This is a genomic window from Formosimonas limnophila (genome assembly GCF_014652675.1).
Lineage (GTDB): Bacteria > Pseudomonadota > Gammaproteobacteria > Burkholderiales > Burkholderiaceae > Hydromonas > Hydromonas limnophila.
Genome location: NZ_BMZG01000006.1, coordinates 115,344 through 173,014, shown reverse-complemented (window position 1 = coordinate 173,014; position 57,671 = coordinate 115,344). Strand labels below are relative to the sequence as shown.

The following is a 57,671-nucleotide window of genomic DNA, read 5'->3' as shown; positions in this document are numbered from 1 at the left end:
TCTGAACGAGCAAGCCAAACGCTTTGGTTTTGGCCACGCTCATGCATTCCACCCCACACGTTGGCTGGTTGAGGGCGACATCATCACGGTCGGCCATCACTCATTAGACGTCCTGCATTGCCCCGGCCACACCCCAGGCCACGTTGTGTTTATCTCCAAAACCCAGCAACTCGCTTGGGTCGGTGATGTATTGTTTGAAAATTCAATTGGCCGCACAGACTTCCCTCGCGGCAATCATGACGAGCTGATCAGCAGCATTCAGAACAAGTTATTTCCACTCGGTGATGACATTCAATTCGTCCCAGGTCACGGCAACCCATCGACTTTTGGCCGCGAACGCTTAAATAACCCATACCTCAAGCAAACCAAAAAATACTCTTAATCAACTCACCATCAACCACACACCTGTCCTTCGCACCAACCCGGTGCGAGTTTTTGTTTGATTATCGCCAAAAACGGCGTATGATTCGAGTCATTGCATTTTTGCAACAAAAAAATAAAGTTTCAAATCACTATTTTTGATTCACACTTTGGAGAACACCCTATGACACACACATTAAAAAACTTAGGTTTGACAGCAGCTTTGGCAGTGATGATGGCCGCTTGTACACCTGCGCCAAAAAAAGAGGCGGCACCTACAGCCGACGCACCAAAAACTGATGCACCAGCCACTGCTGCCGCACCAACAAAAATCGTCTTTGGTACAGACGCTGCTTATGCACCGTTTGAGATGAAAGACGCGAGCGGGAAAATCATCGGCTTTGAAATTGATTTGGCAACGGCAATGTGCGCAGAAATCAAAGCGGAATGCACATTCCAGGACCAAGCCTTTGACGGCATCATCCCCGCATTGGAAGCAAAAAAATTCGACGCAATTCTCTCATCAATGAGCATGACGGCTGAGCGCAAAGGAAAAGTTGATTTCACGCAAAAAATCTGGAGCTCACCAAGCTCATTCTTGGGTGCAGAAGCTATCGGCACTGACATCACGCCAACGTCTATGAAAGACAAAATCATCGCAGTCCAAAAAGGCACTGTTCAAGAAAACTATATCAAAGCGAACTTCAAAGATTCTAAAATCAAGAGCTATGACACCATCGAGCTGGCTTACGCCGACTTGGCGGCCAAACGTGCGGACTTGGTATTGGCTGACACAGGTGTGATTGATGATTTTTTGAAATCAGCCAAAGGCAAAAACTTCAAAGAATTGGTTAAAGTACCTGAGAGTGTTGATCCAAAAGCCTTTGGTGATGGCATCGGTATCGCTGTGCGTAAAGGTGACAAGGCATTGTTGGATCAGTTGAACAAAGGCTTTGATGCGATTCGCGCGAATGGCAAATACAAAGAAATCGCTGACAAATACTTCAAATACGACATTTACACCGGTAAATAATTTGATGATTTATTAAAAAAACAATGCCCACCCTATGATGTACGGTGGGCATTGCATTTTCCCATACTAAAAACAGTAGGAGACAAACATGGGGTTTAATCAAGTCATACTTTATTTACCCAGTATGCTACAGGGGGTATTGTTGACAGTCTCGCTGGCGCTGGGCTCTTTGGCCGTCGCGGTGGTGTTCGGATTGATTGGTGCAGCCTTAAAGACCTCTGACAAACCTGTCTTTGTCTCTTTGGCTTCCATTTATTCCACCGTGGTTCGTGGCATCCCTGAGTTGATTTGGATTTTCTTCACGTACTATGGTATTCAAATGCTGATCAATGCCATGGCTGACCGCTTAGAAGTCGTTCCTGTCTCTTTATCTCCTTTTATCGCAGGTGTATTAACCTTGGGGTTTGTGTACGGGGCATTTTTTACCGAGACATTTCGTGGTGCGATTTTGTCCATTCCACATGGTCAATTTGAAAGCGCGCGCGCTTACGGCATGAATGGCTGGCAAGTGTTCTCTCGCATCACTTTCCCACAGCTGATGCGCCACGCGTTGCCTGGTATTCGCAATAACTGGCTGGCTTTAACCAAAGCGACGGCATTGGTCTCGGTGATCGGTTTAACCGATGTGGTGAGGATTGCACAGCAAGCAGGCGCGAGCCAATCGGCTTCATTTGCTTTTAACTGCGTGTCTGCGTTGATGTTTTTGGTTTTAACATCGGCGTCTTTTATCATCTTTAATAAACTTGAAAAACGGTTTAGTCGCGGCATGAAGGGGTTAAAACGTGGATAAATTTCTTGAACACTTCATAGAAGGTTTCAAACGTTGTCTTCTGGGTTTACCTGACACGATGTTATTGACCTTTATTGCTGTCGTCATTGGCTTTTTTATTGCGGTGTTGTTGGCGATTCCGCGGATGAATAAACGCACCATTGGTGGCAAAGCGGTTGGCTTTTTTACCTACGTTTTTACGGGCACACCGCTACTGGTACAAATGTACATCATCTATTACGGCTTGCCCGAGTTTGGATGGGTTCAAAAGCTGCAAGAGGTCAACGGTTTGGGATTCATGCGCGACGGCTTCTTTTGGGCCTGTTTGGCATTGACACTCAATACTGCGGCTTACAGCACAGAGATCATCGCAGGCTCATTGCGCAACACACCACATGGTGAAATGGAGGCCGCAACAGCTTATGGCATGTCGCCAGTACAAGTCATGAAGCATGTGATTTTACCTTCTGGTTTGCGTCGTGCACTGCCCGCGTATAGCAACGAAGTGATTATGCTGATGCAAAGCACGTCTTTGGCCTCGACCATCACACTCATGGAAATCACGGGCGAATTCCGAGCGTTCTACTCAAAAACCTTGGATATTTTCCCTGTCGCGATTGCGGCAGGTATTATTTACCTGTGTTTGACGATGTTGTTCGTCGGTGGATTCAAACTGCTCGAAAAACGCTATATGGGTTACCTGAGACGCTCAGCACATTAATCACCCCATGCGCATTGAAACCATTCCCCTTCCGCACTCCAGTATTGGACAAAGTGTGAGCTTAACGGCTCTGCACTTTGGCCAAGAGTCCTCTGTGCGCAAGGTTTATATTCAAGCGAGCTTGCACGCCGATGAGCTGCCCGGTGCGCTGACGGCTTTTCATCTGCGGCAGCAACTGACTGACTTGGCTCATCACATTTCGTCTCACATTGTTTTGGTGCCACTCGCTAATCCGATTGGGCTGGCGCAGCAACTTCTCTACGCCACGCAAGGACGATTTGAACTGGGCACGGGTCAAAACTTCAATCGTTTGGGCGAATTGGATTTGTACGAATTAACGCTCAAAGAAATCCAAAATTCGCAAATGATACTTGGCCAAGATGCACAGGCCAACGTGAGCAAGATCCGTGCTGCAATGGCAAGAGCCTTGACAAAGTACCCAACGGGTACGGTTTTAGAAGCCATGCACCACCAGCTCCTAACTTGGGCGTTTGATGCGGATGTCGTGTTGGATTTGCATTGCGACTGGCGCGCGGTGATGCACATGTACACGACACCAGATGGTTGGCCTGAGGTCGAGCCTTTGGCGCGTTATTTGGGTAGCCAATGCCAACTCATCGCCGATGACTCGGGATGCAACCCATTCGATGAGGCCTTATCAACCACTTGGACAAAGCTCGCCCGCTACTTTCCCGATGCAAATATTCCCGCTGCGTGTACCGCCACAACGGTTGAGCTGCGCGGTCAAGCGGATGTGGCTCATGAGTTAGCACAGCAAGATGCACGGGCTATCGTGCAGTTTCTCATGCACCGAGGTGACATTGTCCAAGATGCCGCGTCGCTACCACCGATCATTGCTGAGCCCAGCCCATTAGCAGGTGTTGAGCGACTGTCAGCGAATGCAGCTGGTTTGGTTGTCTACCATGTCGAGCCTGGCGATCATGTTCGCTCAGGTCAAATGGTGGCTGAAATCATCAATCCTTTAACTCAAAACATCACACCACTGACCTGCCATATCGATGGCTTTGTCTTCGCGTGCAATTATTATCGTTATGCCAATGCAGGGGATGCATTGATATCTATATCAGGCGCCAAAGAATTGGCTCATGCCACACTCTCACCTTAACTCTTCATTCAATCAACCCATCGAGGCACATCATGGATGCATTAACCGTACAAAACATTCACAAAAAATTCGGCGACAAAGAAGTTCTGCGGGGTTTATCACTGTCTGCTCAATCAGGTGATGTGATCAGCATCATCGGCTCCTCGGGCTCGGGCAAAAGTACCTTTCTGCGCTGCATGAACTTACTTGAAAACCCAAATCAAGGCAGCATCGCACTCAAAGGCGAAGAACTACAGCTCAAAGCCGATAAATACGGCGAGCTGCAAGCCGTCGATGCCAAACAATTACAAAAATTTCGCACGCGCCTGTCCATGGTGTTTCAGCACTTCAATCTCTGGTCTCACATGACTGTGTTGGAAAATCTCAAAGAAGCCCCCATGCGCGTACTCGGCATCCCTGCCGCAGAAGCACAGGCGCGCGCTGAAAAATATTTGGCCAAAGTCGGACTGAACAACGTTGAAAATGCTTACCCCATCGCATTATCTGGTGGGCAGCAACAACGTGTCGCCATCGCGCGTGCACTAGCGATGGAGCCTGAAGTGTTGTTATTTGACGAGCCGACTTCAGCGCTTGACCCTGAATTGGTCAATGAAGTATTGAAAGTCATGCGCGCTTTGGCTGACGAAGGTCGCACCATGATTGTCGTGACCCACGAAATGGGTTTTGCCCGCGAAGTATCGAATAAACTATTGTTCTTACATCAAGGTCAAATCGAGGAACAAGGCAACCCACGCGAGATTTTGGTCAATCCGCAATCCGAACGACTCAAGCAATTTTTGTCAGGCAACCTCAAATAACACGGTAAAATGCGCACAAACACGGTGCGCATTTTTCATGCCGCGCCCAAACCAAACAGCAGTCGCTACAGCCATTTCGCACACAGGACACTTCATGAAATTTAACTTCCCCGTCATCATCGTTGATCAAGATTTTCGCTCTGACAATCTATCAGGTTCAGGCATGCGCGATTTGGCAGAAGCCATCGAAAAAGAAGGCACCAACATCATTGTCGCCACGCATACCAACGACTTTTTGGGACTGGCTCAGCAAGCGGCGAAGGCCTGTGCATTCATTGTCTCAGTAGATGAGCCTGAAGAGGGGGAACCACAGGAAATGAGCGAACAGGCGATTAGCAATCTGCGCCGCTTGGTCACGGCAATTCGTCAACGCAATGCCGATGTTCCGCTGTTCCTCTATGGCCGCACCCACACATCGCGTCATCTGCCAGCTGATATCCTGCGTGAAATGCACGGTTTCATTCATATGTTTGAGGACACCAATGAGTTCATCGCGCGTCACGTGCTGCGCGAGGCGCGCTTGTATCTGGACAGTTTGTACCCACCGTTTTTCCGAAAACTCGTCGATTATGCGCAAAACTCGTCGTACTCATGGCATGTCCCTGGTCACTCAGGCGGCGTGGCATTTCTAAAAAGTCCTGTGGGTCAATTGTTTCACCAATTTTTTGGTGAAAACCTGCTGCGCGCTGACGTGTGTAATGCGGTCGAAGATTTGGGACAGCCACTTTTACACAGCGGCCCTGTGTTTGAGTCAGAACAAAATGCAGCGCGCATCTTCCGTGCTGATCATTGTTTCTTCGTCACCAATGGTACATCAACGTCGAACAAAATGGTTTGGCACGCCAACATCGCTCCAGGCGACGTGGTCGTCGTAGACCGAAACTGCCATAAATCAAACCTGCACGCCATCATCATGACGGGCGCAAGTCCTGTGTTTCTGCGCCCAACTCGCAACAAATACGGCATCATTGGCCCAATTCCGCAATCTGAATTCACAATAGAAGCGATTCAAGCCAAAATCGACGCTAACCCACTGATTGAAAACAAGTCAATAAAACCGAAATTGCTCGTCCTCACCCAATGTACTTACGACGGAGTGATGTACAACGCACAAAAAATTAAAAAAATGCTCGACGGCCACATTGACGTACTGCTGTTTGACGAAGCATGGCAGCCACACGCCTCATTCCACCCATTCTATGAAAACTACTACGCCATCAATGGTGAAGCAGGTCGGACTACTTACTCCACCACGTTTGTCACGCAATCGACCCATAAACTTTTGGCCGCTTTGTCACAAGCATCGCAAGTTTTGGTACAAGACGCCAAAGAAAAACCACTCGATCGCCACAACTTCAATGAAGCCTACCTCATGCACGCTTCAACCAGCCCGCAATACTCCATCGTCGCGTCATGCGATGTCGCAGCGGCAATGATGGAAGGCGTCGGAGGCGTAGCATTGACGAATGACAGCTTGAACGAAGCCTTGGATTTCCGCCACGCCATGCGAAAAATTGGCCAAGAGTACGGTGAAACGCCAAACCCATGGTGGTTCAGCGTATGGGAACCGCCCGTTTTGCCCGAGCACGGCATCGGTACGCAAGCCGACTGGATGCTCAAGTCAGACGAAGAGTGGCACGGATTCGGCGCGATCGAGCCTGACATGAACATCCTTGACCCCATCAAAACCACGATTCTCATGCCCGGTTTAAATGTGGATGGCTCGTTTGATGAAGCAGGCATCCCTGCCGCGCTCGTGGCGAATTACCTCGCAGACTATGGCCTCATCATCGAAAAGGTTGGTTTGTACTCACTCTTTGTCATCTTCACCATTGGCATCACCAAGGGTCGCTGGAACAGCCTCGTCACTGAGCTGCAACAATTCAAAGATCTGTATGACTCGAACCAACCCCTCGTGAAAGTATTCCCCGATTTCGTTAAAGACTACCCATGCTACGCCAAAATGGGCATGAAAGACCTCGCGCAAGCCATTCATGAAACCTACAAAAAGCACAACATCGCCCACATCCAGCACGACATGTACATCGCGCCCGTGACACCCGTGCTCAAACCGTCGAAAGCATGGTCGCACTCAGTCAGCCGCAACACCGAGCGTGTCAACGTGCGCGATTTGACCACCGACCACGTCACCGCGTCACTCGTCACGCCGTATCCTCCCGGAATTCCTTTGCTGATTCCCGGTGAGCAATTCAATCAAGAAGTGATTGATTACTTACGTTTTGCGTTAGAATTTAACAGCCAATTCCCTGGTTTTGAACAAGATGTCCACGGATTGGTAAAAGAAAAAGTGGATGGCGTATTGCAGTACTACGTCGATTGTGTGAAATTGGCGTAAATGCCTTACACACGAAAACGAAAAAACCCCCGAATCTTCGGGGGGCTTTTTATCAGTCATTTTGTGCAGTCAGCTATCACCATAACCATGCGGATTCTGGCTTTGCCAACGCCAAGCATCACGGCACATATCAGCCACATCAAACGCCGTTTCAAAGCCCAGAACCTCACGTGCATGCGATGCATCAGCATACACAGATGCCACATCACCCGGACGGCGCGGGCAAATGTCATAAGGTACTTTTTGACCCGAGGCCTGCTCAAACGCCGCAATCATTTCTAAAACCGATACTGCGCAACCCGCGTCTAAATTGAGCGTGATGGAATCATTGCCTGCCAATAAATACACCACCGCCAACACATGACCACGCGCCAAATCCATCACATGGATGTAATCACGCTCGCCCGTACCGTCGCGAGTGTCATAATCATCGCCAAATACAGAGAGTTTTTCACGCACGCCCACAGCGACTTGCTGACATAAGACATGAGGTTATTCGGCACGCCGGGCGGATGCTCGCCAATCAACCCTGAAGGGTGTGCCCCCACAGGATTAAAATACCGCAACATCGCATAACGCAACGATGCATCAGAGCTGGCCACATCAGCAGCGATGCGCTCCATCATGACTTTCGTCTGACCATAAGGGTTGGTGGCGGACAGCGGCGCATCCTCTGACGTCGGCGACTGGCCATGCTCACCGTACACTGTGGCAGAGGAGCTGAGAACGATGTGACGCACCTCTGCCTTTTTCATCGCCTGTAGCACACTAATGAGACCTGAAACATTGTTGTCATAATAAGCCAAAGGCTGCTGAACCGATTCACCGACTGCTTTCAAGGCCGAAAAGTGAATGGCAGCATCAATCTCATGCTCAATGAATATGTGTGCCAATCGCTCAGTCTCTCGTACATCTGCTTGAATCAAAACAGGACGAATACTCGTGATTTGCTCAATGCGATCAACCACCACCGCAGAACTATTGACCAAACTATCCAAGAGCACAGGCACCATACCAGCTTGAATCAACGACACTGCCGTATGTGAGCCAATATAACCTGTACCACCTGTGAGCAAAATATTCGTCATGACAATTCAGCGCAAAAAGCGCAGCCCAAAATGCAAGTTCGCTTCAAGAAAGCCGACCTTATTACCGCAATCAAATCGTTTGCCCGAAAAAGGCACACCGAGCACACTCTGCTGCTTGAGCAACTCGGCAATCCCATCCGTCAATTGCCATTCGTCATTCGCCCCGCGCGGCGTATTTTCAAGAATGCCCATAATCGAACCGTGCAAAACATAACGCCCCACCACCGTCCAGTTACTCGGTGCATCCTCACGTTTAGGTTTCTCGACAATCCCCGTAACCTCCATCGGCACATGCATATCAAACTTCGGTGCAATCACACCGTACTTCTCGACTTCATCCCAACGCACACGCTCTAATGCCAAAACGCTCGCTCCCTCACGCTCGTGTACCTGCAGCATCTGCTTTAACGCACCATACGGGTATCCATCAATCAAATCATCCGGCAACATCACCGCAAAATACTCATCCGCATCAATCAGAGGCGCAGCGCAATGCACCGCGTGTCCCAAACCCATCGGCTCAGACTGGCGAACATAAACACACTTCACATGAGATGGGATGATATTTCGCACAATCTCTAAAGCTTCGAGTTTTTGCTTCGCCTCTAAATCTTTTTCCAGCTCCGGATTTTTATCAAAGTAATCCGCAATTGCGTTTTTATTTCGTCCCGTCACAAAAATCAACGTTTCACAGCCCGCCTCAATCGCCTCACGAACAGCGTAGTCAATAATCGGCCGGTCAACCACCGTCAGCATTTCTTTGGGAATGGCTTTGGTTGCAGGCAAAAACCGAGTACCTATACCAGCGACGGGAAAAACAGCTTTATTCACGGTCATTTAAATTTTTCCTAAAAAAGCAGCCAACATAAAGCCATAATGCTCTAAACGGCGCTGACGGTACAACCCCAGTCTCCGAAACAAGAACAATCGAGAAAAGCTGCGATACCATCCACGCATATTGTGCAAGCGGGAAAATCCTTCATAGACCCTACGATTCTCAGCCGTCATATCATCAACAATGGGTTTTAAAGCTTCGATATTATCCGCAGTCCAACCACGAAACTCATTATTTAATAATTTTCTTAATCGATAAAATTTCTGAAAAACACCCTTATTCGCGCCAATCACATTAGCACCATGCTGACGGTACAAGACATAAGGCTCATCATCAAACACCACTGTCCCACCACATGCAGTCACCACCATATAAGTCAACCAATCGTGATGTACTGGCACATTCACTTTTTTCAGTAACTTTAGTGTTTTAGAATCAAAAACCATTGTATTACCACCTGCTATGGACTCCAATAAAGCGTTTTGAAAACTCGCTGCTCGAGGCATACCTTTCGATAAAAACACAGGGTTTAAGTCCTCATCACACACCATTGTGCGTGATGCATAGAGTTGTGGCCTTTGTGTGACGGAGTAAAATCGAAGTTTTTCCTCTGCTGTAGACAGCTTTTCTGAAAGCCACACATCGTCTTGATCCGAAAAGGCATAAAGACTAATTTGGCTGACATCAACCGTTGCTATTAAATGAGCGAAGTTGGCATTGACACCTCGTTCAGGCCCCTCAACCACGGTAACTCGCTCAAAATGTGATGTCGCTGCGATTTTACCTTTTAGAAACTCAACACATTGCCGCGCCCCACCATCATCGCTAATCAGCAACCAGACATCCATGTCTTTTTGCTTAAGAATCGATTGAACTTGCTCAGCGATATATTTTTGGCCTCGGTAGCTGGCCAGCATGACTGTGACCCTCATGGCATTTTCCCTGTCTTACCAAGCATCCCATGCCACAAACCTTTGAGCATCATCTTCACATTTAAGGCACGTGGCTGGTTGAGCAATGCATAAACTCCCGCGCGCAGAAACAATCGCGACGCATCAATCAACTTCCAATTGAAAGGGATGTGCTTCATTTTGTAAAGTAGAATCGCATTGCGGTATTGATAATAACGACGCAATGGGGAATGCACAATCATGTTACGTCCCATGAACTCAATTGCGCGAGATCCCAACTGATGAGACATTTTTGCAGACCACACCGCATAGCTGGCATAGCCCATCGTCTGTGCACGCAAGCCCCACTCCGTATCAACATAATCAATGAACAAGTCGGAGCGCATATTACCCACAGCATCAATAACGCTCATAGGAATTAAGCAACCAGAAGCAATCAATGCATCTGTTTGTACCAGCGGATGATCCGCGTCACACGACACTTTAATGCGACGAACCCCCTCCACTCTTGTAAATACAGAAGCCTCGTTTTGATGCTCACTAACATAAACTGGACCTACAGCGGCAGCATTTGGCAAATTTATCAAAGTTTCCAATAGCTCTCGCACCATATTATCAGCAGGTCTACTATCTTGATCCATGAGCAGTAAATGTGTTGCGCCTTTATCTTTACTCCACTCAATACCCAAATTTTGGGCATAGCCGATACCATAATTATCATCGAGCTGAATTATTTGGATATTTGCAACTCTTAGTTCTGGAAGTAGCTTCTTGATATTCACAGAACTCGAGCCATTATCTAGCACAAGTATGTCATCAACTTGATGTGACAAACATAGGAGGCTCTCCGTCAATGAAAACCAATCCGGCTCATAGGTAACAACCAGCGCAATAACTTTTTGCACGACTTATAACCCTTATTAATCAGAACTAAACCAGCGACATAAAGCTCATTAATCAAATCGTTCGCAACAAGTAGAAGAACAAAATAATGAACAAGGCCCCAAAGTATGAACTGAGGGGCCCTTTACTAATATAACTAAATAATCTGGAAATGGCTATTATCAAAGACCAAGCTAGCACTTAACTGAGCAAATAACTGTGCCGCACCAGCCCCAGAGCCATCAGCATCGTAATACAAGCCACCAGAGCTTGTGTCATAAATGACCCGATCATCCGCATCTCTACCTGAAGTGAAGTTCGCACCAAAATTAAACTGTCCAACCATCAGGCTCGTTTGACCAAACAATGCTGTGAATATGGCATCGTCAAGCGCGATCTTATCCTCTCCAATAGTAAAGTCAAGAATACGATCAAGGTTATTTGTGACACTAAATCCCGAATCAAATACAAAAATATCGGAGCCTTGACCACCACTGAGTACATCATTATCCCAGCCACCGACCAAAACATCATTTCCAGACTCACCAAATAACCCATCATTGCCAATTCCACCGTACAACGTATCATTACCAACACCACCATCCATATGGTCGGGGTCAAATTCACCAAACATCAAATCATTTCCCTCATTACCATACATGATTTCAGTGCCGCTGCCGCCATAAACAGCATCATCATCAAATCCTGCATCAATATAGTCATTATCAGCTTCGCCATACAACACATCTTTACCGAACTCACCATATAATGTGTCTGCACCTATTGAACCAAACAGAGTGTCATTACCATAACCGCCTTCCAAGCGATCATTACCAAACTCGCCACTCAAATAGTCATTACCGTTAAGACCAGCGAGGAAGTCATCACCCGCTTGTCCATATAGGGAGTCATTACCATCCTCACCATAAAGCCTGTCAGCGTCATTACCACCTTGCAGATTATCGTCGCCTACGCCACCACCAAGCGTATCATTACCATCCTCACCATAGAGAACATCATTGCCGTCTTGACCATACATCGCATCATGACCTAGTCCACCATATAAAGTATCTGCCCCAGAACCTGCAACCAGTTGATTAGCAACACTATTACCTATCAAGATATCGTTATTTGAAGATCCAGTCGCGTTCTCAATCACACAACCATAAGCAATCGTTAAACAATCGCGAACATTTTGTTGACCATTCCAAAAAGATGCACCGATTTCAGACCACTCACCCGAATTTAGGTTGATTTTAACGGACTGAATTTGGTTAGATGCATCTATATTATCTTGTCCGCCCGCATCGTATATTGTTTGGTAAACATTCTCCTGCGCGCCAAAAGTATAAGTATTATTTCCCGTTTGATATGTTGTATTAACGCCATACAACCGCTGTAGTGCAGCAATATCGTTGAGCATTAAAGTTGTGGGGAAAACTTCAATACCATAGCCACCACTTGTTGACTGCCCTTGGTATGCACGATAGCTCATCACCGTATATTTAAGTTGATCAATAACTGATCCAGATTGATTTGAGTCATGGGGATGTCTTAATCCCAATGCGTGACCTATTTCGTGTAGTATAGTAGCCCGATCATAAGTACTTGATTCTGGTGAGCGTCCAGCGCCCCCAAAAAATACATCGCCTGAAGAGCTATCTGGGTCTGTATTAGGAAAAAAAGCTGCAGCTGTGTCAATGACTGTCGATGATATATTTGCAAACCTTAAGTCGCCGGCAGCTCCAGTTCGAGTAACTGCACTGCTAGTATCGATAACCTGCGTAAAAGTTAAATTGGTTACATTGGCAATGTTCTCTAAAGAATCAGCAACAGCGGTTCTTTGGCTAGTCGAGAGTGCTGTCACGCTATCTCTGTGCCAAGGATAGGTAGAAGAAATGGTAGAAAAACTATAGGTTAAATTCAGCCCTGAACTTAAAGCACTCCCCCATTTAGTACCTGACAGTAAATAGTCAACATTTGATGGCAAACCCAACGTCGGTTGATCGCCAGTAAAGGAGTACACATCTGCGCGATTACCTAGAACACCATTATTTCCGCCTCTATAAACATATCCCATAAAACCACCTTGTTAAAAAGTGAAGCATTTCACCTGTTTCTGTAAATTTTAGTTGCGTTAGTTAGCTATAGTCCAAAGCTGGCAAACCTCCAAGCAACCACCAAAGTAAGTGCAACTCGACATTCAAAGATAATTCGGGTAAGTATCTTAGATAAGCTTGAACCGAATTCTAACATCAAAAAAGCCTATTGCCAGTTCGATACTTAACTGCTGAAACAAGCTAATTTTAGAAAAGTCATTTTCCTCAGCCATTCAAGGGATTTAATATAGAATTAACCGCTTTTAAAGGATCTATAGAAAAACCCTTGAAAAAATCACCATAAGCTTCGTAACGGGCTCTGTCTGTTTCTCTTTGATTATCATAGAATCCACTCGACTCTGGCACATTTTTTAAGATCCTTGCAGCTCCTTTCTCAAAAAATGCTAAACCACTATAAACAGCAACAGATAAAAGATCCCATTTAGGAAGGTGATCTTGGACAAACAGAATATCATGTTTGTGCACAATGTCTACAGATCTCTTCACCCAATCTATTGGTGTATCCATAAACCCGTTAGCAATACTTGATCCACCATATGATGGCCAATATGAAGTCGAAATATCTTCAATCACATATCGACCTTTATTAACGAGATACGGCATAAGAGCAAAGAAACTGGTCAGCACATCCTTACGATGATGACTTCCGTCATCGATAATGACGTCAAAAGGACCGTACCTCTGGGCAAAGGCCGTCAAGCTATCAACATCTGATTGATCAACAATGTACGTACTTACACGATCGCAGTTGAGCTGGCTTTTATCATAGATGTCAATTCCAAATATTTCCGCTTTTGGAAAAAGGTTTTTCCAAAGAAATAAAGACTGCCCACCGTCTGCATAGTTTTCTCCACCAACACCAATTTCCAAAATCTTTATTGACCGGCCTTGAAGATCCGCCAAGTGACGCGCATAACCATACTCATATGAGTGCGCTAAGACTTTATCACAGCCAATTTGGCCACCCACAGCTCTGAATCGACGCTCGAATTCTTCTATCACGGTATCGCCCTAGCCACGAAAAGTTTCATACAATAACTGCTCATGTTCGGGTTTCCAAACATCACCCCAATTATTTGGGTACTTTACTTTTTGAGCTCGCTCATAACGCTCTTCTATTTTGTCGACATTTTCTGCAGCAACTCTCAGCGAGTTAACAATATCATTTACTGTTGGTTGAGCAACGTATATATTGTCCGAGATCTCTTTAAAATAACCACTATTTTTAGTCTCAAAAGCGTTAGTCACAACCAAAGCACCTGCACTCGATAAATCAAATGGCACAATGCTAGGATGAGGTGATGCCATAAGCGACAAACACAGATCAAAAGTGTACATGTTTTCCTCGTACTCTTTTAAGCTCATGCGCGGTAATTGAGTAATGGAGATATTAGAATTAAGTTTTATCTCAACATCTCCCAAGCCCATTCCGAAAAATTCCCACTCGGAACCATCACCAAAAACTCCCTCTTCAAAAGCATGAATAATTGACAAGGCAGCGAGCTCAAACATGTTGCGATTTACCGCAGGTCGGCTATAAAACACAAAACGCTTTTTATTTGTTTCTTTAGCCTTTTTGAAAGACTCCCAATCAGGCAAAATGGATGAACACGCGTTGTTAAAACTAACAAATTTTCTACCCTCACTAAAACCTTTGAATTGGAGCATGTAATGCAAAAGGGGCTCAGTTGAAACCAACGCATTAAAATTCATTTTATAAGTCTGATCTGAAAAAGCATTCAAGGACGAAAACGGATAAAACGCAGTCTCATAATCTTGGATTAGATATAAAAATGGTTTAGGATTAACTAACTTCTGAATTTTTTCAGCAAAATAAGCACTATACCAAACTGTAGCAATAACACCGTCAAACGGAGAAACGACCAAAGGCTCATTTCTTGCACCAATATATTCAACCTCAACCTCTTCAAATAGTGTTGAAAAAGAAGGAAAGTTATTCAAGCTCTTTTTGAAGACCTGTTCATCATAATAAAAATTATCAAAAAGCACCAAGCGCACTTTGAACCCACATTTTGCTGCAAATTTTGCAACGTTAAAAACGCCAAAGAATCCAGCAGAAATGCTTTCGATCGCAAACCCAGGTACCAAAACATTTACTCTAATCGGAGCGTTAACATCAACAACTACTTCCGGCATATCTAAAATTCGATTAGTCATCAAATTCAAAACGTGTTTATCGTACACCTGCAAACCTTGGATATTTGATAATTCTTTGTGTCTCAAGTTGAGAACCCGATCTGTTACCCCAAAGACGTTACCCGCCTTCAGTAAAGAATAAACTAATTTCTGTTTTTTTCCATTTAAAGATGAAAATCCACGACTTTCTCTGTATGCACTAAGTGCATTTCGACAGTTCTCTTGACCAAAAAATTCGAAAAAGGCAAGGTTCGCAACTCGCGTAATTTTTTTCAGCATGTGTAACTCCTATTCTTATTAATTCAATCTACCTTATACGCGGTACACTCATGAAGCGTAAAATAGCTCTGCTGCCGCTAAATGCTTAGCTTTTTGATCTTTCTCTGAAACTATTGGTTGTCCAACTAGTGGCCAATTTACATTAATCTCCTGATCGCTCCAAAGTAAAGCCCTATCATTTTCTGGCGAATAATAATTAGTCGCCTTGTACAAAAAATCTGCCGTTTCACTGAGTACATAAAAGCCATGTGCAAAGCCTTCAGGTATCCAAAACTGACGTTTATTCTCGCCACTTAATACAACACCAGACCATTTACCAAAACTGGGGGAATCCTTGCGTAAATCAACAGCCACATCAAAAACCTCTCCTTGAGTGACGCGCACCAGCTTCCCTTGCGCCATTGGAGGTAGCTGATAATGTAAACCACGTAAGACGCCTTTGGTTGAACGCGACTGGTTATCCTGAACAAAGACTACCTCACGCCCAACAATTTCGTTAAATACTTTTTGGTTAAAGCTTTCCATGAAAAAACCACGCTCATCGCCAAAAACTTTGGGTTCTATAATCAGGACATCAGGAATGTTTGTTTTGATGATATTCATGATTAGCCTTTCGCTACTTTAAGCAAATACTGTCCATAATCGCTTTTAAGCAAGGGTTCAGCCAGTTTAGCAAGCTGCTCTGAGTGAATATAGCCCATGCGATATGCAATTTCCTCAACGCAAGCCACTTGCAACCCTTGACGTTTTTGGATAGAGGCAACAAATGAACCAGCGTCGTGCAGTGACTCATGAGTTCCTGTGTCTAGCCAAGCAAACCCTCGATCCATCGCCTGGACTTTTAGCAAACCTTTCTGTAAATAAATATTGTTTAGGTCTGTAATTTCTAACTCACCACGTGGAGATGGCTTGATCGTTTTAGCATATTCAACAACGTGTTCATCGTAGAAATAGAGACCTGTGACAGCATAATTCGATTTAGGAAGCTTGGGTTTTTCTTCGATAGAGATGGCGTTTTTGTTCGCATCGAATTCAACAACACCGTAACGCTCTGGGTCACTGACGTGGTAGGAGAATACCGTGGCACCAGTGGTTTGGGCATTGGCTTCCTGAAGCATTTCGTGTAGGTCGTGACCATAGAATATGTTGTCACCGAGTACAAGTGCAGCAGGTGATCCGGCGAGGAATTCTTCACCGAGGATAAATGCTTGAGCAAGGCCATCAGGAGAGGGTTGAACCTTGTACTGAATATTTAACCCCCATTGTGCGCCATCTTTGAGTAGCTCCTCAAAACGCCCAATATCCTGAGGTGTACTAATAATAAGAATGTCTTTTATCCCCGCAAGCATAAGGACGCTAATTGGGTAATAAATCATGGGTTTGTCATAGACAGGTAAGAGCTGTTTACTCATGGCGTAGGTAATTGGATAAAGTCGTGTGCCTGAACCACCTGCGAGAATAATGCCTTTGCGTATCATGGTATGCTCCATTTTAAATGTTGTTTAGTTTAGTTACCTTATTGGCATTAAGCAAATATGCTCAACAAGACGTTTTGGGCTTGGCTTGATTTTTCCTCGCCTTTTGATGACTCATCCAAGCGGGCTATTTTTGGTTGTGAATCATGGCAAAAGCATGGCTAACCCCATCTTGCCATTTTGGTAACTGTAAATCAAATACAGTTTTGAGCTTTTCCGTATTGAGTCGTGAGTTAGCAGGGCGTTTCGCAGGGGTGGGATAGTCCGATGAAGGAATGCCTTTAACATCTGTTGCCCTAATCTTAAGCTTCATGCCTGCCTGCTCTGCTAGTGTGATGACATATTGTGCGTAACCATGCCAACTGGTTTCACCATCTGTCGCAAGGTGAAAAATGCCTGTGCACTCATCAATAAACTCTTCACCAAAGGCGAGATAATCACGAACAATATGTGCTGTAACGTCGGCGATGAGGGCGGCACTGGTTGGAGCGCCGATTTGGTCATTGACGATAGACAACGCTTCACGCTCAGCAGCGAGACGTAGCATGGTTTTGAGGAAATTATGACCATAAGCACCAAATACCCAGCTGGTCCGTAGGATGATGTGGCGATTGGTGATGTCTGTGATAGCGGCTTCACCTTGCTGCTTGGTCGCACCATACACGGACTGCGGATTGACTCCATCCTCTTCAATATAGGCTTGCGTCTTTTCGCCGTCAAACACATAGTCCGTTGAATAATGCACGATCAAAGCATTATTATCTTTCACCCATTGTGCCATCGCCGCAGGCGCAGCAACATTAACAGCATGGGCAGTCGCTTGATCAGATTCAGCCTTGTCCACAGCGGTATACGCGGCAGGATTGACAATCACGTCAGGTTGGAGTTTATCCAGTAAAGCGGTGACAGCTGATACATCGGCCAAATCAAGCTGTGAGCGCGATACAGGTATCAGCTGACCAAGCGGTGCAAGAGAACGTTGCAACTCAAAGCCCACTTGACCATTGACGCCCGTGATGAGAATTTTAGGTAAATGATCCATCATGCACCGTATTGTTTGGCAGTCCACTCACGATAACCACCACTGGTAACGTTTTGAACCCACTCGTGGTTGTCGAGATACCACTGGACGGTCTTACGAATTCCTGTATCGAATGTTTCAGCGGGCTTCCAGCCAAGATCACGCTCGATTTTTCGTGCGTCGATGGCGTAGCGTCGGTCGTGACCAGGTCGGTCAGTGACATAGGTAATTTGCTCAGCGTATCCCTTGCCATCTGCTCGCGGCTTCAATTCATCGAGCAAAGTACAGATAGTATTGACCACGTCAAGATTGGCTTTTTCATTCCAACCGCCGACGTTGTAGGTCTCGCCCAAACGCCCAGCCTCAAGCACACGACGGATTGCGGCACAATGATCTTTGACAAACAACCAGTCACGAATTTGTTGACCATCACCATAAATCGGCAAAGGCTTACCAGCCAGCGCATTCAAAATCACCAGTGGAATGAGTTTTTCAGGGAAGTGGTAAGGGCCATAGTTATTCGAGCAATTTGTCGTCAAAACAGGCAAACCATATGTATGATGCCATGCACGGACTAAGTGGTCGGAAGCAGCCTTACTCGCCGAATAAGGGCTATTTGGCTCATAAGAAGTCGTTTCAGAAAATGGTTCATCCGTCGCACTCAAGGTCCCGTACACTTCATCAGTCGAGACGTGTAAAAAGCGAAATGCCGCTTTATGATCAGATGGTAAATCACTCCAGTAAGCACGAACAGCTTCAAGCAGGTTAAATGTCCCAACAATATTTGTTTCGATAAAATCCGCAGGTCCATGAATCGAGCGATCCACGTGCGACTCCGCCGCGAAATTAATCACAGCACGGGGCTGGTACTCATTGAGCAGCTTCGTGACCAGTACTTTATCGCCAATATCACCCTGTACAAACACATGGTTATCACGCCCTTTGAGCGTACTTAGCGTATCAAGGTTGCCCGCATAGGTCAGCTTGTCCAAATTAACGACCAGCTCATCAGAACCAGCACACCAATCCAAGACAAAATTACCACCGATAAAACCTGCGCCACCTGTGACCAAAACCGTCATATACACAACCTTTCTAAGCGAATATTCACACCATCAAACTGAATTGCCTCAATCATTAGCACTTTCCTAAGACTGCATTATAACTGAGCACCCTTCCAACCACCCCAAAACCACAAGAAATTATCTAATTAACAACACATTAAACCCCAGCAATCAATTGAAAACAAACAATTTTCTTTCAATAATGTCAAAAAAATCAAACAAACTAACCGATCGACCCATCACGCCCATACACATCCTCAAGACGAACAATATCATCCTCACCCAAATAAGAACCAGACTGCACCTCAATTAACTCCAGCGTGGTTTTACCTGGGTTCTCTAAACGATGCACAACACCTAGCGGGATAAAAGCGGATTCATTTTCGCTGAGCAAAAACACCTCATCACCACGCGTCACGCGCCCAGTACCTCGCACAACAATCCAATGCTCGGCTCGATGATGGTGCATCTGCAAGCTCAGTGATGCACCAGGCTTCACGATGATGCGCTTGACCTGAAAGCGCTCATCCGCAGCTATCGAGTCATAAGCACCCCACGGGCGAAAAACCTTGCGATGATTCTCTGTCAAGTGAACATGTGTCTTTTTTATAGCCGCAACAACAGACTTTAAGTCCCGCACTTCAGATTTTTTTGCGACCAATAACGCATCAACGGTATCGACAATCACTATATCGTCCAAACCCAAGCATGACACGACACGCTCATGCGACAACACCAAACTATTTGTGGTCTTCACAAACAGTGCATCACCCTGTGCAACGTTGCCATTTTGGTCTTTATCCAACACCTGCCACACCGTATCCCAAGCACCAACGTCTGACCAACCCGCATCCATGGGCACAACATAACCTTTAATTGAACTATCTGGCGTCAAACTTAACTTTTCCATCACAGCATAGTCAATAGAGTCTGAAGGGCAAGCCCCAAACGCGGTCTCATCGACACGAACAAAATCTAAATCGACTGCTGCATTAGTCACCGCAGCGTCACACGCTAGCAAAATATCGGGCGCATAGCGCGCCATGGCCTGCAACCACGAGCTGGCTTTCACCATGAAAATACCGCTGTTCCACAAATAATCACCACTGTCGAGATAAGCTTGCGCCGTACTCACATCAGGCTTTTCAACAAACTGGCTAATGTCTAGTACATTTGGGTACTGTTCTCGATCATTCGCTTGAATATAACCATAACCAGTAACAGGCGCATTGGGCGTGACACCAAAAGTCACCACGTGTCCATCAAGTGCGGCTGGCAAACCGTTTGCAATAGCTGCATGAAATGCATCGATATTTCGCATCGCATGGTCAGCAGCCATGGCCAGCAACACAGCATCGCTGCCATTAGCACAAATCGTTTGAGCGGCTAAAGTTAAAGCTGGCGCTGTGTTTTTGCCAAACGGTTCTAAGATAATCCGCTCTGCGACCACCCCAACTTGCAGCAACTGCTCTGCTGTAATGAATCGGTACTCTTGATTACAAACCACAATCGGCCTGTCAGACACCGCAATATCCAGCGTCAACCCATCCAATCTCAAAGCAGTTAACTGCAGTAATGTCTCGTCATCAATCAAACTTAATAGCTGTTTGGGATGCTTTTCTCGAGACAGAGGCCACAGTCGAGTACCAGAGCCGCCAGACAAAATAACAGGCACGAGTTGTTGAGCATTTTGATTCACCAATTAACTCCTAAGTTACGTCGACATTGCTGGTGGCGCATTATCAAGGACGTCAACGATTTTTCCGTGCTCCATATGAACAATTTTATTACAGGTTTTTTCAACTAACTCCATACTATGCGATGCCAAAACCAAAATGGAAGCTTGATTGACCATATGATTGAGTCGCTCAGAGGCTTTTTCCTGAAACTCGGCATCACCAACAGAGAGCCATTCATCCATCAAAATAATATCGGCTCGAATACTTGTCGACACAGCAAAACCCAAACGAACCGCCATACCTGATGAGTAGGTGCGCATCGGCATATTGAGATAATCACCCAAACCTGTAAACTCAGCGATTTCATCAGTCAGCGCGTCAATCTCAACGACGGAGAGTCCCATTAGCAACCCTCGTACGCGGATGTTCTCATAACCAGTGGCTTCACCATCCATACCGAGGCTGATGTCTAACAACGTGGCTATTTTTCCTTTGACATCCAACAAGCCACTCACGGGTGCGTACACCCCTGATAGCACGCGCAGCAAGGTGGTTTTGCCTGAGCCGTTATGACCTACAAGACCAACACGGTCACCCGGCTGAATATTTAAATTAATATCATCAAGCGCACGAACAACTACATGGTTTTTGGTGTCTTGAGCCACTCGCCCACCTGTGGTGACATTGAGAATGCTTTTTTTGAGAGAACGGTGGCTGCTATTGAATATGGGAAACTCGACACCAACATCTTTGGCAATAATATGTGCGGTCATATAAGCTCCTTACAGCCAATAAGCAACACGCTTACGGTAACGTGTGTGCATGAATGAAGCCAATGCGGCAAATACAATCAGCAAGACAAAAGACCAAACCCATGATTCAACAGCAGCCAGTTGACCAAGCATTGGCGCCCTGACAATCTCAAATAGATGGTGCAACGGATTGTAGTCAACAACCCACTGATAATGTGCCGGTAAGATTTTGGCCTGCCACATGACTGGCGTGAAAAAGTACAAAATCTGAGTAATACTTTGCACAATAGGCGAAATATCGCGAAAACGCGTACACAGCACCGCAATCGGAATCGAGAAAAAGAACAGCGTCAATGCCATCACCATGAAGCCCAAAACAACCATCGGTAAATTAGGGAGCCATGAGAAACCGAAGACCGCCCAAACCACAACAAAAACAATGATGTTATGAGCAAGCAAAATGATGTTTCGTGAACAAACCCGCAAGACATAAAGCGGGAGCGGCAAGTTGATTTGTTTGATGTAGCCCTCATACTGGGTGTACGCCGTGCACGCCTCATTGATCTGGGATGACATGAATGTCCACAGAATCAAACCTGATGCAAAATAAGGCATGAATTCAGCAATCGGCATTTTGAACAGCGAAGACCACAAAAATCCGAGCGCAGCTACCATAATACCAGTGGACAGCGTGATCCACAGCGGGCCCAAGGTTGAACGACGATAACGCTGACGAATGTCGAATACGGCAAGTGTCCACCACTGCTGAGTGGCTCTAAAACTTTGAATGATTTCTGACACACTGACTCCAGAGTTGATATTGCGTACAATGCACGCTGAGATGAAATGCTATTTTACCGAAAACCCCGCCATATAGATACTAACAAAGCAATTCTCCCATGACCCAACCGAATTTCTACCTGATTGGTGACGTTCAAGGCTGCTCGAACGCCTTACGTGACTTGCTCAACCAAATCCCCCATGACGCCGATATTTGGTTTTGCGGTGATTTGGTCAACCGAGGCCCAGACTCATTGTCTGTTTTACAGCAAATTAAAGCATTGGGTAAGCGCGCACGAGTGGTGCTGGGCAACCATGACATTCATTTACTGGCAGTGGCCGCAGGTGCACGAAAAAAAGGCAAGTCAGACACGCTTGATGAAATCTTGTATTTACCCAATCGCGACGAATGGCTGGACTGGCTGCGTCATCAACCTTTGGCTCATTTTGAGCATGGCGTTTTGATGGTACATGCGGGGGTTTGGCCGAGCTGGACGCTCGCAGATGTTTTGGCTCGCGCAGGAGAATTAGAAGCATTATTGCGCAGTGATGACTACACTCAGTCTTTGCAGACCCTATTCGGCAATGAACCCAATGCATGGCATGATGACTTGGTTGGTGTGGCGCGTTTACGCGTCATCACCAATGTCTTTACCCGCATGCGCACACTGCAGGGCGACGTGCTCGACTATGGGTTTAAAGCCGAACTAAAGGATTTGCCCCATCACCTCACTCCGTGGTTTGCCATGCCACGCCGTCAAACCATTAAAACACCGATTTTTTTCGGCCACTGGTCCGCGCTCGGATTTCATCAAGAAAACAACACCACCTGCTTGGACACAGGCTGCGTCTGGGGGCGTGAGTTGACGGCTTACCACTACCCCAGCGGGGAATTATTGACTGCTTTCGAATAAATCCAGCGGCTTAAACACCACGCAACACCTGAGCCACTGTCTCTGCCGCCATCACGTCTAAACCTAATGCACGTGAAACCGCCTCTTGCGTGGCTGTCGCCAACTCTTGACGATGGCTAAATTGTGCAGCTGGAATAATCGGGCAATAATGCACATTGGCTGTTAAGCCAATGCTTGTAGCCAATTGCCAAAAACTGCCCAGCATACTCATGTCACCTATATACGAAGCCACATTGCTGTGTCGTCCACCTTTAGAGTACGTCACCCCCAAAGGATAAATGTGCAATGCGTTGTCAATCGCAGGCTGAAATAAATTGCTCTTAAACGGTAAAAGGTATGTGCCATCCGTCGTCGTGCCCTCAGCATATAAACCAATCAAATCACCATTCTCTGCCGCATGAGTGATTTCTTTGTTGGTTTTAGAAATCATGTGGCGGTTGCCCCTCTCCACATACAGCGTACCGACACTCGAGACCAAAGTACCCAGTAAAGGCCATTTTTTAATCTCAGACTTGGCGATAAAACGCGTTGGCTGAATCGAATTGGCCACAAAAATATCGACCCACGATGTGTGGTTACTCACCAACATACCGCGCATTGGCAAGCACACAGGCGCAGAGACAACATTGAGTCGCACGCCCAAAACCATCAATAAAACCCTTGACCAAATCCGAATGATACTCTGACGCGCAGACCAAGGCATAAAGCGAAAAAACAACAATGTCAGCAACAAACCCACCAAAATATGCACCAACAAAACCACCAAGCGCAGTGGCGCAATCAACCAACCCAATACTTGCATAAACACCTCAAAAATTTGTCACACCGACCCAGAGCGGTCTCATAGATTACCAAAAACAACGACCCCATCGACCAACGTGGCATGAACCACCGCAGGCAATTCATGATGCAAAAATGGGGTATTGCGATGCGCGCCACGAATCACCTGCGGCGTCACCGCCCAGTCATTGGCCTCATCAAACACGACAAAGTTTGCTGAGCAGCCGACTTGCCAAACAGGCACCGCCAAACCGAGCACACGATACGCACGTGACACAGCCGCCGTGAGCAAAACCGCAACATCCACACGCTCCTCTTGAGCCACCTTAACCAACAACGAGAGCAACCACTGTGTGCCAACAGCACCTGCCTGAGCCTGTCCAACGGGCAATTCTTTCGCATCGGCATCAACCGCCACATGGTCAGACACGACCACATCCACCGTGCCATCCATCACTGCCGCACGCAGCGCAGCACGATCACTCGAAGTACGCAGTGGCGGATTAAAGACAAATTGGCTATCAAAGTAGCCCATGTCGGTATCCACCAAATGCAAATGGTGCATATTCACATCACAGGTCACATTCAAACCATCTTTTTTGGCAGAACGAATCAGCTCAACCGCACGGCTTGATGACACACGGCAAATATGCACCCGTGGTGCAGCATCCCCCATACCGCGCAACAATTCAAACAAGGTATATAACGCAATCGTCTCAGCGGCAACTGACACACCCGATAGACCCAAGCGCGAAGCGTAAGCGCCCGATGCCGCATAAGCCTCCTCACCCGCACCGAGATAATAATCCTGAACACGCAACCAAACGGGTAAGCCAAAACTCGCCGCATATTGCAACGCCCGCGCCAATACCTGAGTATTTTGAATGCTCACATCGGCTTGTGAAAACGCCACACAGCCATGCTCGGCAAGCGTCGCCATCGGCGCAAGCATTTCCCCCTCAAGCCCTTGCGTGAGTGCACCAATTGGATACACATGAGCCAATCCCAGTGCTGCGCTGCGATTTTTGAGCAATGTTACCAAACTGGGCTCATCCAAAATCGGCGTGGCATCAGGCAAGCACGCCACATGCGTCACACCACCTGCAACCGCCGCGTTCAGGACATCGGCCATCACGTCGCCGTGATGTTTGCCACCCTTCTCCGTCAATCGAACCGCCAAGTCGGCCAAGCCAAAACTGATACAAGCACCTGCACCTTCAATCACCGTCTGCGGGACAAACCCAGCAGGCATTTCGCCAATGCCAGCAATCACACCATCTTGCACATAAACATGGGTGGTGTTTTTGTCGGTATGCACCACATCCGTTGTATGCACCAATCGCACATTTTTAATCAGTACATTCATGCGCCATGCCCTCCCGCCAAAATCGCCATCACAGCCATGCGCGCCGCGATACCAAAACTCACCTGCGGCAAAATCACTGCCTGCGACCCATCGGCCACATCAGAGGCAATCTCCACCCCACGATTAATCGGTCCTGGATGCATCACAATCGCATCAGGTCTGGCATAAGCGAGTTTCTCTGTGGTCAAACCATAGTGCGCGAAATATTCCGCCTCGGAGGGCAACAATGCGCCGTGCATCCGCTCTTTCTGCAAACGCAGCATAATGATGACATCAACGTCGCGCAGTCCCTCTCGCATGTCATGATAAACATGCACCCCCATTTGCGCCAAGCCACTGGGCAGCAAAGTTTGTGGGCCAATCACACGCACCTCAGGCACGCCAAGCGTGGTCAACGCGTGAATGTCTGAACGCGCCACACGTGAATGCAAAATATCGCCAACGATGGCGACACGCAACAGAGTGAAATCTTTTTTATAGTGACGAATCGTCAGCATGTCGAGCAAACCCTGTGTCGGGTGCGCGTGTCGTCCGTCGCCTGCGTTAATGATGTGGATGTCTTTACGATCGATTCGATTCAGATGCTGCGCCATGAGATACGGCGCACCCGATTGATTGTGTCGCACGACAAACATATCCGCATGCATCGCCGCAAGGTTGTCCATCGTGTCGAGCAGCGTTTCGCCTTTCGAGGTGGAGGAGGCTTCGATATTCAGATTGACCACGTCAGCAGACAGCCGTTTAGCCGCAATTTCAAACGTGGTTCGCGTGCGGGTGGAGTTCTCAAAGAAAATATTGAACACCGACTTACCGCGCAGCAGAGGCACTTTCTTGACATCGTGGTCAGACAACGACAGAAACGACTCAGCGGTATTGAGAATGTGGTGCAGCGTGTCGCACGAGACACCTTCGAGTGTGAGTAAATGTTGCAAACGACCGTCAGCGGTCATCTGTGGATTACGCGCGTTGCGCAATTCTGCCCAAGGCACAGCAGGCGGTGTATAGGTTTGGGTATTCATGATGCCTCCACAGCTGCGTTTTGGCGAAGTGGTACGCGGAAACAAAAACGATTCGATGAGTCGCGTTCAAGCACCAATTTATAAGCCGCATCAAACTCGCTGCCCCCCCCGACAAACCGCGCAGCCATAGGCAACTCTCGCCCGCCGCGGTCAAACAACACAGCCAAATCCACCCGCGCTGGTCGCCCAAAGTCGAAAATCTCGTTCAACGCTGCTCTCACGCTGCGACCACTATTGAGAATATCGTCACACAAAATCACCGCACGCCCATCCAAATCAACAGGCACATCGGTGGTTTTGACATTGGTGCGAATCCCCGTCGTCGAAAAATCATCCCGATAAAACGAAATATCAATCGTCGATAGCGGTTCGCTCAAACCCAAGTCTTGATGCAATCGCTCAGCCACCCAAGCACCACCGCGATGCACACCAATGATGACAGGCGGCACACTAAAGGCAGCCACATGCGCACGCACTTCGCGTAGGAGATGAATATATAAATGTTCCGCATCAGGGATTCGGCTGGTTGGCGCGTTAAACTCTGTGTTCATAACATCCCATTATTTGATTTTTGATATAACCAGATAAAAACTAGTCAAACCCGCTCGATTCGTCGCAACTACTTCACAACTCGTCCAAAAACTGCTGCAATATAACAGCGGCGGCCTTATCATCCTGCGGCACTTCGCGCACAGAACCATCAGCACGACGTTTTGATTGGGACATTAAAACAGCCGATGAATACCGCTCATCGACTTCGTGCACCACCACATTAAATTCATCACGCAACCGCTGGGCAAAAACCTCGCACGCCGCTGTCATCTCATGCGGCGTATAGTCGGGCTGTCGTGGGATACCAATGACCAACTCAGACACCTGCCACTCATTCACCAACGCCTTTATTGCTTGCAATACCTGTGCATCACTCTGGCGAGTAATGATACTCAAGGGCGTCGCACTTTTGGTCAAGTTATTGCCCACCGCAACGCCGACACGCTTTTTACCATAATCAATTGCCAAAAGCGTCGCTGCCATCAAGCGTGCCCCGCTTGATCTGACAGCATGGCCGCATCAAAGCCCAATAAACGCATCGCTTGTTGATACCGCTCACGTGGCAAGGTTTCAAAGAGCACATGCTCATCGGCAGGCACAGTCAACCAAGCGTTTCGCGCCAACTCAGCTTCGAGCTGACCCGCACTCCATCCTGCATAACCCAGAGCGAGCAGCATTTTGTCAGGGCCTTGACCACGCGCCAAGTCTTCCAATATATCACGCGAGCTGGTCAGCCCCACGTTGTCATTGATTTTAATGGTGGCGGCGTATTCGTGAAAAGGCGCGTGCAAAACAAAGCCGCGCTCCGTTTGCACAGGCCCACCGACCAAAACAGACTCGCTGGCATGCGCTGCGTACTGAATCGACATTTCGTCGACTACATCCAGCTTGGTCAGCACATCAGAAATAGTCACATCGGCACTGCGATTGACTACCAAGCCCAATGCCCCGCTGGCATTGTGCTCGCAGACATAGACCACCGTGCGCTCAAACGCATCTCCCAGCTGACTGGGCATGGCAATGAGGAATTGACCGACTAAATTGGTTGGTGCGTTAAGGTTTGTGATTTGAGGTTTGGAAAGATTCGTATTCATGCCGGCATTTTACCGTAAATCGATGGCCGAACATACTGGGCTGATGATTTGCCCACTCAAACTGGCGCCAATGCGACGAAACCAACCAAAAACTTCTCTAAATCGTCCACCACAAAACGGTGATGCGGACATCAACCGCTTCTGTCATGACATCTCGCAAGGTGTCTTTGATGGGAAACAGCATTTTTTGTTGCACCACATCACTTTTGAACAACCAGACTTGCGGCGGTGAAATAAGGTATTCGGGCAGCAATCGCTCACTGACCACATCGTACAGCGCATCTAAATTCACACCAAAATAATCAGGAAAACCCAATCGATTCGCCATCGTCATCAGCACGTCCTGCTGCGTCACAGCATGACGCAAGTCAACAGTCAAAACATCGGCAGAGCACTCATCAACGCACAAACTCAAACATTGACCAATCTCATCGTATGCCACGTCACGCATTTTGCCCGCGACATCCACCCACAAAGCATCGCTCATTTTTCGACAACCCTATAAAACGTGCGGTAGTGATCCGCTGTGTAATAGTACTCCCCACTGGTGGCCACATCGCCCGTCTTGCCTTTTCCTGCGACAATGCGGCGTGCGCCACGGTTGTCAACCTTTGGTGTTTTGACCGTGTACTCTTGGTAATAGCCACGCGGCTGTTTGGGCAAAAGCCCCTCTCGATTGCCAAACACCGAGCCGTCTTTGCTGTACGGAAACCGGCCGCGCGCCTTGATGATTTGAATCACCGATTGCGCCTCGCGCGGTAGCCGCGCGTACTCAATCAGACCATTGGCCATGGGTGACTTTGACTCGTCTACGACCGGTGAGGTCATCATAGACTGCGAGACATCAGCCTTACGCGTTCGCAATATGTTGCACGCGGACACCAAGGCCAACGTGAGCACAATACCAAACACTAAGGAAAACCAATTGATGCGTTTCATGGCGTGTCTTTTAAAAATTCGTATTGGCGTTCATTCTACCACGTACATTTATCTGGCTGTTTACCACTAACCCAAGCACTCATGACACCCAATTTACTAGGGGCATTTTATTCAATCCTTTGCAGACAATCATCTTTAATATAACAACACAAATCAATCATCGAAAGCCATCTATGAATCTGCACCTCTATTTACCCATCTCCGCCTTTGCCTTAGCCGCATCAATTTCCTCTGGTCCTGTGAACATCGTGTCTTTATCAGCAGGCGCAACCCATGGGTTGCGCGCGACCATGCGCCATGTGTCGGGTGCGACATTTGGTTTTACTTTGTTGCTGCTGTTTATTGGCTTGGGTTTGAATGAATTATTGCTGGTATTCCCAAATTTCACGGTCTGGTTGCAGTGGGCAGGTGTGGTGTTTTTAGTGTATTTGGCGTGGCAGTTGCTGTGCGACAGTGGGCAGCTCGGTGATGCAGAGCAGATGCGCCGCCCATCGTTCGTATCGGGTGCGTTAATGCAGTGGCTCAATCCCAAAGCGTGGTTGGCATCCGTCCCAGGCATGGGCGCTTATGCCTCTGATGGCTCGCTGTCTTTGGTGGTGCAGTTTGCATTGATTTATTTTGTGGTGTGTTATTTTTCGCTGGCGGTGTGGGCGTATGTGGGTGCTTACTTGGCGCGTCATGTGCGCAATCCGATTTATTTGCGTTGGCTAAATCGGACTTTGGCGGTTTTGTTGCTAGTCAGTGCAGGGTTTTTAATGTTGGAGAATTTTTAATCCAATCAACTCACAACATGGCGTATTGGCGTGGCGTTGCCGCCACTTTGCGTTTAAATACCCTTTGAAAATGAGCTTGGTCGGCAAAGCCCAATTCGTGAGCAATGTCGATAGATGCTTTGCCCTGTTTGAGTAATTTTTGCGCCAACAATATGCGGTGATTAAGTAAATACGCGTGTGGGGTCAAGCCAAAATGCGCCTTGAACGCACGCACCAAATACGAAGGACTCAAATGTGCCGATGCGCAAATATCAGCCAAACGCAAAGACTCTGTGCAGTGTGTGGCGATGAAATGCGCCGCATCTTTGAGTCGCGGGTGCGCGATGTTGGGCAATGGGGCGCTCGTGCTTAGGTGTTCGTGCAATAAATGATTCAACAGACCAAAAAATTCCACGCAGGCAATTTCTTTGCACAAAATATCTTGGTCATCATCGACTAAGAGTGCGTGAAAACCCACCAAGGCATGAAAGAGTCGCGTATCCGTGCTCAAATTTGTGTTGAATGGTTGAAACTGGGAGCGCTCGTGAATGCCCCAATCATTTTGTAAGCGCGTCATCCAAGCGGTATCGACAAACAGCATCAAATACGACCAAGGCGCACCCGCCACCGATTTACACGCATGGACATCGTGCGGATTAATAATCACCACCGAACCTGCCCTGACCTCATATTGCACCGAACTGTTTTGATAAAAGTTTGCGCCATGCGTAATCGCACCAATCGAAAACATATCGTGACTGTGCTCGTCATACGCCAATTTTTGGCTGTTTTCAATTGAGCGTGCCTCAATAAATGGCAGATGCTCATCGCGCCAAAAATGGGGGATGTTCATGGACAGGGTTCTTTCTATTTAGTTTATAGGTCTGATTACAGCGTATAAGTGTTTCGACCAAAAATGCAAAAATTGGTTTGCTGCACGCTCGTCAAAACCTAATCTGCTTTATCAACCTATGCTTTGATCTCGCCAAAATTGGCTTGGACCACTGCCAATGCGGTCATATTCACCACACGTCGCACAGTCGATGAGCTGGTCAAAATGTGCGCTGGGTGTTTCGCCCCGAGTAAAATCGGACCGACGGCGACATTGTTGCCCGCCGAGGTTTTGAGTAAATTGTACGCGATATTAGCCGCATCAATATTGGGCAGAACCAGTAAGTTGGCTTCACCTTTGAGCGTTGAGAAAGGCATGATGTCTTTACGCATGGCAACATCAAGCGCAACGTCACCGTGCATTTCACCATCAACCTCTAAATCCGGTGCACGCTCACGCAAAATCTCATAAGCCGCACGCATTTTGAGTGCCGATGGTTGGTTTGATGTGCCAAAGTTTGAATGCGAGAGCAAGGCAACACGCGGCACGATGCCCAAGCGACGTACTTCTTCGGCAGCCATCAGTGTGATTTCAGCGAGCTGCTCAGCCGTTGGGTCATAGTTAATGTGGGTATCGACGAGGAATATTTGTCGGCCAGGTAGCATCAAACCATTCATGGCCGCATAGGCATTAGCTCCGTCTTTGTAGCCGATGACTTGGTCAATGTATTTCATGTGTACATCAGTAGCACCGAATGTACCGCAAATCATAGCATCGGCATCTCCATTGCGTATCATCATGCCACCGATGAGTGTGCCACGACGGCGCATTTCGAGGCGTGCGTAATTGCGCGTGACGCCTTGACGAGCAGACAGCTCGTGGTAGCTTTGCCAGTATTCGTGGTAACGTTCATCAAAGTCTTGGTTGATGATTTCAAAATCCACACCTTGCTTAATGCGCAAACCAATCCGCTCAATGCGTTGCGCCAGCACCGCAGGTCGCCCAACCAAAATCGGCTGCGCAATGCCCTCATCAACAATCACCTGCACGGCACGCAAAACCCGCTCATCTTCACCTTCTGCGAACACCACACGGGTTTTGCCGCCATCTTTCATGTGTTTTTTCGCCAATGAGAACACAGGCTTCATGAATGTGCCGCTGTGATAGACGAAGTGCTGCAATGAGTCCACATAAGCGGCCATGTCTTCAAGGGGACGCCTGGCCACGCCGCTGTCCATCGCTGCTTGAGCGACAGCGGGAGCAATTTTGGTAATCATACGGGGGTCAAATGGCTTGGGAATCAAATACTCACGCCCAAAACTCATGTTGGCAATGCCGTAGGCAGATGCCACCACGTCGGATTGCTCTTGACGAGCCAAATCAGCCACAGCGCGCACAGCCGCGACTTCCATCTCGCGTGTGATGGTGGTTGCGCCCACGTCGAGTGCACCACGGAAAATGAACGGGAAACACAACACGTTGTTTACTTGATTGGGATAATCCGTGCGTCCCGTGGCAATGATGGCGTCGGGACGAACTTCTTTGACCAACTCAGGCAAAATCTCTGGGGTTGGGTTCGCAAGGACAAACACTAATGGATTCGGCGCCATACGCTGCACCATGCTCTGCTTAACCACACCTGCCGCAGACAGCCCGAGTAAAATGTCCGCACCGTCAATCACTTCGGACAACGTGCGTTTGTCTGTCTCTTGGGCAAAGCGCTCTTTGTCTTCATCCATCAACTCAACTCGGCCTTTGTAGACCACACCTGCCAAATCTGTGACCCAAATATTTTCTAACGGCAAGCCCAAATCCACCAACAAATCCAAACAGGCTAACGCTGCTGCACCCGCACCAGAGGCCACAAGCTTAACCTCTTTAATGTCTTTGCCTACAATGTCCAAGGCATTCAAAATCCCCGCGCCAACGACAATCGCTGTACCATGCTGGTCATCGTGAAACACAGGGATATTCATCCGCGCACGCAATTTTCGCTCAACAATGAAACAATCGGGTGCTTTGATGTCCTCAAGGTTAATCCCACCAAAGGTCGGCTCCATGGCTGCGATGATTTCCACCAGTTTATCAGGGTCGCTTTCCGCCAGCTCGATGTCAAACACATCAATGCCTGCGAATTTTTTAAACAACACCGCCTTGCCCTCCATCACGGGCTTACCTGCCAACGGGCCAATATTACCCAGCCCCAACACCGCCGTGCCATTGGTCACCACACCGACGAGATTGCCTCGCGCGGTGTAGCGCACTGCATTGGCGGGGTCTTTGACGATTTCCTCACACGCCACAGCGACACCGGGCGAGTAGGCCAAAGCGAGGTCGTGCTGATTGGTGAGGTTTTTGGTGGGGGTGACGGAAATTTTACCGGGCGTGGGTTTTTCGTGATAATCAAGAGCGGCTTGTCAAAACTGGTCATTCATCGTGGGTTGCGTCATGGTGGTCTCCGTCGTTATAAAAAGCTCCCTTGATTCTACGCCGATTGTGGTGTGGTTAAAAGAGACTTTTGCACCCGTTTTTATGCCATTGACCACTTTAAAAAGTCACCCAATACAGTTCAGATGTGGCTGCCTTTTTTAAAGAAAGCCTGCATAATGCGAACGTTGATTGGAATGAGGCTTTTATGATGCGTCACTTGTCTGACTGCTCCGCTTTACTGTTTGATGGCTCGCACGCCGATGCGGTCAGCCGTTTGTTTGTCGGTGGACAACATTCTTGGTGTGTCACCACCACAGATGGCGTGGCCGCGCTTCATCAGGCATTGAGCGAAATTGATGACGCCACACGAAAAGGCGCTGATGTGGTGCTGTCTATGTCCTACGACGCATGGCGTGCTTTTTCAGTAGCCGACGGATTAGTATTGTCCGAAAAGCCGCACATTCACGACACCCCATGGTTGCAAGCCATACAGTTTAACGCACCCACCCAACTCAGCCGCAGAGAAGCCTTGGACTGGTTGCACAGACAAGCAAATTCAGCCACCACGCATTTGTGCCCAGTCAAATCATTGGTCGATGAAGCAACGTTTGTCGAGCACATCCACACCATCCGCTCACTCATCACCGCAGGCGATACGTATCAGGTCAACTACACATTCCCGCTCACCTCTGAGCTGATTAGCGACACGGCAGATGACGCCGCTTTGGCCGCGGTTTATCATCAGTTGGCGCAGGATTTACGGATTCCATACGGGGCTTTTTTGATGTTGCCACACAGTAGCGTGCTGTCATTCTCGCCAGAGTTATTCGTCGAAATGACACCGACCGCGCTCACCTGCCGTCCGATGAAAGGCACCGGCGCTGTCGCGGATAACGACGTTGAGAACACCCGCCGCGCCGCACTGCTGGCGGCAGACCCAAAGAATCGCGCAGAGAACCTCATGATTGTTGACCTCATGCGCAACGACTTATCCCGCTTACCGCAAACCAGTCGCGTCACCGTGCCCAAGTTATTTGACGTTAAACGCTACGGCACCGTGCTGCAAATGACCAGCACCGTCAAGGCTCACCTCACACATCAACCCAGCCTCTCTGAATTATTTAACGCATTATTTCCTTGCGGCTCCATCACTGGCGCGCCGAAACGACGAACGATTGAAATCATTGACGAGCTTGAGTCACACCAACGTGGCGCGTACTGCGGGGCGATTGGCCACATCGAGCCTGCGGGTAATAACCTCATCAATGCCACCTTTGCCGTGCCGATTCGTACTATAGAAACCTGTGTGCAACCGACGATGAACTTTGCTCACTTGGCACATTGGCAGTTGCGTCTGTCAGTCGGTGCGGGTATCACATTCGACTCAAATCCAGAAGATGAATGGCAAGAGTCATGGCTCAAAGCGAAGTTTTTCACTCAGCACACCCAAGTATTCGAGCTGATTGAAACCATGCGCGTTGAGCCATCGTCAAGCATTCCACTTTTTGCAGCACACATGGCGCGCCTCACCAGCAGCGCAAAGGCCATGAACTGGCCTGCCCCTGACATATCTCTGATTCATCAGCACATTCATCAAGCGATTGATGATACCGAATGCCCACATGAGCCATTTCTGCGGCTGCGCCTATCTCTCACTGCTGATGGGCAAATTAATATCCACATCACCAAGCCTGAGACCATCGCCGAACCTGTTTACTTTGGCTTGGCTAAGTCACGCACACAGTCAACCAACCCGCTGCTGATTCATAAAACCACTGCACGCGCCGTGTACAATGCCGCACTGTCACAAGCCAAATCACGCGGTCTATTTGACCTGATATTCCTCAACGAAAAAGGCCAGCTCACCGAAGGCGCACGCAGTAACTTATTCATCCAAAAAAATGGGTTGTGGTACACACCGCCCATCTCGTGCGGTGTGCTCGCAGGCATCCAGCGAGGTCAGCTCATCACTGAGCTATCCGCCCAAGAAAAAATCCTCCATGAGGAGGATTTACGAGCGGCAGACCAAGTGATTTTGTGCAATGCGCTGTACGGGTCAAAGGTCGCCTCACTCGTCGACTAAATCTGCCGACAGCAGTGGTAAGCGCACAGAAACCGTCGTCCCCACCCCCTCTTGGCTTTCGATATCAACCGTTCCACCATGGCGGCTAATCACGGTGCGCGCTATGACAAAGCCGACGCCCATGCAGCGTGCTTCATCTGGTTGATTGCGCTCAGACAGCCCCGCAAGCGACTCATGACCATGTAGCAAGACATCAATTTGCTCGGCGGTCATACCATACCCCTCATCCACAAATTGACACAGAACCCGCTCGCCTTCAAGTGGCACCCGCAGCCAAATACGACTGCCCGCCGCACTGTAGCGAACCCCATTTGACAGCAAATTGACAAACGTCAGCACAAACAACTCACCATCAGCGCGCAACCACGCAGCTTCTGCCGCGAAGCGTTCATCATGAGCGAGGAGAAGACTCATATTTTTAGCAGTTGCCTGCGGCATGAGCTGCTCCAGTGCATCGCTTAACAAAAGAGCCAAACCAACGTCATCCCAACGATACTGACCCGCTCGTGCATGCGAGATGCGCGCCAAGTCATGCGCCTAATCCAATGTATGCTGAACACATGCCGCGATTTTTGCGTGCAGTTCGTCTTCTGAAAGTCGGGGGGTCGCATTTTTGTAATGCGAGCAAAGACAAAATAGCCACCGAGGTGAGCGCAAGTCATGTGATAAAAGCTCAATCAAATCAGTGCGTTGACTCTGAGCCAAACGCTCATCGGAAAAATCCAAGAAATGAATCACCCAAACCGTATCATTTTGCTTGTTCGCGTAGTCTTGCGCATTAAGCCCCATCGTCTCAAACGACACCGTCGTCACATGCAAGACAAATATCTGACCATCATCGCGCTGTAGCTCAATCCCCTGCTGCAGATTCAGCCGCGGCGATGTGGTCGATTCAGGCTTCGCCCAGTTGGCACCCACGCCTTGCAACAATGTGGCCAAATCAGACGCATCCGAATCAAACAACCGCTGAGTATCACGATTGACCAGCATTATCTCCCCATCAGACATCACCACCAAAAGTACGGTCGACATGTGATCCAAGCTGTCATAAGTGAATTGATACATCCGTTGCATCTGCTGCACTCCAGGTTCAATCGAGTGCGGCACGAACCAACGCTGCCTGCTCGTCGAGACACTAGCCAAAAGCGGCCAACACTCGGCCTGCGCGAGCGACAAACCAGCCTGCGCATAGCCAATCACCACAGACAAGCTCGCCAGCTCCACAACAAATAAGCCAGAACCAGCAGCAGCATCACAGACGGCGCATGATAACGCTCCTGCACCCAAAAAATGCAAGCATCAGAGTCAATAAAGGCACAACCCAATTGACCACAACCAGCCACGGAGAAATCAGCTCCTCAATCTGCTGCCCACAGAGCAAGCTGTCCAAAATATTGGCATGTATTTCTATCCCCGATATCAAACCTGCTGAACCTGACTGCAGTGTCGTGTATTGGTCGCCCATACTCACAGCAGTCGCGCCCACGAGCACGTACTTGTCCTTAAGAAAAGAACGGCACTTCACCGCTGACAACACCAGCATAGGAAATCGTCGGATAGTCATCTTTGGGGACATTAAATGGGATGCGCAAACGGTTGACCTTTGCCAAAGCCGTATCATCAACCAGCAGTCTCGTTGCCAACGCCCACGGACGACCCATCGCATCAGACACGCTCAAATCAACTTGCCTGAGCACACCATAGACATCGGGTCGCACCAAAATATGTCCAAGCATGGCCTGCTCGGCCAGCACCGCGACAGGCTCAATCAACAAAAAATCAAAAAAAACCGCCTTCGGCTGCCCTTCAGCCAATTGATGAAAAAGCTGGGTATGAATCTCACGAGACCACGGCCATCGATCCAACTGCTGCAAACTGTAGTCATCAATCCCCACATAAAAGCCCTGAAACAGCATTGCCCTTCATGAGACTTCACGTGACTCGATTGTTGATAAATGCCAAAAACCCTGTGTCTCAATAGAAATAGGCAAAAAAAAATGACAGAAACCTCTGTCATTTTTTTGTACTCATATTGGCGATTTAGAAAATTATATCGTTGCTACAAATCGAATGTGTGAGTTGATTGCCCTTCACTTCTGATGCAATACCCTCATAGCCTTCTCAAAACGCCCGTCAAGCCAATCAGGCAAAATATGCTGCGCCTTGTCCATCGCTTGCTCAATCGCGCTGCGCTCAGACTGTTTGGGTGGCTTGAGAACATAATCCACAACAGGCTGAAGCGGTATGCTGCTGTTTCGAGGGTGATCGATGCCAATGCGTAAACGCCAAAATTGATCGGTGCCCAGCTTGGCTTGAGTGTCTTTGAGGCCATTGTGGCCGCCCGTCGAACCACCCAACTTGAGCTTAGCAGTGCCCACGGGGATATCCAGCTCATCATGCAAGACAAGGATATCATGGGAATTGATTTTATAAAATTGAGCCAGTGCGTTAATAGAAGCACCTGAGCGATTCATGTACATCATGGGCTGTAAAAACCAAATATCGCCATCAGCCGTGCGTGCTTTGGCAGCCAACCCTTGAAATTTCGACTCAGGTGCAAGCCTGACGTTGTATTGACGCATGATGGCCTCGAGTAACCACCAGCCTGCGTTGTGGCGAGTGTTTTCGTACTCTGCGCCGGGGTTACCTAAACCAACAATGAGTTTGGTGGCATGTGTCATGGATGTGGTTTATTTCAATAGTTGTTTGATGTCATGGGCAATGGTTTTGGCGTCGGTATTGTAGGGAATACTGACACGGGTTTTACCCGCTCTGTCGATTAGGTAGCTATTGGCTGTGTGGTTGACCATGTAGTTTGGCCCTGTGCCGACTTTCTCAAAGGTGATTTGGTAGTCACGTGCGAGCTTTTGGGTGTTGGCCAAATCCGTGGATGCCCCAATGAACTTGGGATTAAAAGTACTGGTGTATTGTTTCAATATCTCTCGCGTATCACGCTCAGGGTCAACAGAAACAAAAACCACGCGCAATTTATCAGCATCTGCCCCCAATTCATCCATTACCAGCTTCATCTGCCCCATCGTTGTTGGGCAAACATCGGGGCACTGTGTGAAACCAAAAAACACGGCTGTCACTTGAGGACTGGCTTGGTTGAGCTGAAAATTTTCGCCATCGGCAGCAGTGAGTGGAGTCTCTGTCTTGAGCCCACTGCCTGTGATGTCTTTATTCAAAAATTGTGCGGATGGCTGACAAGCCGCGAGCAGAGCCACCAGACCCGCTGTCAAAAAGGTATGTTTCATCATGAGGGGTAATTTCGTTTGGTTAGTTGATCGGCCAGTGATTCGAGTGAAACCGTGTGCTCGGTTTTGGCGGCTTTCACATTGGGTTGCCAAACTTGCCCATACAAGACTTCAAGACTGATGTGACGTAACCCTTGGTTGAATAAACCATGCGCTTTGTCCCACCAAACTTGGGTTTCCTCATCAGATTTCGATTGTAACGCGGGCAGAAAAGCAACAAGGTCTTGCCATAAAGTGTCAAACTCGCTGTACGACAGGGTGAGTGTTTCCACATCCAACACAGGTAAACCAAAACTAAGTGCTTGCAAACGCGCCCCCACATCCATGATGTTGTGCCAGTGTGTGAATAAATCCAGCCACTCAGGCTGTGCATTGACCAGCTCAGGCAAACTACCATTGGCCAGTGTGGCAAACAGCAAAACCCCATCAGCCGAAAACCATTTTGGCATCACAGCCATGGTAACAAGCACATCATCACTCACATCAAGCACCATCGGAGCGAAGACCAATGCCGTTTGGGATGGCGCATAATCTGCCGCACTGAGCTCCGACCAACTGATTCGGCTGGACACACTCGCGCTCATGGCTTTTTTCAGTCGTTGTACCCAATTCATCTCGTGAGCAGCCTCATTACACACATGTGTTTGCTCAATCAGGCTGTTTGGATACGCCAATTTCCACTCCGAGAGTGGCAACGGCGCGGTGCTGATTTCGTGCACTTTTTGACGACTCACCTTAATCGACTCCGCGCGCGTCATCAACTCGCGCGCAGCGTACTGCACCAAAGCGGCAGGCAATGAAGGCTTAGACTTAACAAGGAAATTCACGTAATATGCACTCAAAAAGGCCAATCGGATGAAACGCATTTTAACACGGACACGACAACTCAAAACAAAAGCTGCCAACCACTTCGCCGCGTGGCTCGGCGGCTGTGTTCGCTGTGGCGCGCACCGATGCAGCAATGTCAGCCCTCGACTCTGTAAAACCTGCTTTGACAGCTTATCAGGACTTGATACCCTGCGCTGTTCATGCTGCGCCACGCGACTGACCACAGACGATGCACTGTGTTTGGATTGCATACAAAACCCGCTCTCATTCCAAAGTACACAGGCCTTCGCTGATTATGAGGGCGCATTGCAGCACATGATTCTCGCGTATAAGTTTCACCACCAGCTTAAATTTGCACCATTGCTCGCCGACCTTTTCACCGTGCTGCTGCGGCAAGCGCCCAAACAATCGCTCATCATCCCGATTCCACAGATGTTTGAGACCACGCAATCTCGTGGCTTTATTCCCCTTTGGCATATTTTGAAGCAAACCGACATCGACGGTCATTTTGCGCCCGACGCACTGATGCGCATTCATCACAGAAACCTCCAAGTCTCAGCCACTGCCGAGCAACGCCGCCGTCAAATCAAAGGCGCATTCGCTGCCACGTGCGACCTTAGCGATACCGACATTGTGCTCGTTGATGACGTCTACACCACGGGAGCGACACTTAATGAAGCCGCGAAAGCTTGCCAGCAAGCAGGGGCAAAAAGCATCAAATGCCTCGTCCTCGCTCGAGGGAAGTGGTTAAAATAGCACCTCCTCAACCGACTCACTCATTATGTTCAACATCGTTCTCGTCCATCCCGAAATCCCACCAAACACAGGCAACATCATTCGCCTGTGTGCCAATACAGGTGCGCAGTTGCACCTCATCAAGCCGCTTGGTTTTCCGCTTGATGATGCCCGTATGCGCCGCGCAGGTCTGGACTACCATGAATTTTCTAAACTCAAAGCCCACGAGTCATGGGCTGACTTTATGGCGGATGAGCAACCCGACCCAACACGCATGTTTGCACTGACCACCAAAGGCTCGCATGTTTTGAGCAAAACCACCTTTCAAGCAGGCGACTGGTTTATTCTCGGTTCCGAAACACGCGGCCTGCCTGACGAGATCCGTGAGTCTTTCCACACACAGCAGCGCATCCGATTACCCATGATGCCGAACAACCGCAGCTTGAACTTATCCAATACCGCCGCCATCATCATCTATGAAGCATGGCGACAATGCGGCTTTGTCGGTGGCGAATAAAAAACCGTGCCTCACAAGGCACGGTTTTTTTATCCATCAGCGCATCACCGGTATTACTCTACAGTGACCGATTTCGCTAAGTTACGTGGTTTATCCACGTCCGTACCACGCTCAAGTGCGGTGTGGTACGACAGCAGTTGTAACGGCAACGTGTGTAAAATCGGTGAGAGCAAGCCCGCGTGGTCTGGCAGATTGATGACGTGCACGCCTTCGCCTGTTTCAATCTGGGTATCACGATCAGCGAAGATGTACAGCTCACCTGAACGCGCGCGAACTTCTTGCAAATTCGATTTGAGTTTTTCAATCAATCCATCGTTTGGCGCGATGGCGATGACGGGCATTTTTTCATCGACCAGTGCCAGCGGGCCGTGTTTGAGTTCTCCTGCCGCATAGCTTTCTGCGTGAATGTAGGTGATCTCTTTGAGCTTGAGTGCGCCCTCCATGGCGACTGGCCAATGGATGCCACGACCGAGAAAGAGCGCATGGTCTTTGTCAGCAAAGGCTTTTGCCCACGGTTTGATTTGATCCTCCAACAGCAACACTTGCTGCATGGCCGCGGGCAAGTGACGCAGCTGCTTGAGGTAGTCTGCCTCTTGCGCCACAGACAGATGGCCATTGACCTTGGCAAGTACTAGAGTGAGCACAAACAACGATGAGAGCTGAGTGGTGAACGCTTTGGTTGAGGCAACGCCGATTTCAGGACCGGCTCGCGTGAGGAATTTGAGCTGGCTTTGACGCGTGAGCGCAGATTCGGGGGCATTGCAAATCGAAAGCGTGACAGCGGATAAGCCGTTGTGCAGCTCTTTGGCGTGTTGTAGTGCCGCGATGGTGTCAGCGGTTTCGCCAGATTGTGAAATGGTGATGATGAGGGTATTCGACTGGGCAACGCTTTTTCGATAGCGATACTCAGAAGCGATTTCGACATTGACAGGAATGCCAGCAACGTCCTCTAACCAATAACGAGCCACCATACCTGCGTGATAGCTGGTACCGCAGGCAAGGATGAGAATGTTGGTGATTTTGGGAAACAACTCAAGCGCACTCGCGCCGAACAATTGCGGGCTGATGGATTGTGCCCCGCTGACCATTTCGAGGGTGTTGGCGACGACTTCAGGCTGCTCGAAGGTTTCTTTTTGCATGTAATGATCAAACAAACCGAGGCTGACCGCGTCGGCAGACAACTCACTGGTGTGGATGGTGCGCTCGACAAACTCACCCGCAGCAGTGCGAATGCGGTGGCTATCAACGGTGATTTCAACGACGTCGCCTTCTTCGAGATAAATCACATCACGCGTCTCAGACAGCAAGGCAGCAGTGTCCGATGCAATGTAGTTACCACGCTCACCAACACCGATGAGCATGGGCGCGCCTTGGCGTGCGCCGATGATTCGATGTGGCTCGTCAGCACGCATCACGGCGATGGCGTATAGCCCTTTGAGGCGTTTGGTTGCAGTAAACACCGCCTCGTACAAGTCAAGCCCACCAACACAGTATTGGTGAATCAGGTGCGTCATGACTTCGGTGTCTGTGTCAGAAGTGAATGTGTAACCCGCCGCGAGCAACTCGGCTTTGATTTCTTCAAAATTCTCGATGATGCCGTTGTGAACCAAACACAAACTAACACCTTCACTGTTGCTGGTCATTGGATGGGCGTTGCGCAACGCAGGTGCGCCGTGTGTCGCCCAACGGGTGTGAGCAATACCAACCGTTGCTTCGAGATGTTTCGCCAAGATTTGAGCTTCGAGTTGGGCGACGCGTTCAAGCGAGCGTTCTGTGCCCACGTCACCTAAGGCGGTGATATAGCCGATGCCGGTGGAGTCGTAACCGCGGTATTCTAATTTTTTTAAGCCATCAATAAGCAATGGAATGACGTTATTACTGCCTACAGCTGCGACGATGCCACACATGGGAAGTCCTTAAAGAAATCATGAGGGTCAAACAAGCCGTTGTCCTCGTGAAAAAAACGGGAAGAATAAGCATAATTATAGCGCGAATCACTCCGAAGCGGACACGGTGGCTGCGTGGAATTTACTCCATAAAGTATTTAAATAAGCACGCAAACGAGCAGGCCGCAATGGTTTGTACCAAACGATCACATCCATACTATGCGCTTGAGTGGCCAATTCCGTACTGGTGTCACCCGTGAGCAACATGCAAATCGCCTGATTCATGCCAAGCATTTCACGTGCGGCTGACAACACATCCAATCCCGTTTCTTCTGGAACACTCAAATGATAGTCAGCAATCACTAAATCAAAAGCACCCTCATCAACAATGGCCTCTTTGAGCATTTCTACCGACAACACCACAGTCACATCCATGCCCCAGCTTTCTAATAACTCTTCCAAACTCATTAAGACTGTTTCATCGTCATCGATGATTGCTACACGCAAACCAGTCAAAGCCTCTTCAGCAGCCGCATGCTGTACCGTGGTTTCAGTGATTTGCTCTTGTGCGGGCACTTTTGAGACAACCAACCCAAAACTACTGCCTTGATTCACCACAGACTGCACCAACAAGGTCGCCCCCAGCAAGCGCGCCATACGTTCAGAGATTGCCAAACCCAACCCAACACCGCCTTGAACACGCTGTTGTGCATTTTCTAACCGCAAATACTCCTGAAATATTTGGCGTGCTTTTTCGGTGGGCACGCCACTGCCTGTGTCATAAACCATCAAACGCGCACTGTCTTCGCCCGCATGACGAACACCCAAAGCAACGCCACCCGTATCTGTATAACGCAGAGCATTACTGACGAAATTACTCAAAATACTGTACAGCATCCCTTCATCAGACAGAACCCACACTTTCGACGGCACGATTGTCAAAGACAGACCTTTGCTGGCAGCCACTTCCTCATACTCAATGTGCAATCTATGAAACAGCCGCTGAATCGGAAAGCGAGAAAACTGGGGTTTGACCACACCCGCATCCAACCGCGAGAGGTTCAGCATGGCATTAAATGATTGACTCAATGAGTCAATCGCCAACTCAATCTTTTTTAAAGTTTCGCCCACTTCTGGTACTTGGTTTTTGCGCTGAGCATCGTTGGTCAAAAGTGCTAAAGCGTGCAGCGGTTGACGCAAATCATGGCTGGCTGCCGACAAGTACCGAGATTGTGATAAATTTGCTTGTTCTAAAGCCGTGTTTTTTTGTTGCAATGCCTGAACCAATTCACTATTTTCATGGCGAACATGCAGTAACCGAATTATTGTGTCATTAAATATTCTCAAAAAGAACAACTGCGCTAACAATCCAATAAGAAACTGCTCAACAAGAAGCATCGACGCATCTGTACCCCACGTCCATAAAGAAAGAAGTATGTGTATCGCGGTTATTAGTAAATACGTGGCATAGGCCCGCCCAAAAGAACCAACCAGAGCAATACCCGCCAAACAAACCATGCACAGAATCAAAAAAAATTGTTGAACCACACGCTCATCAACTGTTGCTATTAATAAAGCCCCATAAACATTCCACCACAGCACCGTCATCCAACCAATCGAAAACAATTGCCAAAAGCCATATGGAGGAACAAGAACACTCTGCGTCACAACCCGCTTAATCACATACAACGTCACCACTGTAATCAAAAGCAGAACCACACCCAGAAACAAATGTGTCGCGAAGTTTAAACTTCTCCAAAAAATCAAAACACAAAAGCAGTAACACAGGAAATTAATCAGCAAAAAAAGTGGTGAGTTCTGCTGCAGCATACGCGACTGTGCATCATAATGAATGCGGTCTTTGGGGGGTAAAAACAATCGCCAAGCAAGAGACTGTAGAGACATCACAAACCATCCTTTGGCTTGATAGAATAATGGTGAAAACCCATAAAAACTCGAATTTCAATCATGCGACCAGTGAAAAAATTGATTCTGAGTGGCGGTACAATACAACACCAATAAAAACGCGCAGCCCCCATCAAACTTACCAATGAGCGACTGCGCCAGAGTTTCATGGCGCAACATCGGCCATGACATAAATCCGATTACTCGGTGGGACGTCCCACTTGAGGCTTATATTGCCCCAATAAATCTGGATTGTCGTGCACCAAGCTAATCGCCTGTGTACGAGAATGCACGCCCAACGCACGCAAAATACCCACCACATGACTCTTAACTGTACCAATCGTCGCACCCACCGAGTCACTGATTTCTTGGTTTGAACACCCCTTGGTGATGAGATACAAGACCTCTTGCTGACGCGGTGTCAGTTGTGAACCACTGTTGATAGCACCACGATCGGCGCGTGAGCGCTTACGTTCGCTACCGCCAGTCATCGCTGCAGTCAGTAACTCAGGCGGCACATAAACACCACCAGAGAGAATCAGGCGTACGGCAGAGACCAAAACCTCGGCACGCACGTTTTTAACCACAAATCCTGAGATATTGTGGCGATACGCTGACTGAATCAGATGCAAGTCCTCTTGGCCAGACAACACCGCAACAGGCACACTTGGGAACTGCGCACGCACCGTTTCAAGAGCCGACAATCCATGAGCATCAGGCAATGTCAAATCAAGTAACACCAAGTCAATATCATTATGTGCACGAATGATGTCCAACGTCTCCACCAATGTTTCTGCCTCTAAAATTATGTAGTTTTGGCTGAGAACCGCCTGCAATATCGGCTTCAAACCCGAACGCACTAAGCCATGATCATCAACAATTAAAATTTTCTCGCTCATTTTATTTCCTTTAGAACTGAGGCAATGCCTCCATGAAAGTACCTTAAATCCCTTGCCTTCTGTTGCATCAAGAAAGGTAGATGCGCAGTAAAGGTTCTTATTTTGGCAAGCACTGTATCATTTATAGTGCCTTACTTGACTAGTCGAAAAGCAGGTGCTTGCACCTATTTTTCAAAAACAAACATGCTTCTTGTACCAAGCAAAGTCATGCATTTACTTGGTTATTTTAACTGGACGACGCCATTCAGCCAAGGTCACTTGCTTCGCCCTCGAAAGGGTCAGCGCATTGTCTGCGGCATCCTTGGTAATGGTTGAGCCCGCACCAATTGTCGCATTAGCGCCAATCGTGATGGGGGCCACAAGTTGCGTGTCCGAGCCAATAAAAGCCCCGTCACCAATCACTGTTTCGAATTTGTTGACACCATCGTAATTACAAGTAATAACACCTGCGCCGATATTGACACCCGCACCCACCTTTGCATCACCCACATAGGATAAGTGATTCACCTTTGAACCACGCCCAACGGTGGATTTTTTGATTTCAACAAAATTACCAATGTGGGTATCGCTGGCTAAAACTGCCTCTGGGCGCAAACGAGCAAACGGGCCAATTTTTGCCGACTCACCCACCGTCGCGCCATCAATGTACGAAAACGCAGCGACCTGAGTACCCGCAGCAATCGTACTGTTTTTTATGACACAGTACGGCGCAATGCGCACATCGTCACCCAACACCACCAAGCCTTCAAACACACAGCCCACATCAATACTGACATCCATACCGCACTGTAACTCACCGCGCACATCAATCCGCATCGGATCGGCCAGCGTCACACCAGACTCAAGCAACGCCTGCGATGTGGTGTAACGCACAATGCCCTCTAATTGCGCCAGCTGGGCTTTGCTATTCACACCCAAGGTTTCCCACTCATATGTGGGCTGCGACGTGTTGACCTGCACACCATCAGCGACAGCCATGCCAATGACATCCGTCAGGTAATATTCGCCTTGGGCATTGTTGTTTGACAACTTAGCCAACCACTGTTTGAGTGCGATTGTCGAAGCCACCAGCACACCAGTGTTGACCTCTTGTATCCGTCGCTCTTCATCCGAGGCATCTTTGTGCTCGACGTTTTTCAAAACACGCCCAGCGTCATCTCGAACGATTCGGCCATACCCTGTCGGATCAGCCAAATTCACAGTCAACAAACCCATACCACCGCCTTTGGCCAGTTCCACCAGCGCACGCAACGTTTCTACACGGGTTAATGGCACGTCACCATACAACACCAATGTCGGATACGCATCATCCAAAAATGGTGCAGCCAGTTGCAAGGCGTGCCCCGTGCCCAACTGCGGCGTTTGCTCAACGAACACAACATCCTGAGCTTGTGCAGAGACACGAACTTGTGCCGACTCATGCCCCACAACGATACAGAGCTTTGACGCTTCCAATGCACGCGCAGCATCCAAAACATGATGCAACAAAGGCTTACCAGCCAGCGAATGCAACACCTTCGGCAATTTTGAGCGCATTCGCGTGCCTTTGCCCGCAGCCAGTACAACCACATTCAACATAAGACTATCCAAGTAAACAGTAAATAACCCATAATAATTAAGTAATATTACGCAAAAAATTGTACGAGGATAGCACACTTATGCACCATAAAACAACCGAAATCGATGATTTCCTGTCTGAATTGGTGAAACAGGCTGTTTCAACAACATTTTTTTGCATCACCGCCCCCCAAGCTCGTCACGTATCCAAGGCAAAACGCAATCAGGTGTATTATAACGGCTTTAATCCTGACAAGACATTCACTATGACAGCCACCCTTTCACGTGACACCATCGTAGCCATAGCAACAGCAGCAGGGCGGGGCGGGGTCGGCATTGTGCGTATTTCTGGCGACATTTCCGCCATCGGCACACTGATGACTCAAATTTGTGGCCACTCGCTCATACCACGTCAAGCGACTTATGGTGCATTCATAAGTGATGAGGGCAACCCGATTGATCATGGCATTGCCATTTATTTTAATGCCCCGCACTCGTACACAGGCGAGCATGTGCTTGAACTCCAAGGACACGGCGGCCCTGTGGTCATGCAGCTTTTGCTGCGCCGCTGCCTTCAAGTGGGCGCCCGCTTCAATGTCCGCATGGCGCAAGCAGGAGAGTTTACTGAGCGAGCATTTCTCAATGATAAGATGGACTTGGCGCAAGCTGAAGCTGTCTCTGACTTGATTGAAGCGGCCACTGAAGCGGCTGCGAAGAGTGCAGTCAAATCACTCTCTGGCGAATTTTCCACCAAAATCCACACACTGGTGCAGCAAGTCGTGCATTTGCGTATGTTGGTGGAAGCGACGCTGGATTTTCCCGAAGAGGAGATTAATTTTCTTGAAAAAGCCGATGCTTTCGGCCAGCTCGAACGCATACAAAGCCAGTTAGCCACAGTTCTAGCGACAGCCAAACAAGGTGCGCTGTTACGTGACGGCATCAACGTGGTACTGGTCGGTCAGCCAAATGTCGGCAAATCCTCACTACTCAACGCTTTGGCGGGTCAAGACATAGCCATCGTCACCGCCATCGCTGGCACCACTCGCGACACCGTAACACAAGCGATTCAGATTGACGGCGTACCGCTGAACATCATCGACACAGCAGGCCTGCGGGAAACGGACGACATTGTTGAACAAATGGGTATTGAGAGAACTTGGGCGGCAATCAGTAAAGCTGATGTGGTTCTGCATTTGCAAGATGCCAGTCAAATGACAGATACTACTCAAATGCTGCTCTCCATACAAAAGCAATTACCCAAGGATACGCCTGTGCTCACGTTGTTTAACAAAGTTGATTTGATGAATACGACTCAGCAACAGTTACTAAACCACGACGACAATCACCTGTCCATCAGCGCCAAAACCGGAGACGGTTTGGCCGCGCTGCGAGAGCGTTTATTACAAATTGTTGGCTTCGAAAAAACGCAGACAGATACATTCATCGCCCGTGAGCGCCACCTCGATGCGCTGCGTACTGCTGATGAACATTTGCAAGCGGCCTACGCACACGCGCTCACGCAGGCGGACGCATTGGACTTATTTGCAGAAGAATTACGCCTCGCTCAAGAATCGCTGAACCTCATCACAGGAGCATTCACTTCTGACGATTTGCTGGGTGTGATTTTTTCAAGTTTTTGCATCGGCAAATAAATCCAGCCGCCTTGCTTTTGATAGCCATATAAAGAAGCCATTGAATCAAAGCAAAAAAACCGCGACCATGAAGGTCGCGGTTTTTTACATCAATTATTCAATCAACCACAAGCACCCACGTGACCACAAGCCGTACAAAACTCACAGCCATCTTTCTTAATCACGGCGTGGTTGCCGCACTCAGGACAAGGTTTGCCAGCAATCGGCGCGACTTTTTGTACGGGCTCAGCAAACAAATCACCTTGCTCTGGCATCATGACGCCCATGTTTTCAACGGGGAAGCCCTCATCCGTTAAAATGCCCAGCATGGCGTAACGATGAATCACAAGGCGCGCCATGTAAGCAACAGTCGATGGCCAGCTTTGTGATTTTTCCGTGCCAGGCACGCGAGCAAAAAAATCACCTTGCGCTTCAGCATAATTAAGCAACTTACGCAACTTCATGCCAATCCAAGCAGGGTCAATCACACGCATGTCATGCGAGAGCATTTTGCATAGGCCATCTAACTCTCGCGGATACGTGCCTGCCATCCACATAGAGTATGGGCGGCGCGCGCCATTTGGCAACACCAATTCTTTGAGGAACAGCACAAAGTCATCCCCCGTTTGTGGATTATTGACATCCACAGACCAGCTAATCGTACCATCGGTGCCTGATTTTGGCTCTTTGCGGGCAAACATGGCATCAAGCACAGGTGTCGTTTCAACAACGTCACCCGTATCAACCGTGGTGATTTGCGCAATACGGTGACGCAAGACTTTCGCCAAAATCGCCGATGCCGAGCTGGCTTTGGCTTCTTCATCCTCGCCAAGCTCTACCGAATAATCATGGTCACCAAACGTGCGCGCCAACGAATCCAGCTTCATGGCCAACCATGCCTTGTCTTGGCAACGCATGTCCATCGACAGTGTTTTCGCCACCGCGCCCAAACCACGCGGGTGATTACCATTGACCCAACATTCAAATGGCTGTGATTCGCTATCCAAATGACCGACGAACACCGCAAAGCCACCCTCGCTGTGTTCTACCATGTAGGTCCACGATGGATTACCACCGCGCGCTTTAGGGCGATGTGGGTATTTCAAACTGGCCAAGGCAGGAGTTGGTGCAGACTGCAAGCTGATGCGACGCTCTGTGTCGTTTTCTAAACCGATGAATGTGCCGGATAAATCTTGCGGCGTTTCTTTGGATGGTTCAACAGACAAAACCGAACCAAGAACGCTGTTAGGGCGATACGTCGTGATACCTTTCAAGCCCGCTTTCCAAGCCGCCATGTATAGATTTTCAAACTCAGCGAATGGGTAATCAACGGGCACATTCACAGTTTTAGAAATCGCTGTATCAACAAAAGGTCCGACAGCGGTACACATGAGCATGTGATCTTCTGCGCTCATATCCAGCGCGGAAACAAAGTAGTCAGGCAACTTCTTCACATCGCCACCCATCAAGCGGTAGAGGCGATAAGCATGATCTTCGACTTGATACTCTTGCTTTGAACCATCTTGCATGCGCTTTTTGCGGGTGTAGAACCAGCTAAATGGTGGCTCAATACCGTTTGACGCATTGTCGGCAAAAGCCAACGAAATCGTGCCCGTCGGCGCAATAGAGAGCAAATGTGAATTGCGAATGCCATGCTGACGAATGCGTGCTTTAATGTGCTCAGGCAAGCGGCTGGCGCAGTGCGGCTCTGCCAAATACTTGTCCGCGTCAAACAATGGGAACGCCCCTTTATCAATCGCGATGTCTACGGACGCATCATAAGCGGCGTTGCGCATGACTTCAGAGATTTTTGCGGCCATGTCGCGGCCTTCTTGCGAATTATATTTGAGCTTCATCATGATCAGTGTATCGCCCAAGCCTGTGAAACCCAAACCAACGCGGCGTTTGTTTTGCGCTTCACGATACTGTTCTGGTAATGGCCAAACCGTTAAATCCAGCACGTTATCGAGCATGCGAATCGATAAGGCTGTATTGGCAGCAAATGCGTCGAAGTCAAACCATGGGTTCGAACCAAACGGATCGCGCACAAATTTGCACAGATTAATCGAGCCCAAATCACAGCAACCGTAATCAGGTAAAGGCTGCTCACCGCAAGGATTGGTTGACTCAATGTCTTCGATATACGACAAATTATTGTCGCGGTTGATTTTACTCATGAACAACACGCCTGGTTCGGCATGATCGTACGTAGACTCCATGATTTGTTGCCACAAGTCTTTCGCACGAATCTTGCGATACACCCATTTGCCATCATTGCGCTGATAAAATCCTTGGAATGCCGCTGCGTCAGGGATTTTTTCGTGAACCAATTCCCACTCAGCGTCATCCATGACTGCTTGCATAAACGCGTCAGACACACCCACCGAGATATTGAAGTTGCGCAAATCACCTTCGTCTTTGGCGTGGATGAACTCTTCAATATCAGGGTGATCGCAATCCAACACGCCCATTTGCGCACCACGGCGCGCGCCCGCTGACTCGACGGTTTCGCATGAGCGGTCAAAGACGCGCATGTATGAGACCGGGCCTGAGGCCAAGCTGTTGGTGCCTTTAACCGCCGCCCCTTTAGGACGAATTTTAGAAAAATTATAGCCAACACCACCGCCACGACGCATGGTTTCGGCCGCTTGCAACAACGCAGAATAAATGCCAGGCTTGCCATCTGCATCCACCTCGGAAACAGAATCACCGACAGGCTGTACAAAGCAATTAATCAATGTCGCGCGTAAATCAGTGCCCGCTGCTGAATTAATCCGACCACCGGGGATGAAACCGCCGTCCAAAGTCTTAAAAAACAAATCTGAGAATTTTTCAATGTCTTCGGGTTTCTCACACTGCGCCAGTGCACGCGCGACGCGACGGCGAACATCATCGACGTTTTTTTCATCGCCTTTGGCGTATTTCTCCAATAACACCTCGCGGCAGATATCTTGTTCAGCGAGGGCGGCGATATTGTCGATTTTCACAGAGGACTCCTTGATTGAATGGGTTTTATTTTGAAAGAGAGAAAAGATGACGAACCAAATCACTTCGTCATCTGAGATGAATATTGAATAACCGTCATCATACCGAAAAAAGTGCGCACGCGCTTGAATCGAACAGAATCTTTCTACTGCAGCGCAAAATAAAAACCCTTGTCGAAACAAGGGCTTATGACAAGTCAGACATTGATTTTTGTGACATTTCACCGTAAGTGCTTGTATCCAAACAAAGAACACAGCCCGCTTTGACATCACTCAAAAAACAGCAAAAGCACCAAAATAATGCAAATCTGCCAACAGCCTTACTTACCACGCTTAGCCATCACTGCCGAGCCCAAATCGTACACACTCATGGCATACATATAACTTTTGTTGTAGCGCGTAATCGCATAGAAATTTTGTGAGCCGAGCACATACGAAGTGGCTTTATCACCATTGGGCAGGTCAATCAATGACAGCTTAACATCAGGCTTGATGACATCATCCGAACCGATGCCATATTCTTTGATTTGCTTTAATGTCATCGATGGTTGAATCGGCTTGGCCAGCAAGTCTTTGATTTTCGGCGCGTCATTCAAGTACGAGACGTTATAGACAACATCCAAGCCATTGACCCAGCCGCCTTTTTGCTTGAGAAAGTTCGCGACCGAACCAATCGCATCCGCCGTGCTGTTGCGCAAATCAACTTTGCCATCACCATCAAAATCGACACCATAATCGCGCCATGAGTCAGGCATGAATTGAGGAATACCGATCGCACCCGCGTATGAGCCTTTGACCGAGCGAAGCGGCATTTTGTTTTCTTTGGTCAGGACAATGTATTCTTCCAGAAAGTTTTTGTACTCGTCCGAGCGACGCGGATAGTCGAACGAAAGCGTCGTGAGCACGTCAAAAACATTGGACTCACCCATGTATTGACCATAAATTGTTTCTACACCAATGATGCCGACGATGATGTACTCCGGCACACCGTATTGCTTAGTGGCTTTACTGAGCGTCGCGGCGTTTTTGTTCCAAAAATCCACGCCAGCCTTAATACGAATCGGCTCGATGTAACGCTTGCGGTACGCTTCCCAGTTTTTCTTAAAGTTCTGATTCGGTCTGTCTTTTTCAAGCTGCGCCAAAACACGGTCAAGTTTTTCAGCATTGCCAAACGCTTTGAGCAAGTCTTCTTGGTTGTAGTCATATTTATCATGCATCATTTGCACGAATTTTTTGACCTCCGAACGCTCAGCGTAGTTGTTGATGTCTTGCGCATGCGCTACACCAGCAAAAACACCAGTGAGAGCCACTGCAATACTGAGTTTTTTAAATATTTGAGTCATAAAAGCTCCTGATTTTGGTTTGTTCTTAACAAGCCATTCCGTCATTGGTTGACAAACCAACGTGTGTCTTGGCAATGAGGGCAATACAAAGGCATGAAATCATCGACTTGGATGTGTTCGTTGGTAATGAGCACAGCGACCGAGTCATGCACATCACAATTGAACGCTGCAAACACCCCCTGCACCACAACAACCAATCCATCCACCCAACCACACCAAGAACATTGCTGAATGAGCGGTGCATCTTTTGTTGCAACCATCTGCGTCCAGTTGTATTCTGTGCAGGTAAATTGATACAGTGGATACGCACTGTCCTCATACACCACCAATGCAGACTGATTGGTTTTACTCATGATGCATTTGAGCAAATCGCAAATGATGCGGATACGGATAAAAAGCCTCAATATGCCCCGCGCGAATCCGTTCTTGGTGGCTTTGCCAGTACTTCCAGTCGAGCAAGTTGGCATGATAGCGCATAAAGACATCCTTCACCTCGGGGTCGGTCAATAAAAATTTCTCAAACTCCTCAGGAAACACATCAAATCTGTCCACTGAATACCAAACGTCGCCCATGTCATCCTCGTCGTCATAACGCTTCGGAATCGGGCGGAATTTACAATCAGTCAAATACTCAATCTCGTCATAGTCATAAAACACCACCCGACCACCGCGCGTCACACCGAAGTTTTTAAACAGCATGTCACCAGGGAAAATATTCGCCGCTACCATGTCTTTAATCGCATTACCGTATTCAATGACCGCATTGTCTTTGCACTCCTTGTCACCTCGATCTGTTGCATCTTGCAAATACATATTAAGCGGCATCATCCGTCGCTCGATGTATACGTGTTTGATGATGACCGAGTCACCTTCATAAGCGATTTCGGTTGGCGCGAGCTTTTCGATTTCATCGATCAATTCTTGAGTGAATCGCGCGCGCGGAAACGCAACATTAGAGAACTCCAGCGTATCGGCCATGCGTCCGACGCGATCATGTCGTTTGACCAACTGGTATTTTTTCTCGACGATGTCTTTATCCACCTCTTTCGGCGGCGAAATCACGTCTTTAATGAGTTTAAACACATACGGATACGACGGCAGCGTGAACACCAGCATCACCAAACCTTTAATCCCTGGCGCGAGAATGAAGTCGTCCGTTGAGTGTTTTTGATGGTGTTTGAAATCTCGGTAAAAAAGCGCCTTGCCGTGTTTTTGCAAACCAATCATGCTGTACAGCTCGGCCTTCGGCTTTTGTGGCAACACCGTTTGCAAAAACTGCACCAATGCAGAAGGCACTTCACAATCAATCATGAAGTACGCTCGATTGAACGAAAACAACGCGCCCAAGTGTCGCCCCTCAAGCAAAATCGTGTCCGCACACAAACCACCTTGCTCATCGTGCAAAATGGGAATCGCAAAAGGATACTCACGATGCCCGTTGATGATTTTACCCAACAAATACGCGCCCTTATTTCGATAAAACAACGAACGCACAGCCTGAATCTGTAAATTCGGCTTTTCAACAAACAAACCCTGCGACGCTTGCTTCAATCGTTCAATGATGTACATCACATCGCGCGACAAATCCGTGAACGGTCGATTCAAACCCAAATCGACAAACATCTGCGTCAATGCGGTTTCCCAACCATCACGATGCGGATAATAACTGCTGTACGTGGCCGACTCCGAATCAATGTACTCCGTCGAAATCACAGGGCGCACAAAAATAAAATCATTGTCAAAATACTCTCGTCGCAACACCTTGGTCGACACCGAATTAAAGAACGTCTCCGCACACTCAGGCTGATGATGATCCATCAGTAACTCCACATAGTGCGTCTTCACATCCTGCAAAAAATCCTTATCATCATAGGGCAGAGCGGCATTTTCTTGAATAATCGCCACCGTCTCGGCCACGCGTTCGTCATAAAACGCAATCCGTTCTGCCGAGAGTTTTTGAATCTGCAACCAATCGGCTTGCTCAAACGCCACCTTCGCCGCACGTGCACACTCACGAAAGCGGGCGTAGTGGCGGTTAAAACCATTGAGGATTTGGGAAGCGAGGAGTTGGGCGGGTGATTGTGTCAATTTCTTATTCCATGAAGTTGTTAAGTTGTTTCTCTGATCCATTTAGCAACGTATTTATCCAAATTTGATAAAGCCTCTCTCTCCACTTGCTTTAACCAGTGCTTTTTTTCATCACTTGGTAGTACTTGTGAGGCTCTAATAATAGATCGTCGCTCCCAGTCGCCAACGTGATTTAATCTGGATTTGTGAGTGCGAACCCAAGATATGTCTCTTAAGGCTATAGCTAAACATGCTTGACTTGCTAAATTTGGACTTGAGCGTATAAACTCTGCCAAATCACGATTCGACAGCAATGCTTTATTACTAGTGATATACCACTCAACCCACAATCGAACAAGGCCTCTCTCCATAAGAGCGGAGCGAGAAAGATCTACTACAAGAAACTGATGCTTTTCTATGAAATCAGGCGATGAAACCGCATTTAAATACAGGCAAACATCATTTATTACTGGCGCAAAAAAATCAATTTTTTCCAACAAAATTTGTGCAAGGCCATCGATTTTAAATTTTTTAGCTTTTCTAATTAGTGCACGAGACAGCCCAAGGTCAAGAGCTTTTCTTTCCAAAACTTTTGCTGCAAGTATTGATATTTGAGCATTTGCAAGAGTTTCTTCATCATCAATTGGAACAGGCACTTCCTCTAACTCGCCTGAATATGGATTAAACATTTCAAGCATCTCAAACAACTCGATTCTTTCCAACTCATATTGATTATGAAGAATTTCATCTGCATATTCACGCGTTCCTATCAATTTAGTTTTCTCAGAAGACAAGGTTAATCGATGGTTCTCATACATATAAAGTGTCAGCTCTTCTAAAATAGAAAACAGCTTACTCTCTGAATTCGAAAATATTCTAAAATCATCTACATACCTAGTATGAAAAACACCTTTGCTTACAAGAAAAGAGTCAATGTCAATTAAAACCCCCTCAGCCAAGACTATGCTGGCAGCAGGCCCGACAGGCACCCCCTGAGATGCTTTTTGATTTAATCTAGAAAGAAAATCTTCTATATCGCCAGCCAAGGCTTTTAAATTATGATCGGCTGACTCAATAGCGTTACTTAACCTATGCAAATAGACTTGGTTATAAAAATCCGTAATATCCGTTGCAAGAACATACTGGTATTGTTTCGAAAGACTTTCAGATTGAGAAACAAATTCAGCAAAACCATTCCCATAAGAAAACAAACTGCCATTTCCTAGATCAATTCGATAAGAACAAGCAATAAAGGAGTCTTTAGGTGCTCTAGCAGCTTCAATTTGGTTTGCAACTAAATAAACAAGAGCGGTATATATGAGCGTATTTAGTGGGTCAAGTTGTTGAACCACACGAAAACCAAACTTGGGTTTCATTGATGTCATCGTTCGTGGTGTAACAACTTGCAATGATTTTACGTTTCTTGAGCAGAGGTCTCTCTTTACCTCATCCCATGAATGCCAAATGGCTTCAAACTCAAATGCTCTCGGGAAAAAATCAGAATCATAAAACTTAATGATATGTGCTTTTGCAAACTCTAAAGAATCATCGGTTAATATACTCATTTACTCACCAGCCCGCGGTTTGCGTTTGCGAGTCGAAACAATTTTGTCATACAACGCGTTTGGCACGAGTCGCATGATTTTCGCGAGCACGCCCATTTGCCATGGGATGACCCTGTACGAGACTTGCTTTTCGATGGCGCGCACTGCTTGCGCGGCGAAGTCCTCTACGGGCATGAGAAAAGGCATTTTGTAGGGATTCGCTTTGGTCATTGGTGTGTCGATGAAGCCTGGTAAAATCGTGGTGACTTTAACACCCGTGCCGTGCAACTCAACCCGCAAACTTTCGCAATACTGAACCACCCCAGCCTTTGAGGCACAGTAAGCACCCGCTCCTGGTAAACCACGGATGGCAGCGACGCTGGCGATGCCGACAAGCGTGCCTTTCCCCGCTGCTTTCATGGACTCGATAAAGGGGTGGAAGGTGCTGGCGGTGGCAAATAAGTTCGTGCTCACGACACGGCGAATTTGCTCTAAATCTTCATACTGCTCCGTGAGCGTACCCACCGAAATGCCTGCGCCTGCGATCACAACATCAGGTGCGCCGTACAAGCTGATAAAGTGACGCGCACAGTTGTGTAGATTGACTTCATCGTTGACATCAACGGCGTAGACTTCATGATGCCCTGGCAGCTTGGCGCGCAAAGCCTCAAGCGCATCCAAGCGACGACCAACCAGACCCAGCGTGGCACCGTTTTGAGCGAATTGTTGGGCAAGTGCGAGGCCGATACCGCTTGAAGCGCCTGTGATGAATACTTTCATGTTTGTCCTTTGTGTGTTCCAACCAATGCGCCCCAACTGTTGCAAGGCAGGACTGGTATTTTTCAGATGAGACAGTACAATAAAAAAGCGTGCCATGCACGCTTTTTTATGAACGCTTGTTCAGTTTCAAGGCTTAGAAACTGGGGCGGCGGCAGGCTTGGCCGCTTTGTCATCGGTTTTTGGCGCGCCAGTCGCGGCAGGTTGCGCACCTGAGGCAGCACGCTCTTGTTCAATGAGCTTGTTGACCACTTGCAAAGTACGCACCGCCTCACCACCAACCGCGTATTTTCCATTAACGATAATCGTGGGCACACCTTGAATACCATAGGTTTTCACGAGGCTATCTGCGGTGGCGATGCCTGTTTTGGTGTCAAAGCCATTGTAGGCTTTGTCCCAAGCAGCGGCATCAATGCCATTTTTGACAGCAAATGCTTTGGCCGCTTCGTCGTCGTTCATGGCTTTTACATTAAAAGCGAGCGCATCAAATGCTTTTTGATCGAGCGCTTCGTTTTGTTTGAGTGTTTTGAGGGCAAAGTAAACTTTTTGATGAATGTTGGTCGGTTCACCCAGATTCACATGCAAACGGGTCAATTGCACATCAGCAGGCAAAGTTTTTGACCAAGCTTGTAATGCAGGCTCTAAACGATAACAGTGAGGGCAACCGTACCAAAAAAACTCTGTCACCTCGACTTTACCTGACGTAACTGGCTGAGGATTGGGAACGAACTTGTAATCCTGCCCCGCCACCAGCGTAAGTCCATCGGTTTTGAAC

51 protein-coding genes and 3 pseudogenes (2 of these 54 cut by a window edge) are annotated in these 57,671 nt (G+C 48.1%); 13 read left to right on the top strand and 41 right to left on the bottom strand.

Annotated elements, in window-relative coordinates:
- The 7 genes from IE082_RS07085 to IE082_RS07055 all read left to right on the top strand — a co-directional run.
- Nucleotides 1–382, top strand: the 3' portion of a protein-coding gene (locus IE082_RS07085; protein ID WP_189493213.1) for an MBL fold metallo-hydrolase. The gene continues 269 nt to the left of window position 1, outside the view; 382 of the gene's 651 nt are visible here — the last part of the coding sequence; its start codon lies beyond the left edge, outside the window; its stop codon occupies nucleotides 380–382.
- Between the two features lie 213 nt (nucleotides 383–595).
- Nucleotides 596–1,393 carry a transporter substrate-binding domain-containing protein gene (locus IE082_RS07080; protein WP_373295077.1) on the top strand — a complete coding sequence of 266 codons (798 nt, stop codon included), beginning with the start codon at nucleotides 596–598 and terminating at the stop codon, nucleotides 1,391–1,393.
- A gap of 88 nt (nucleotides 1,394–1,481) precedes the next feature.
- Nucleotides 1,482–2,183: an ABC transporter permease gene (locus tag IE082_RS07075; protein WP_229809756.1), complete on the top strand. Its 702-nt coding sequence runs from the start codon at nucleotides 1,482–1,484 to the stop codon at nucleotides 2,181–2,183.
- Nucleotides 2,176–2,883: an ABC transporter permease gene (locus tag IE082_RS07070; protein ID WP_229809755.1), complete on the top strand. Its 708-nt coding sequence runs from the start codon at nucleotides 2,176–2,178 to the stop codon at nucleotides 2,881–2,883. The genes IE082_RS07075 and IE082_RS07070 overlap by 8 nt, the downstream gene beginning before the upstream one ends.
- 7 nt (nucleotides 2,884–2,890) lie before the next feature.
- Nucleotides 2,891–4,009: a succinylglutamate desuccinylase/aspartoacylase family protein gene (locus IE082_RS07065; RefSeq protein WP_189493211.1), complete on the top strand. Its 1,119-nt coding sequence runs from the start codon at nucleotides 2,891–2,893 to the stop codon at nucleotides 4,007–4,009.
- 32 nt (nucleotides 4,010–4,041) lie between these two features.
- On the top strand, nucleotides 4,042–4,806 hold the full coding sequence (locus IE082_RS07060) for an ABC transporter ATP-binding protein (RefSeq protein WP_189493210.1): 765 nt from the start codon (nucleotides 4,042–4,044) through the stop codon (nucleotides 4,804–4,806).
- Nucleotides 4,807–4,900: 94 nt separating this feature from the next.
- Nucleotides 4,901–7,162 carry an Orn/Lys/Arg family decarboxylase gene (locus IE082_RS07055; RefSeq protein ID WP_189493209.1) on the top strand — a complete coding sequence of 754 codons (2,262 nt, stop codon included), beginning with the start codon at nucleotides 4,901–4,903 and terminating at the stop codon, nucleotides 7,160–7,162.
- Between the two features lie 69 nt (nucleotides 7,163–7,231).
- Here IE082_RS07055 and galE read toward each other — a convergent pair.
- The 14 genes and pseudogenes from galE to IE082_RS06985 all read right to left on the bottom strand — a co-directional run bounded on the left by galE (nucleotide 7,232) and on the right by IE082_RS06985 (nucleotide 22,226).
- Nucleotides 7,232–8,250 (bottom strand): annotated as a pseudogene (galE, locus tag IE082_RS07050) (UDP-glucose 4-epimerase GalE).
- Between the two features lie 6 nt (nucleotides 8,251–8,256).
- On the bottom strand, nucleotides 8,257–9,087 hold the full coding sequence (gene galU, locus IE082_RS07045) for a UTP--glucose-1-phosphate uridylyltransferase GalU (protein WP_189493208.1): 831 nt from the start codon (nucleotides 9,085–9,087) through the stop codon (nucleotides 8,257–8,259).
- Entirely contained in the window at nucleotides 9,088–10,017 is a 930-nt protein-coding gene (locus IE082_RS07040; RefSeq protein ID WP_189493207.1) for a glycosyltransferase, read from the bottom strand.
- Nucleotides 10,014–10,901, bottom strand: a complete 888-nt coding sequence (locus IE082_RS07035) for a glycosyltransferase family 2 protein (protein WP_189493206.1) — start codon at nucleotides 10,899–10,901, stop codon at nucleotides 10,014–10,016. The genes IE082_RS07040 and IE082_RS07035 overlap by 4 nt, the downstream gene beginning before the upstream one ends.
- A gap of 134 nt (nucleotides 10,902–11,035) precedes the next feature.
- Nucleotides 11,036–12,958 (bottom strand): M10 family metallopeptidase, encoded by a 1,923-nt coding sequence (locus IE082_RS07030; protein ID WP_189493205.1) that lies wholly within the window; start codon nucleotides 12,956–12,958, stop codon nucleotides 11,036–11,038.
- A gap of 244 nt (nucleotides 12,959–13,202) precedes the next feature.
- Nucleotides 13,203–14,000, bottom strand: a complete 798-nt coding sequence (locus tag IE082_RS07025; protein ID WP_189493204.1) for a class I SAM-dependent methyltransferase — start codon at nucleotides 13,998–14,000, stop codon at nucleotides 13,203–13,205.
- Between the two features lie 9 nt (nucleotides 14,001–14,009).
- On the bottom strand, nucleotides 14,010–15,434 hold the full coding sequence (locus IE082_RS07020; RefSeq protein ID WP_189493203.1) for a rhamnosyltransferase WsaF family glycosyltransferase: 1,425 nt from the start codon (nucleotides 15,432–15,434) through the stop codon (nucleotides 14,010–14,012).
- 48 nt (nucleotides 15,435–15,482) lie between these two features.
- On the bottom strand, nucleotides 15,483–16,037 hold the full coding sequence (gene rfbC, locus IE082_RS07015) for a dTDP-4-dehydrorhamnose 3,5-epimerase (protein ID WP_189493202.1): 555 nt from the start codon (nucleotides 16,035–16,037) through the stop codon (nucleotides 15,483–15,485).
- Nucleotides 16,038–16,039: 2 nt separating this feature from the next.
- Nucleotides 16,040–16,912 (bottom strand): glucose-1-phosphate thymidylyltransferase RfbA, encoded by an 873-nt coding sequence (rfbA, locus tag IE082_RS07010; RefSeq protein ID WP_189493201.1) that lies wholly within the window; start codon nucleotides 16,910–16,912, stop codon nucleotides 16,040–16,042.
- A gap of 124 nt (nucleotides 16,913–17,036) precedes the next feature.
- The gene (gene rfbD, locus IE082_RS07005; protein ID WP_229809754.1) at nucleotides 17,037–17,954 is read right to left on the bottom strand and encodes a dTDP-4-dehydrorhamnose reductase; all 918 of its coding nucleotides are present in this window, start codon (nucleotides 17,952–17,954) and stop codon (nucleotides 17,037–17,039) included.
- Complete coding sequence (gene rfbB / locus IE082_RS07000; protein WP_189493200.1) at nucleotides 17,951–19,012, bottom strand: dTDP-glucose 4,6-dehydratase; 1,062 nt, start codon at nucleotides 19,010–19,012, stop codon at nucleotides 17,951–17,953. The genes rfbD and rfbB overlap by 4 nt, the downstream gene beginning before the upstream one ends.
- 205 nt (nucleotides 19,013–19,217) lie before the next feature.
- A complete protein-coding gene (locus tag IE082_RS06995) occupies nucleotides 19,218–20,693 on the bottom strand; it encodes a mannose-1-phosphate guanylyltransferase/mannose-6-phosphate isomerase (protein WP_189493199.1) in 1,476 nt (491 codons plus the stop codon).
- Nucleotides 20,694–20,708: 15 nt separating this feature from the next.
- Nucleotides 20,709–21,446, bottom strand: coding sequence for an ABC transporter ATP-binding protein (locus tag IE082_RS06990; RefSeq protein WP_189493198.1), 738 nt, complete (start codon nucleotides 21,444–21,446; stop codon nucleotides 20,709–20,711).
- Between the two features lie 9 nt (nucleotides 21,447–21,455).
- Nucleotides 21,456–22,226, bottom strand: coding sequence for an ABC transporter permease (locus IE082_RS06985; protein ID WP_189493197.1), 771 nt, complete (start codon nucleotides 22,224–22,226; stop codon nucleotides 21,456–21,458).
- A gap of 98 nt (nucleotides 22,227–22,324) precedes the next feature.
- On the opposite strand from IE082_RS06985, the gene IE082_RS06980 reads away from it, so the two are divergent.
- Nucleotides 22,325–23,119, top strand: coding sequence for a symmetrical bis(5'-nucleosyl)-tetraphosphatase (locus IE082_RS06980; protein ID WP_189493196.1), 795 nt, complete (start codon nucleotides 22,325–22,327; stop codon nucleotides 23,117–23,119).
- A gap of 10 nt (nucleotides 23,120–23,129) precedes the next feature.
- Here IE082_RS06980 and IE082_RS06975 read toward each other — a convergent pair whose 3' ends face one another.
- The 8 genes from IE082_RS06975 to IE082_RS06940 all read right to left on the bottom strand — a co-directional run bounded on the left by IE082_RS06975 (nucleotide 23,130) and on the right by IE082_RS06940 (nucleotide 28,869).
- Nucleotides 23,130–23,921 (bottom strand): lysophospholipid acyltransferase family protein, encoded by a 792-nt coding sequence (locus tag IE082_RS06975; protein ID WP_189493195.1) that lies wholly within the window; start codon nucleotides 23,919–23,921, stop codon nucleotides 23,130–23,132.
- A gap of 39 nt (nucleotides 23,922–23,960) precedes the next feature.
- Nucleotides 23,961–25,265, bottom strand: coding sequence for a dihydroorotase (locus tag IE082_RS06970; RefSeq protein ID WP_189493194.1), 1,305 nt, complete (start codon nucleotides 25,263–25,265; stop codon nucleotides 23,961–23,963).
- Nucleotides 25,262–26,284: an aspartate carbamoyltransferase catalytic subunit gene (locus IE082_RS06965; RefSeq protein WP_189493193.1), complete on the bottom strand. Its 1,023-nt coding sequence runs from the start codon at nucleotides 26,282–26,284 to the stop codon at nucleotides 25,262–25,264. The genes IE082_RS06970 and IE082_RS06965 overlap by 4 nt, the downstream gene beginning before the upstream one ends.
- Nucleotides 26,281–26,835, bottom strand: a complete 555-nt coding sequence (gene pyrR / locus IE082_RS06960; protein ID WP_189493192.1) for a bifunctional pyr operon transcriptional regulator/uracil phosphoribosyltransferase PyrR — start codon at nucleotides 26,833–26,835, stop codon at nucleotides 26,281–26,283. Before pyrR ends, IE082_RS06965 begins: the two co-directional genes overlap by 4 nt.
- Before the next feature lie 73 nt (nucleotides 26,836–26,908).
- Nucleotides 26,909–27,319 (bottom strand): Holliday junction resolvase RuvX, encoded by a 411-nt coding sequence (gene ruvX / locus IE082_RS06955; RefSeq protein WP_229809753.1) that lies wholly within the window; start codon nucleotides 27,317–27,319, stop codon nucleotides 26,909–26,911.
- A complete protein-coding gene (locus tag IE082_RS06950; RefSeq protein ID WP_189493240.1) occupies nucleotides 27,319–27,903 on the bottom strand; it encodes a YqgE/AlgH family protein in 585 nt (194 codons plus the stop codon). The genes ruvX and IE082_RS06950 overlap by 1 nt, the downstream gene beginning before the upstream one ends.
- A 124-nt stretch (nucleotides 27,904–28,027) precedes the next feature.
- Nucleotides 28,028–28,417, bottom strand: a complete 390-nt coding sequence (locus tag IE082_RS06945; RefSeq protein ID WP_189493190.1) for a barstar family protein — start codon at nucleotides 28,415–28,417, stop codon at nucleotides 28,028–28,030.
- Entirely contained in the window at nucleotides 28,414–28,869 is a 456-nt protein-coding gene (locus IE082_RS06940) for a guanyl-specific ribonuclease (RefSeq protein ID WP_189493189.1), read from the bottom strand. Before IE082_RS06940 ends, IE082_RS06945 begins: the two co-directional genes overlap by 4 nt.
- A 179-nt stretch (nucleotides 28,870–29,048) precedes the next feature.
- On the opposite strand from IE082_RS06940, the gene IE082_RS06935 reads away from it, so the two are divergent.
- Nucleotides 29,049–29,642 carry a LysE family translocator gene (locus IE082_RS06935; RefSeq protein WP_189493239.1) on the top strand — a complete coding sequence of 198 codons (594 nt, stop codon included), beginning with the start codon at nucleotides 29,049–29,051 and terminating at the stop codon, nucleotides 29,640–29,642.
- Between the two features lie 10 nt (nucleotides 29,643–29,652).
- Here IE082_RS06935 and IE082_RS06930 read toward each other — a convergent pair whose 3' ends face one another.
- Together IE082_RS06930 and IE082_RS06925 are read right to left on the bottom strand one after the other, a co-directional pair.
- Nucleotides 29,653–30,474: an AraC family transcriptional regulator gene (locus IE082_RS06930; RefSeq protein ID WP_189493188.1), complete on the bottom strand. Its 822-nt coding sequence runs from the start codon at nucleotides 30,472–30,474 to the stop codon at nucleotides 29,653–29,655.
- Nucleotides 30,475–30,590: 116 nt separating this feature from the next.
- Nucleotides 30,591–32,870, bottom strand: a pseudogene (locus IE082_RS06925) (NADP-dependent malic enzyme); the annotation flags it as partial.
- Between the two features lie 218 nt (nucleotides 32,871–33,088).
- Between IE082_RS06925 and IE082_RS06920 the strand changes: the two are divergent.
- A complete protein-coding gene (locus IE082_RS06920) occupies nucleotides 33,089–34,966 on the top strand; it encodes a chorismate-binding protein (protein WP_189493187.1) in 1,878 nt (625 codons plus the stop codon).
- Here IE082_RS06920 and IE082_RS06915 read toward each other — a convergent pair.
- The 6 genes and pseudogenes from IE082_RS06915 to IE082_RS06885 all read right to left on the bottom strand — a co-directional run bounded on the left by IE082_RS06915 (nucleotide 34,952) and on the right by IE082_RS06885 (nucleotide 39,065).
- On the bottom strand, nucleotides 34,952–35,494 hold the full coding sequence (locus tag IE082_RS06915; RefSeq protein ID WP_189493186.1) for a sensor histidine kinase: 543 nt from the start codon (nucleotides 35,492–35,494) through the stop codon (nucleotides 34,952–34,954). The genes IE082_RS06920 and IE082_RS06915 overlap by 15 nt on opposite strands.
- A 9-nt stretch (nucleotides 35,495–35,503) precedes the next feature.
- Nucleotides 35,504–36,262: a hypothetical protein gene (locus tag IE082_RS06910; RefSeq protein ID WP_189493185.1), complete on the bottom strand. Its 759-nt coding sequence runs from the start codon at nucleotides 36,260–36,262 to the stop codon at nucleotides 35,504–35,506.
- A pseudogene (locus tag IE082_RS11470) lies at nucleotides 36,219–36,882 on the bottom strand (CHASE2 domain-containing protein). Before IE082_RS11470 ends, IE082_RS06910 begins: the two are co-directional and overlap by 44 nt.
- 174 nt (nucleotides 36,883–37,056) lie before the next feature.
- Nucleotides 37,057–37,647: an aminoacyl-tRNA hydrolase gene (gene pth, locus IE082_RS06895; protein WP_189493182.1), complete on the bottom strand. Its 591-nt coding sequence runs from the start codon at nucleotides 37,645–37,647 to the stop codon at nucleotides 37,057–37,059.
- A 9-nt stretch (nucleotides 37,648–37,656) separates the two neighbouring features.
- Nucleotides 37,657–38,226, bottom strand: a complete 570-nt coding sequence (locus IE082_RS06890; protein WP_189493181.1) for an SCO family protein — start codon at nucleotides 38,224–38,226, stop codon at nucleotides 37,657–37,659.
- Nucleotides 38,223–39,065: a hypothetical protein gene (locus IE082_RS06885; protein WP_189493180.1), complete on the bottom strand. Its 843-nt coding sequence runs from the start codon at nucleotides 39,063–39,065 to the stop codon at nucleotides 38,223–38,225. Before IE082_RS06885 ends, IE082_RS06890 begins: the two co-directional genes overlap by 4 nt.
- Before the next feature lie 13 nt (nucleotides 39,066–39,078).
- On the opposite strand from IE082_RS06885, the gene IE082_RS06880 reads away from it, so the two are divergent.
- Both IE082_RS06880 and trmL read left to right on the top strand, forming a co-directional pair.
- Entirely contained in the window at nucleotides 39,079–39,807 is a 729-nt protein-coding gene (locus IE082_RS06880) for a ComF family protein (protein ID WP_189493179.1), read from the top strand.
- Between the two features lie 25 nt (nucleotides 39,808–39,832).
- Nucleotides 39,833–40,303 carry a tRNA (uridine(34)/cytosine(34)/5-carboxymethylaminomethyluridine(34)-2'-O)-methyltransferase TrmL gene (gene trmL, locus IE082_RS06875; RefSeq protein WP_189493178.1) on the top strand — a complete coding sequence of 157 codons (471 nt, stop codon included), beginning with the start codon at nucleotides 39,833–39,835 and terminating at the stop codon, nucleotides 40,301–40,303.
- A gap of 53 nt (nucleotides 40,304–40,356) precedes the next feature.
- Here trmL and glmS read toward each other — a convergent pair whose 3' ends face one another.
- The 4 genes from glmS to glmU all read right to left on the bottom strand — a co-directional run bounded on the left by glmS (nucleotide 40,357) and on the right by glmU (nucleotide 46,568).
- Nucleotides 40,357–42,210 (bottom strand): glutamine--fructose-6-phosphate transaminase (isomerizing), encoded by a 1,854-nt coding sequence (glmS, locus tag IE082_RS06870; RefSeq protein WP_189493177.1) that lies wholly within the window; start codon nucleotides 42,208–42,210, stop codon nucleotides 40,357–40,359.
- An 87-nt stretch (nucleotides 42,211–42,297) separates the two neighbouring features.
- Nucleotides 42,298–44,094, bottom strand: a complete 1,797-nt coding sequence (locus tag IE082_RS06865) for an ATP-binding response regulator (protein WP_189493176.1) — start codon at nucleotides 44,092–44,094, stop codon at nucleotides 42,298–42,300.
- Between the two features lie 200 nt (nucleotides 44,095–44,294).
- On the bottom strand, nucleotides 44,295–44,993 hold the full coding sequence (locus IE082_RS06860; RefSeq protein WP_189493175.1) for a response regulator transcription factor: 699 nt from the start codon (nucleotides 44,991–44,993) through the stop codon (nucleotides 44,295–44,297).
- Between the two features lie 213 nt (nucleotides 44,994–45,206).
- Nucleotides 45,207–46,568, bottom strand: coding sequence for a bifunctional UDP-N-acetylglucosamine diphosphorylase/glucosamine-1-phosphate N-acetyltransferase GlmU (gene glmU, locus IE082_RS06855; RefSeq protein ID WP_189493238.1), 1,362 nt, complete (start codon nucleotides 46,566–46,568; stop codon nucleotides 45,207–45,209).
- Nucleotides 46,569–46,816: 248 nt separating this feature from the next.
- Here glmU and mnmE point away from each other — a divergent pair, with 248 nt between their 5' ends.
- Nucleotides 46,817–48,202, top strand: coding sequence for a tRNA uridine-5-carboxymethylaminomethyl(34) synthesis GTPase MnmE (gene mnmE, locus IE082_RS06850; protein WP_189493237.1), 1,386 nt, complete (start codon nucleotides 46,817–46,819; stop codon nucleotides 48,200–48,202).
- 101 nt (nucleotides 48,203–48,303) lie between these two features.
- On the opposite strand, the gene IE082_RS06845 is transcribed toward mnmE, so the two are convergent.
- The 7 genes from IE082_RS06845 to IE082_RS06815 form a co-directional block, all read right to left on the bottom strand.
- The gene (locus IE082_RS06845; RefSeq protein WP_229809752.1) at nucleotides 48,304–51,168 is read right to left on the bottom strand and encodes an adenosylcobalamin-dependent ribonucleoside-diphosphate reductase; all 2,865 of its coding nucleotides are present in this window, start codon (nucleotides 51,166–51,168) and stop codon (nucleotides 48,304–48,306) included.
- Nucleotides 51,169–51,485: 317 nt separating this feature from the next.
- Nucleotides 51,486–52,508 carry a lytic murein transglycosylase B gene (mltB, locus tag IE082_RS06840; protein ID WP_189493173.1) on the bottom strand — a complete coding sequence of 341 codons (1,023 nt, stop codon included), beginning with the start codon at nucleotides 52,506–52,508 and terminating at the stop codon, nucleotides 51,486–51,488.
- Between the two features lie 41 nt (nucleotides 52,509–52,549).
- On the bottom strand, nucleotides 52,550–52,861 hold the full coding sequence (locus IE082_RS06835; protein ID WP_189493172.1) for a hypothetical protein: 312 nt from the start codon (nucleotides 52,859–52,861) through the stop codon (nucleotides 52,550–52,552).
- Complete coding sequence (gene aceK, locus IE082_RS06830) at nucleotides 52,854–54,596, bottom strand: bifunctional isocitrate dehydrogenase kinase/phosphatase (protein WP_229809751.1); 1,743 nt, start codon at nucleotides 54,594–54,596, stop codon at nucleotides 52,854–52,856. The genes IE082_RS06835 and aceK overlap by 8 nt, the downstream gene beginning before the upstream one ends.
- A gap of 20 nt (nucleotides 54,597–54,616) precedes the next feature.
- Nucleotides 54,617–56,140 (bottom strand): RNA-directed DNA polymerase, encoded by a 1,524-nt coding sequence (locus tag IE082_RS06825; RefSeq protein ID WP_189493170.1) that lies wholly within the window; start codon nucleotides 56,138–56,140, stop codon nucleotides 54,617–54,619.
- Nucleotides 56,141–56,899 (bottom strand): SDR family oxidoreductase, encoded by a 759-nt coding sequence (locus IE082_RS06820; RefSeq protein ID WP_189493236.1) that lies wholly within the window; start codon nucleotides 56,897–56,899, stop codon nucleotides 56,141–56,143.
- Nucleotides 56,900–57,025: 126 nt separating this feature from the next.
- Nucleotides 57,026–57,671, bottom strand: the 3' portion of a protein-coding gene (locus tag IE082_RS06815; protein WP_189493169.1) for a thiol:disulfide interchange protein DsbA/DsbL. Its footprint extends 137 nt past the window's final position; the window shows 646 of its 783 coding nt (coding positions 138–783); the start codon falls outside the window, past its right edge; its stop codon occupies nucleotides 57,026–57,028.

What these genes read in the sequence shown, in the direction of transcription:
- IE082_RS07080 (WP_373295077.1), top strand. Translation starts at nt 596, where the DNA reads ATGGCCGCTTGTACACCTGCGCCAAAAAAAGAGGCGGCACCTACAGCC.
- IE082_RS07075 (WP_229809756.1), top strand. Translation starts at nt 1,482, where the DNA reads ATGGGGTTTAATCAAGTCATACTTTATTTACCCAGTATGCTACAGGGG.
- IE082_RS07065 (WP_189493211.1), top strand. Translation starts at nt 2,891, where the DNA reads ATGCGCATTGAAACCATTCCCCTTCCGCACTCCAGTATTGGACAAAGT.
- IE082_RS07060 (WP_189493210.1), top strand. Translation starts at nt 4,042, where the DNA reads ATGGATGCATTAACCGTACAAAACATTCACAAAAAATTCGGCGACAAA.
- IE082_RS07055 (WP_189493209.1), top strand. Translation starts at nt 4,901, where the DNA reads ATGAAATTTAACTTCCCCGTCATCATCGTTGATCAAGATTTTCGCTCT.
- galU (WP_189493208.1), bottom strand. Translation starts at nt 9,087, where the DNA reads ATGACCGTGAATAAAGCTGTTTTTCCCGTCGCTGGTATAGGTACTCGG.
- IE082_RS07040 (WP_189493207.1), bottom strand. Translation starts at nt 10,017, where the DNA reads ATGAGGGTCACAGTCATGCTGGCCAGCTACCGAGGCCAAAAATATATC.
- IE082_RS07030 (WP_189493205.1), bottom strand. Translation starts at nt 12,958, where the DNA reads ATGGGATATGTTTATAGAGGCGGAAATAATGGTGTTCTAGGTAATCGC.
- IE082_RS07020 (WP_189493203.1), bottom strand. Translation starts at nt 15,434, where the DNA reads ATGCTGAAAAAAATTACGCGAGTTGCGAACCTTGCCTTTTTCGAATTT.
- rfbC (WP_189493202.1), bottom strand. Translation starts at nt 16,037, where the DNA reads ATGAATATCATCAAAACAAACATTCCTGATGTCCTGATTATAGAACCC.
- rfbA (WP_189493201.1), bottom strand. Translation starts at nt 16,912, where the DNA reads ATGATACGCAAAGGCATTATTCTCGCAGGTGGTTCAGGCACACGACTT.
- rfbD (WP_229809754.1), bottom strand. Translation starts at nt 17,954, where the DNA reads ATGATGGATCATTTACCTAAAATTCTCATCACGGGCGTCAATGGTCAA.
- rfbB (WP_189493200.1), bottom strand. Translation starts at nt 19,012, where the DNA reads ATGACGGTTTTGGTCACAGGTGGCGCAGGTTTTATCGGTGGTAATTTT.
- IE082_RS06990 (WP_189493198.1), bottom strand. Translation starts at nt 21,446, where the DNA reads ATGACCGCACATATTATTGCCAAAGATGTTGGTGTCGAGTTTCCCATA.
- IE082_RS06980 (WP_189493196.1), top strand. Translation starts at nt 22,325, where the DNA reads ATGACCCAACCGAATTTCTACCTGATTGGTGACGTTCAAGGCTGCTCG.
- IE082_RS06975 (WP_189493195.1), bottom strand. Translation starts at nt 23,921, where the DNA reads ATGCAAGTATTGGGTTGGTTGATTGCGCCACTGCGCTTGGTGGTTTTG.
- IE082_RS06970 (WP_189493194.1), bottom strand. Translation starts at nt 25,265, where the DNA reads ATGAATGTACTGATTAAAAATGTGCGATTGGTGCATACAACGGATGTG.
- IE082_RS06965 (WP_189493193.1), bottom strand. Translation starts at nt 26,284, where the DNA reads ATGAATACCCAAACCTATACACCGCCTGCTGTGCCTTGGGCAGAATTG.
- pyrR (WP_189493192.1), bottom strand. Translation starts at nt 26,835, where the DNA reads ATGAACACAGAGTTTAACGCGCCAACCAGCCGAATCCCTGATGCGGAA.
- ruvX (WP_229809753.1), bottom strand. Translation starts at nt 27,319, where the DNA reads ATGGCAGCGACGCTTTTGGCAATTGATTATGGTAAAAAGCGTGTCGGC.
- IE082_RS06945 (WP_189493190.1), bottom strand. Translation starts at nt 28,417, where the DNA reads ATGAGCGATGCTTTGTGGGTGGATGTCGCGGGCAAAATGCGTGACGTG.
- IE082_RS06940 (WP_189493189.1), bottom strand. Translation starts at nt 28,869, where the DNA reads ATGAAACGCATCAATTGGTTTTCCTTAGTGTTTGGTATTGTGCTCACG.
- IE082_RS06930 (WP_189493188.1), bottom strand. Translation starts at nt 30,474, where the DNA reads ATGAACATCCCCCATTTTTGGCGCGATGAGCATCTGCCATTTATTGAG.
- IE082_RS06920 (WP_189493187.1), top strand. Translation starts at nt 33,089, where the DNA reads ATGATGCGTCACTTGTCTGACTGCTCCGCTTTACTGTTTGATGGCTCG.
- pth (WP_189493182.1), bottom strand. Translation starts at nt 37,647, where the DNA reads ATGACACATGCCACCAAACTCATTGTTGGTTTAGGTAACCCCGGCGCA.
- IE082_RS06890 (WP_189493181.1), bottom strand. Translation starts at nt 38,226, where the DNA reads ATGATGAAACATACCTTTTTGACAGCGGGTCTGGTGGCTCTGCTCGCG.
- IE082_RS06880 (WP_189493179.1), top strand. Translation starts at nt 39,079, where the DNA reads ATGAAACGCATTTTAACACGGACACGACAACTCAAAACAAAAGCTGCC.
- trmL (WP_189493178.1), top strand. Translation starts at nt 39,833, where the DNA reads ATGTTCAACATCGTTCTCGTCCATCCCGAAATCCCACCAAACACAGGC.
- glmS (WP_189493177.1), bottom strand. Translation starts at nt 42,210, where the DNA reads ATGTGTGGCATCGTCGCAGCTGTAGGCAGTAATAACGTCATTCCATTG.
- IE082_RS06865 (WP_189493176.1), bottom strand. Translation starts at nt 44,094, where the DNA reads ATGTCTCTACAGTCTCTTGCTTGGCGATTGTTTTTACCCCCCAAAGAC.
- IE082_RS06860 (WP_189493175.1), bottom strand. Translation starts at nt 44,993, where the DNA reads ATGAGCGAGAAAATTTTAATTGTTGATGATCATGGCTTAGTGCGTTCG.
- mnmE (WP_189493237.1), top strand. Translation starts at nt 46,817, where the DNA reads ATGACAGCCACCCTTTCACGTGACACCATCGTAGCCATAGCAACAGCA.
- mltB (WP_189493173.1), bottom strand. Translation starts at nt 52,508, where the DNA reads ATGACTCAAATATTTAAAAAACTCAGTATTGCAGTGGCTCTCACTGGT.
- IE082_RS06835 (WP_189493172.1), bottom strand. Translation starts at nt 52,861, where the DNA reads ATGAGTAAAACCAATCAGTCTGCATTGGTGGTGTATGAGGACAGTGCG.
- IE082_RS06825 (WP_189493170.1), bottom strand. Translation starts at nt 56,140, where the DNA reads ATGAGTATATTAACCGATGATTCTTTAGAGTTTGCAAAAGCACATATC.
- IE082_RS06820 (WP_189493236.1), bottom strand. Translation starts at nt 56,899, where the DNA reads ATGAAAGTATTCATCACAGGCGCTTCAAGCGGTATCGGCCTCGCACTT.